This is a genomic window from Kineococcus gynurae, from assembly GCF_042433995.1.
Taxonomy (GTDB): Bacteria; Actinomycetota; Actinomycetes; order Actinomycetales; family Kineococcaceae; genus Kineococcus; species Kineococcus gynurae.
The window spans coordinates 452584-506282 of record NZ_JBHLUI010000012.1; the positions used below are offsets into that span (position 1 = coordinate 452584).

A 53699-nucleotide genomic window follows, 5' to 3' on the forward strand; every position below is an offset into this window, starting at 1 on the left:
CACCAGGTCGCCGACCTGGAGGACGGCACCGGCGTTCCCGGCGCGGCGCAGCAGGGCTCGCAACCGGACCAGGAGTTCCTCGACCGCGAAGGGTTTGACGACGTAGTCGTCACCCCCGGCCTCGAACCCGGCCAACCGGTCCGGGACGGCGTCGCGGGCGGTGACGAACACGACGGCCACCCCGCGGGGGACGCAGTGCCGCCGTGCCAGCGTCAACCCGTCCTCACCGGGAACCATGACGTCGAGCACGGCCACGTCGGGCCGGAACCCGTCGAGGACCAGGTCGATCCCCTCGCCGTCGGCCATCGCCTCGACGGCCATGCCGGCCTCGCGCAGGCTCTCGGCGACGGAGTCCCGGATGAGGGGGTCGTCCTCGACCAGCAGGATCCGGGCGGCCCCGGTGCCCGGGTGGCCCGGGCTCATCGCGAGGACCGGACCCAGGCGCTGAACGAGCGCAGCGACCCCGAACCCGGGCGGCGCAACCACGGCCAGGGGTGGCGCTCCACGACGTCCACCGTCGCCGAACGTCGGGCGAAACCCGGGACGGGGGCCCAGGTCACCGCGACCCGTCGCCCGGCCAGTTCCTCCTCGACCCGGCCGAGGCGCACCTCCGACCCGAGTTCGGCGAGGGTCTCGGCCAGGAACACCAACCGCTTGCCCGACAGGCGAAGACGCGCCAGCAGGGGTTCGTCGAACACGAACACGGAGGGCCGGTCCGGGTGCGCGGCCAGGGCCGGGTCGTCGTCCCCCAGGGATTCGGCGGTGAGCCACACCGTGTCCGGCTCGCCCGCGGTCTCCACCGCGGTCGGACCCGCGTCGGTCGGTCCGCCCGCCAACCCGGACGGGGGTTCGGTACGGGCGCCGGCCTCGGTCTCCGGCCAGCCCTGGATCGGGCAGTTCCGGTTCAGCGCGCACCCCGCGCACAACTGCGGGGCCCGTTTCTCCACCTGCCAGCGGCTGAACCCGTAGACCTTCCCCGTCCCGGTGCCGACGGTCCACTGCCACCCCAACCGGTTCGCGGCGGGGGACCCGTCGAGCAGGTGCCGGTACATCTCCAGCTGGCCCTCGCGCCAGTCGGCCCCGGCGCGCACGGAGTACTGCGAGGCCAACCACATCCGGGTCTGGTTCACCAACCAGCCGTCCTCGTGGAGTTCGTCCGTGGTCTCGGCCATGCAGGCCATCTCCCTCGCCCACGGTGCCCGGTTCCAGGGTCGGGAGGGCACCGGCCCGGAGAACCGCAGCGGCTGGGCGGTGGCGGGGCCGACCCGGGCGTAGAGGTGCCGGGCGTACTCCTGCCACAGCAGTTCGTCGCGGAACTTCGTCCGGTCCCGGGCCGGGGCCCCGGCGGCGGCGGCCCACACCTCCGGCAACGGCAGCAGGCCGTGGCGGATGTAGGGGGAGAGGCGGGTGGCCCCGCGCCGGGAGCGGGGGAGCACCTCGTTGCGGCGGGCGGCGTACCCGGTGAGGTCGAGGGTCGCCAACGCGGTGTCGGCGGCGGTCTGACCCCCGCGGACGGAGGAGCCGCTCGGGCGACCGGGACCCTCGAGGGTCAGGTGACCCAGGTGGGTCCCGACCCAGTCGAGGACGCCCTCGCGGTCGCGGGGCGGCGGGGGGAGCAGCGGCATACCTCTGATCTTGGGCCCCACCTCCCCGGCCAGCACCCCCACCGGGGGCTGAAGGATCCCTGAAGGGACGGGAGGGACCGGTCGCGCTTCAGGTCGGCTTCAGATTCGGAGGGTGATCTGGATGTCGGCCGTTCATCGCGGTCCACCGATCCGGATGGAAGAGGTTCATCGCATGTCCGTCGAGCAGACGACCACCCAGACCACCCCCCGTCGCCGCAGCCGGGCGCTGCGCGTCACGCTGGCGACGATCGCCGCCGGCGGCATCGTGCTCGGCGGCGCGGCCGCCGCCGGGGCGCTCCCGCTGACCGGGACCACGACCCCGGCCGCGACCAGCGCTCCGAGCGCCCCCGCCACGCCCTCCGCTCCCGACGGGTCGGCCACCCCGCCCGCCGCTCCGACCCCGCCCGCCGACGGTGCCCTGCCGGGTGGACCGGGCGCCCCGGGGGGTCCCGGCGCCCCGGGGGCGCCCGGTGGTCCCGGTGCTCCCGGCCCCGTGGCCGACGGTGCCGTACACGGCGACGTGACCGCCGTGAGCGACGACTCGATCACCGTCACCAAGCCGGCCGGTCCGGCCGGGGACGCGGCGACCGAGACCGTGCTCTCGATCACCGGTGACACCACGGTGACCCGCGACGCGGGCCCGGGGCAGGAGGCCACGGCGGCCGCCGTGTCCGACATCGCGGTGGGTGACCACGTCCACGTGACCGCCGTCGACCCCGACGCGAGCGACCTGGTCGCGGCCGAGATCCGCATCATGCCCGCCCCGCCCGAGGGTGGGCCGGCTGGTCCCGGTGGCCCCGAGGCCGCCGGGCGGGTGCACGGTGACGTGACCGCCGTGAGCGACGACTCGATCACCGTCACCAAGCCGGCCGGTCCGGCCGGGGACGCGGCGACCGAGACCGTGCTCTCGATCACCGGCGACACCACGGTGACCCGCGACGCGGGCCCGGGGCAGGAGGCCACGGCGGCCTCGGTGTCCGACATCGCGGTGGGTGACCACGTCCACGTGACCGCGGTCGACCCGGATGCGAGCGACCTGGTCGCGGCCGACATCCGCATCATGCCCACCCCGCCGGCCCCGCCCGCCCCGCCGACCGGTAGCGGCTCGGCCACCGCCCCCGACGCGGGGGCGACCCCCGACGCGGCCGGGTCGACGAGCCTCGGCTCCTGACCCCCACCCGCGTTCCCTGACGGCACAGGGGGACCTTCCGCCCGATCATCGAGCGCAGGGTCCCCCTGTGCCGTTCCCGCGCGGCCGGGGCGGTGCTCGGGCGGCCACCTACCATGGAGGGGTGAGCCAGCCGTCCCCGTCCGCGACCGCCGCCGACCCCGCCCTGCCCGCCGTCCCCGACATCGCCGACGACTGCAACGACTCCGCGACCCTGGCCGCGGACGCCGGTCGTCCGGCCTGGGACGGGTCGAAGCGGGTCCTGCTCGCGGCGCCGCGCGGGTACTGCGCCGGGGTCGACCGGGCGGTCATCGCGGTGGAGAAGGCGCTGGAGCTCTACGGCTCGCCCGTCTACGTGCGCAAGGAGATCGTGCACAACAAGCACGTCGTCCGGACGCTGGAGAACCGCGGGGCGATCTTCGTGCAGGAGGCCGACCAGGTCCCCGAGGGCGCCCACGTCGTGTTCTCCGCCCACGGCGTCAGCCCGGCGGTCCGCGAGCAGGCCGCCGCCCGCAACCTGCAGGCCATCGACGCGACGTGCCCTCTGGTGACCAAGGTGCACAAGGAAGCCGTCCGCTTCGCCAAGCAGGACGCCGAGATCCTTCTCATCGGCCACACCGGCCACGAGGAGGTCGAGGGCACCGCCGGGGAGGCGCCCGACCACATCACGATCATCGACAGCCCCGAGATCGCCGACACCGTGCAGGTGAAGGACCCCGACAACCTGGTCTGGTTGTCGCAGACCACGTTGAGCGTCGACGAGACCATGGAGACGGTCCGCCGGTTGCGGCAGCGGTTCCCCAACCTGCAGGACCCGCCGAGCGACGACATCTGCTACGCCACCCAGAACCGTCAGGTCGCGGTGAAGAAGATCGCCCCCGAGGCCGACCTGGTCGTCGTCGTGGGTTCCGCCAACTCCTCGAACTCCGTGCGGCTGGTCGAGGTCGCCCTCGACGCCGGCGCCCGCAGCTCCTACCGCGTCGACAACGCCGACGAGATCGACGAGACCTGGCTCGACGGCGTCACCACGGTCGGGGTCACCTCCGGCGCCTCGGTGCCCGAGATCCTCGTCGAGGAGGTCGTGGAGTGGTTGGCCGCGCGCGGGTACGGCTCGGTCGAGACCGTCACCACCGCGCAGGAGGACCTCGTGTTCTCCCTGCCGACCGACCTGCGGCGCGACCTCAAGCGGAAGTCCCTGCCGGTCACGCCCGTCTGATCCGGGGGAGGTCCTCCACCCCCTCCGCCGCCCGCGCGTCGTCCAGCAGTTCCGGTGCGGTCAACGGCCGCACGGTGTCCTGCAACGGGAGCTGACGCTCCAGCTCGCTGTCGGCGAGGTCCAGGTCGCGGATGCGCCGGGCGGACACCAGCACCCGGCGTTCCAGGGTCCCGACGAACCGGTTGTAGTCCTCGACCGCGCGGGTCAGGGTCCGCCCGAGCGAGGCGGTGTGACCGCCGAGGGTCCCCAGCCGGTCGTAGAGCTCGCGCCCCACGTCGAACAGTTCGCGCGCGTGGGTGGACACCGCGTCCTGCTGCCAGGTGAGCGCGACCGTGCGCAGCAGGGCGAGCAGGGTCGTCGGGGTGGCCAGCACCACCCGGCGCGACATCGCGTGCTCCAGCAGGGTCGGGTCGGCCTCGCAGGCCGCGGCCAGGAACGCCTCCCCGGGCACGAAGCAGACGACGACGTCGGGGGAGTCCGGGACCGCGCTCGGGTACTCCTTGGCCGCCAGCGAGTCCACGTGCCCGCGCACCGCCTTGGCGTGGGCCAGCAGCTCGGCCCGGCGGGCGTCCACCCCCTCGGCGTCCCCGGCCCGCAGGAACGCCGCCAGCGGGGCCTTGGCGTCGACCACGAGCTGGCGCTCCCCCGGCAGGTGGACCACGAGGTCGGGGCGGACCGTGCGCCCCGAGGCCGTCGTCAGCGTCGACTGCTCGCTGAAGTCGACGCGGGCGAGCATCCCGGCGTGCTCGACCACGCGCCGCAGCTGCACCTCGCCCCACGAGCCGCGCGAGCTGGACGCCCGCAGCGCCCCGGCCAGCGTCGCCGTCTCGGTGCGCAGCGCCTCGGTGCCGCGCGAGACGGCGGTGAGCTGCTCGGTGAGCGCCGCGTACTGCGCGACCCGGTCCCGTTCCAGCGTCGCGACCTGACGCTCCATCCGGCCCAGGGAGTCCGCGACGGGGTCCAGCGTCGCGGCCAGCTCCCGGGCGGTGTCCGTGCGGGTCTCCAGCTCCGCGACCCGGTTCCGCAGCACGTCCCGTTCGCCGGCCAACCACCGGCGCGCGAGCAGCACCCCGAGCGCCACCCCGATCAGCAGCATGGTGAGGGCCAGCAGGAGGGCGGTGCCGAGGTCCATGGTCGGCACTCTGGCACCCGCCTCCGACACGGGCGCGTCCCTCCGTTCGCGGAGATCCCGCGAAGATGCCTGCCCGCGTGATCACAGCGTGCTACAACGCAGCGTGATCGAGAGCCCGGTCAGAACCGCCCCCGCTGCGTCGACGACCTCGGCGCCCCGTCCGGGCGCCCGTCCGGACGGTCGCTGACGGCCCCGGACGGTGCCCGCGCTCGACGTCACGCTCGCCCTCGCCGGGACGACCGGTCTGGCCTTCGTCTCCGCCGCCGTCCCCGTCGTGAACGCCGAGGCGCTCACGCTGGCCGGTGCCGCCGCGACCCCGGGGGGCGTGCACCCCGCCCTCGTCGTCCTGGCCGTCACCCTCGGGCAGACGCTCGGCAAGGTCGCCCTCTTCCTCGTCGCCCGCAGCGGCTCGGTCGTGTGGGCGCGGCGGCTGCGCCTCGACCGGCACCGCCACCCCGTGCAGCGCCGCCCGCGGCACTGGCCACCGGTCGTCGCGCGTCCCGTCCGGTTCGTGAAGGACTGGACGGTCCGGGCTCTCGACTCCCCGGTCGCGACGGCTCCGCTGGTCCTGGTGAGCGCGGTCTTCGGGATCCCGCCGCTGCTGGTCGTCACCGTGGCCCTGGGGGTGCGCGGACGGGGACTGCGGGTCTTCGTCCCCTGCTGCTTCGCCGGGCGACTCGTGCGGTTCGGGCTGCTGGCGGCCTCGGTCACGGCCGTCTTCTGAGCGGGCGGCGCACCGCGAAGACGACCGCTCCCACCGCGAGGACCGCGGCCCCGCCCAGCAGGGAGGGGACCGGCACGGCGACCGCCAGCGCGAGGCACCCCAGCAACCCCAGCGCCGGGACCACGCGGTCCCGGACGGCGGCGGACAACGTCCAGGCGCTCGCGTTGGCGACGGCGTAGTAGACGAGCACCGCGAACGAGGAGAAGCCGATCACCGCGCGGACGTCGGCGACCGCGGCCACGACGGCGACCACCGCCCCCACGACCAGCTCGGCCCGGTGCGGAACCCCGTGCCGGGGGTGCACGGCGGCGAGCGCGGAGGGCAGGTGCCGGTCGCGGGCCAGGGCCAGCACGGTCCGGGAGATCCCCAGGATCACCGCCAGCAACGAGCCGAGCGCCGCCACCGCCGCCAATCCCCGCACCGCGGGGACGAGGGCCTCGTACCCCGCCGCGCGCACCGCGGCCTCCACGGGCGCGCTCGCCCCGGCGAGGTCGTCCCCCAGGATCGAGAGCAGGGTCAGCGCGACCGCCAGGTAGACCAGGACCGTCACGAGCAGGGCCACCGAGACGGCGCGGGGGATCGTCCGGGCCGGGTCGCGGACCTCCTCGCCCAGCGTCGTGATCCGTGCGTACCCCGCGAAGGCGAAGAACAGCAGCGCAGCCCCCTGCAGCAGCCCACCCGCCGACCAGTCCCCGCCGGCCCCGTCCGCGAAGCGGTCCGGGCCGGGAGAGAGAAGGCCCAGCAGCACGAACCCGCCCAGCCCGAGCAGCACCACGGTCACCAGGACCCGGGTCAGCCGCGCCGACTTCTGCACCCCCAGGTAGCTGACGGTGGTCAGGGCGAGCACCGCGACCACCGCCACGACGGGGGCCTGCTCCGGCCACGCGTACAGCCCGACCGTCAGGGCCATCGCCGCGGCGGAAGCGGTCTTGCCGACCACGAACCCCCACCCGGCCAGGTACCCCCAGAACGGGCCCAACCGTTCCCGGCCGTAGACGTAGGTCCCGCCCGAGGCGGGGTAGCGGGCCGCGAGCCGCGCCGAGGACGTGCCGTTGCACCATGCGACGCCGGCGGCGACCAGCAGGGCCGGGAGCAGGGCGGGCCCGGCGGCGCTCGCGGCGGGGCCGAAGGACACGAAGATCCCGGCCCCGATCATCGAGCCGAGGCCGAGGACGACCGCGTCGAGCAGGCCGAGGCGACGGGTCAGCGGGGCGCTCATCCGGTGCCGGTCTCCTTGCACGCCGGGGGCGGGCGGTCCGCGCGGACCGTGATCGGCGCCCACGCTACCCAGGGGCGGGTAGGCTCCACGTCCCGTGGCACTCACCATCGGCATCGTCGGTCTCCCCAACGTCGGAAAGTCGACGCTGTTCAACGCGTTGACCAAGAACGACGCCCTCGCGGCGAACTACCCCTTCGCCACGATCGAGCCCAACGTGGGCATCGTCCCTCTCCCGGACCCGCGGCTGCAGCAGCTCGCCGACGTCTTCAACAGCGAGAAGCTCGTGCCCGCCACCGTGTCGTTCGTGGACATCGCCGGGATCGTCAAGGGCGCCAGCGAGGGAGAGGGCCTGGGCAACAAGTTCCTCGCCAACATCCGCGAGGCCGACGCGATCTGCCAGGTGACCCGCGCGTTCGCCGACCCCGACGTCGTGCACGTCGCCGGGACGGTGGACCCCTCCGACGACATCAGCACCGTCCACACCGAGCTGGTGCTGGCCGACCTGCAGACCCTGGAGCGGGCCATCCCGCGCCTGGAGAAGGAGGTCAAGGGCAAGAAGGCCGACCCGGCCGTCCTCACCGCCGCCCAGGCCGCCGCCACCGTCCTCGACTCCGGCCGTCCGCTGTCGGCCGCGACCGCCAAGGACGGCGTCGACGTCGCCCAGCTCCGCGAGCTGGGGCTGCTCACCACCAAGCCGTTCCTCTACGTGTTCAACGTGGACGAGACCGTGCTGGGTGACGAGGCCCGCAAGGACGAGCTCCGCGCGATCGTCGCCCCCGCCGAGGCCGTGTTCCTCGACGCCAAGCTCGAGTCCGAGCTCGTCGAGCTCGACGCCGAGGAGGCCGCCGAGCTCCTGGCCAGCGTCGGGCAGACCGAGTCCGGCCTCGACCAGCTCGCCCGCGTCGGCTTCGCCACCCTCGGCCTGCAGACCTACCTGACCGCCGGCCCGAAGGAGTCCCGCGCCTGGACGATCCGCCAGGGCTGGACCGCCCCCCAGGCCGCCGGGGTCATCCACACCGACTTCCAGCGCGGCTTCATCAAGGCCGAGGTCGTCGGGTTCGAGGATCTGATCGCCGCCGGGACGATGGCCGACGCCAAGGCGGCCGGCAAGGTCCGGATCGAGGGCAAGGAGTACGTCATGGCCGACGGGGACGTGGTGGAGTTCCGCTTCAACGTCTGACTTCAGCAGCACCCGTCGCCGCAGGTGCCGGCGGATTCGTCGGCCCGCCCGACCAGCGTCGCCACCCCCGGAGGGCAGCAGCCGTCGCCCCGCCAGGCCGCGACCCCTTCCTTCACCGCCACGGCCGCGATCACCAGGCCGGCGACGGGGTCCGCCCACGTCCACTGCAGCAGCGAGTTCGCCAGCAGGCCGAGCAGCAGCACCGCGGACAGGTACGTGCACAGCAAGGTCTGCTTCGAGTCCGCGACCGCGGAGGCGGATCCGAGGCGTCGCCCGGCCCGTCGTTGGGCCAGGGACAGGAACGGCATGATCAGCAGCGACAGGGTCGCGAGGACGATCCCCACGGTGGAGGGTCGCGCCTCGTGCCCCCCGGCCAGGGCGAGGACCGAGTCCACCGTCACGTACAGGGCGAGGACGAAGAACGACACGGCGGTGACGCGCAGGGCGCGGCGCTCCCGCGCCTGACGACGGTCGTGGTCGGCGGCGGAGAACTGCCAGGCCACCGCTGCGGCCGACGTCACCTCGATGACGGAGTCCAGCCCGAAGGCGATCAGCGCCCCCGAGGAGGCGACCGACCCGGCGGCGAGGGCCACGACCGCCTCGACGACGTTGTAGGCGATGGTGGCGGCGACCAGGAGCCGGATGCGCCGGACGAGCAGCGTGCGGTCGGACTCCGCCGTGACCAGCGGCAGCGGGGCGACCATCAGCAGCACCCCTCGGACGGTGCCTGGGCGCAGGCACCCCGGTCGGCCTCCACCGCCAGGACGACGCGGCGCAGGTCGTCCAGGGCGTGGGCGAGGCGGTGGTCGGCGAGCTCGTACCGCAGGCGGCGACCGTCGGGGGTCGCCACCACGAGACCGCAGCCCCGGAGGCAGGCGAGGTGGTTGGACAACCGCGACCGCGAGACCGACAGCGCCTCGGCCAGGTCGGCCGGGTAACCGGGACCGTCGAGCAGCGCCAGCAGCAGTCGGCAGCGCACCGGGTCCACCAGGGCCTTGCCGAGACGACCCAGGATCTCGACGTCGGTGGCGGTGGAGAGCATGGCCGCGACGATACACGATTCGCTGAACTCACGAAGGGCTGAATCGTCGGAACCGAGGCCCGGCGCCCACCTCGGGATGGTCGGTCGCGGGTCGTGACAGGGTTCTGCCGTGATCGACCAGCGCCTCGCCCAGCCCGTGTCCGCGGGCGTGGTCTCCGCCCTCGTGGGGTTCACCAGCTCGTTCGTCATCCTGCTCAGCGGGTTCGCGGCGGTGGGGGCCGACCCCGGCCAGGCCTCCTCGGGGTTGCTGGCCGCCGCGGTGACGATGGGCCTCGGCTCGATCGTGCTCTCCCGCTGGACCCGCACCCCGATCACGACGGCGTGGTCGACCCCCGGTGCGGCGCTGCTGGTGACGACCGGGACGGTCGACGGCGGATGGCCCGCGGCGGTGGGGGCGTTCCTGGTCACCGGAATGCTCATCCTGTTCACCGGGATCCTGCCGCAGCTCGGTGAGCTGATCGCCCGGATCCCGACCGCCGTGGCCCAGGCGATGCTCGCGGGTGTCCTGCTGAAACTCTGCCTCGGTCCGGTGACCGGGCTCACCGAATCTCCCCTCGCGGTGGCCCCGGTGATCCTCGTCTGGCTGCTGGGCGTGCGGTTCGCGCCGCGCTGGGCGGTCCCGCTGGCCTTCCTGGCCGCGGCCGTCGTCATCGGGGTCCACGTCCTGATCGGGGGAGTTACCACGGGTTCCGTGTCGCTGGTCCCGCACGTGGAGTTCACCGCCCCGGTGTTCACCCTCGCCGGCATCACGGGGATCGCGCTGCCCCTGTTCCTCGTCACCATGGCCGCGCAGAACGTTCCCGGGGTGGCCGTGATGAAAGGCCTCGGGTACGAGGTCCCGTGGCGGCGTTCGATGGTGGTCACCGGCGTCGGCACCCTGGTGGGCGCCCCCGCCGGGAGTCATGCGATCAACCTCGCCGCCATCAGCGCGGCGCTCGCGGCTGGCCCGGAGGCCGGGCCCGACCGGTGCCGCCGGTGGATCGCCGCCCAGACCTCCGGGATCGTGCTCGTCCTGCTCGGGGTCGCGTCGTCCGCGTTCGGGGCGTTGGTGGCGCTCGCCCCCACCGGGGTCGTCGCCGCGGTGGCGGGGCTCGCGCTGCTGGGCACGCTCGCGGCGTCCCTGCAGGCCGCGCTGCACGAACCGGCGGACCGGTTGCCCGCGATCGCCGCGTTCGTGACCGCCGCCTCCGGGGTGGCGATCGCCGGGGTGAGCGCGGCGTTCTGGGCGCTCGCGGTCGGGCTGGTGGTGCGGTGGGTGCTGCGGACGGGGCGGGCCTGACGGCACCGGGGTCCGGTCAGGATGCGGGGAAGAATCGGCCCCGGGCCCACAGCGCGACGTAGACCAGGCCGACCAGGACCGGCACCTCGATCAGCGGTCCGACCACCCCGGCCAGTGCCTGCCCGGAACTCACCCCGAACGTCCCGATGGCGACCGCGATTGCGAGTTCGAAGTTGTTGCCGGCGGCGGTGAAGCTCAGCGTCGCGGTCCGGGGGTAACCGAGACCGAGGGCCCGCCCCAGGGCGAACGACCCGGCGAACATGACGAGGAAGTAGGCCAGCAGCGGCAGGGCGATCCGGGCGACGTCGCCCGGCCGGGACGTGACCGCCTCGCCCTGCAGGGCGAACAGGACGACGATGGTGAAGAGCAGCCCGTAGAGGGCGAACGGTCCGATGCGGGGGAGGAACTCCGACTCGTACCAGACCCGCCCCCGGCGACGTTCCCCGACCACGCGGGTCAGGTATCCCGCTGCGAGGGGGATGCCCAGGAACACGAGCACCGAGACGAGGATCGCCCCGACGGAGAAATCGGCGCTCGTGGTGGGCAGCCCCAACCACCCGGGCAGCACCTGCAGGTAGAACCAGCCGAGGGCCGCGAACGCGACGATCTGGAACACGGAGTTCAGGGCCACGAGGACGGCGGCGGCCTCCCGGTCACCGCACGACAGGTCGTTCCAGATCAGCACCATGGCGATGCACCGCGCCAGACCGACGATGACCAGCCCCGTGCGGTACTCGGGCTGGTCGGGCAGGAGCAGCCAGGCGAGGGAGAACATGACCGCCGGGCCGACGACCCAGTTGAGGACGAGCGAGCTCACCAGGAGGCGGCGGTCACCGGTGACCCGGCCCGTCTCGGAATAGCGGACCTTCGCGAGGACCGGGTACATCATCAGCAGCAGGCCGAGCGCGACCGGCAGGCTCACCGAACCGATCTCGACCGCCGCGAGGGCTTCGTCGAGCCCGGGGACGCCCCGACCGAGCAGAAGACCCACGCCCATCGCCGCGACGATCCACACCGGGAGGAGTCGGTCCAGCCGGGACAACCCGTCGAGGACGGGGACGGCGTTCGAGGAGGGTTCGGTGCGGGCGACCACGGCGACGACCCTGCTTGACGGATCGACGCGTGTCAATATCGACAGACGTCGATGCGTACGGCACCATCGGGGTCATGCCCTCCGCCCGCCCCGCCCCGTCGACCGAGGACCGGTGCAGCGCGACGCTCGTCGGAGAACCCCTGACGGCCGGAACCGCGACCGACCTCGCCCGGACCTTCAAGGCTCTGGCCGACCCGGCCCGGCTGCGGCTGCTCTCGCTGGTCGCCGCCCACGAGGGCGGGGAGGCGTGCGTGTGCGATCTGGTGGAACCCCTGGGCCTGAGCCAGCCGACCGTGTCGCACCACCTGCGGGTGCTCGTCGAGGCGGGGCTGCTGCGCCGGGAGAAGCGCGGGGTGTGGGCCTACTTCGCCCTGGCCCCGGAGACCCTGGCCGACGTGTCCGCCATCCTCGACCCCCGTTCCGCCCTCGTCCCCGGGAGCCGTCCGTGACCCGCCCCAGCGTCCTGTTCGTCTGCGTGAAGAACGGCGGCAAGAGCCAGATGGCGGCGGGACTGATGCGGCACGCCGCCGGTCCCGCGGTCGAGGTCCGCTCCGCCGGCACCCGGCCCGGAACGGCCCTGAACGCGCAGTCGGTCGCGAGCCTGGCCGAGATCGGCGTCGACATCGCCGGCGAACGACCCACCCTGCTGACCGACGAGCTGGTCCGCACCGCCGACCTCGTCGTGGTCCTCGGGGACGAGGCCCGGGTCGAACCGGCCGGGGGGACACCGGTCGAGGTCTGGGACGTGGACGAACCGTCGCGGCGGGGGATCGAGGGGGCCGAACGCATGCGGCTGGTGCGCGACGACATCGCCCGGCGGGTGGAGGAGCTGCGGGTACGGCTCGCCGGACTTGGAACCGACTCATCGCGCTAGGAATCCTCGCTCCTGCGTTCCTCTCCGTCGGGCTACCGCCGTCGGGCAAGGTGGGTGCAGGAGGTGCCCGTCATGACCCTGACCGGCGGAGCGGTGCGGACGACGGACAGCCGTCGGCCGGTTCGAGAAGCGGTGCTGACCACGGCCGGTCTTCTGTGGTTGGCGGCCTACGCCACGACGGTGCTGCGCCCCGACCTCGGCGCGGGGCCCAGGGGCGTCTGCGAGGCGGTCGGGATCCTCGTCTGGGTCGCCTTCGGGGTGGACTTCGGTTGGCGCTGGTTCCGTTCCGGGCGCCGCCGGGCGTTCATCCGGGCGAACCAGGTGGATCTGGCTCTCCTGGTCCTTCCCGCCCTGCGTCCGCTGCGGATGCTGCGCCTGCTGACCCTGCTGCACGTTCTCAACCGCTCCGGGGGGTCGTCGCTGCGGGGCCGGGTCGGCGTCTACGTGGCCACGGCGACGATCCTCGTCGGTTTCTGCGCCGCTCTGGGCGTTCTCGATGCCGAGCGCGGGGCCCCGGGGGCCCTCATCACCACCTTCCCCGACGCCTGCTGGTGGGTCACGACCACGATCACCACGGTGGGGTACGGGGACCTGTACCCCGTGACGGGAACGGGCCGGCTCGTGGCCGTCGCGCTGATGCTGGCCGGGATCGCGCTGCTGGGCACGGTCACGGCTTCCCTGGCGTCGTGGTTCATCGAACGGGTCGGTGCTGAGCAGGAGGGTTCGGCGGCGGCGACGCGGGCCGACGACGCGGCACTGACCCGGGAGGTCCGGGAACTTCGCGCCGAACTCCGACGCCGGGAGAACTGAGAGGGCCGACGTCGGCCACGAGCACCAAGCGGGACGCGGTCGGAGTGGAGGTGGCGGCCGGAGCACCGGTGCTCGTCCGGTTGTGGTCGACGGGACAGCTCGACTGGCACGACGGATCCGATGCCCGGGACGCCTGGGCGCAGCGCCGGGGAGCGGTGGTGTCGCCCGGTGCGAAGGTGCCGCGGGGCGAGGTGGCGTGGACGGCGGGGGTCTGGACGGACGGGGACGCGGTCGTCGTCCTGCTCGACGGGCACTGCTGATCGTCTCGGTCGGACCGGGGGTGGGCATACTCCGGTCATGGAGAACCGTGTGGTCACGGCCGAGCTCGTCGTCCCCGCCGCCGCGGACGTGGTGTTCGAGGCGATCGCCGACCCGGCCCGCCAGCCGGAGTGGGACGGCAACGACAACCTGGCCATCTCCCCACCGGGGCAACGGGTCCATGCGGTCGGGGACGTCTTCGAGACGATCCTCACCAAGGGCGGCGTCCGGGAGAACCACGTGGTCGAGTTCGTCGAGGGTCAGGTCATCGCCTGGCGGCCGGCCGAACCCGGTTCACCGCCGCCGGGGCACCTGTGGCGCTGGGAGCTGGAACCCCTCGACGCGTTCACGACCCGGGTCCGGCACACCTACGACTGGACCGACCTCACCGACGAGGCCCGGCTCCCGCGGGCCCGGGCGACCACCGAGGACCGGCTGCGCGCGTCGTTGGACCGGTTGGCGACATTGGTCACGGCGAGCTGACCTCAGGCCGGTTCCAGGGGGCGGCGGGGGAGCGGGCTGGAGTAGACGACGCTCGTCGTGATGCTCCCCAGGGTCGCGAGCCGGCCGGTCAGGCGTTCGAGGTCGCGCATCGAGCGGGCCAGCACCTTCAGCACGAAGCAGTCGTCGCCGGTGACGTGGTGGGCCTCGACGATCTCCGGGGTGCTCGCCAGCAGGTCGTGTAAGGGGCGGTAGTTCCCGGTCGGGTAGGCCAGTCGGACGAGGGCGGTGATCGGGTAACCGAGCGCCTCCGGGTCGAGGGTGGCCGTGAAACCGGTGAGGATTCCCGCATCCGTGAGGCGGCGGACCCGGTCGGCGGTGGCGCTGGCCGACAGGGAGACGGTGCGGGCCAGGTCGGCCACCGGCATCCGACCGTCACGCTGCAGCAGCTCCAGGATGCGCCGATCGGTCGGATCCAGCTCGGGCCGGGAATTCGACGCCATGCCGGCGACGATACCGGGGATCACCCGGTCGAGAGCCCCGTTCGCCGTCGAAGCGGCCTTCCACGTGGTCGGGGTAACGTCGTTGGATCGCAGCATGACGATCCCGTCCGCGGCCGAGTTCTTCGCCGCCAAGCTGACCTACGAGACCGACCCCGCCGACCTGGCCGCGGCGCGGGCCGCGGGCACCGCCCCGTTGCTCCTCGACGTCCGCTCGGCGGCCGCCTGGCGGCAGGGGCGCATCCCCGGCGCCGTCCACCTCCCGGGGGACCGGCTCGCCGACGGGATCACGGCCGTGGCCCCCGACCCCGCCACCGCGATCGTCGTCTACTGCTGGGGTCCGGGGTGCAACGGCTCGACCCGGGCGGCGCTGGCGCTGACCCGCCTCGGGTACAGCGCGGTGCGCGAGCTGATCGGCGGGTACGAGTACTGGGTCCGGGAGGGGCTCGCCGTGGTCGACGACCGGGGGCGGTCGCGGCGGCCCGTCGATCCGCTGGTCGGCCCGGTGCCGGGGGCGACTGTGGTTACCTGAGCGGATGCACCCACGCCCGGCGGCGGAGACCATCCGTCGAGGCTCCAACCTGCCGCGCGTCGGGGACTACAACCAGGTCGTGGTGCTCGAGGCGATCCGGCGCCACCCCGAGGGGTTGAGCCGCGTCGAGCTGGCCGAGCTGACCGGGCTCTCGGCCCAGGCGATGTCCAACATCTGCCGTCGACTGCTCACGGAGGGCCTGGTCGAGGAGGCCGGGAAGCAGGGGGGCGGCCCCGGGAAGCCGCGGACGCTGCTGCGGCTCGCCTCCACGGGGCGCTACGCCGTCGGGGTGCACCTGGACCCGGCCCTCGTCACCGTGGTCGTGCTCGACCTGGTGGGCAACGTCGTCGCGCGCCACGACCTCCCGTTGCGCCGGCGCCGCTCGGCCGACGCCGTGCTGGCCGAGGTCGCGCGCGAGGTCGAGACGCTCGTCGCCACCTCCGGGGTGGACCGCGAGCGCATCGTCGGGCTGGGGGTCGCCGCTCCCGGCCCGGTCGACGCCGCCACCGGTTCGCTCGTCCACCCCCCCAACCTGCCCGGGTGGGAACGGGTCCGGGTCCGCGACGTGCTGGCCGCGGCGACCGGCCTGCCCGTCGTCCTGGACAAGGACGTCATCGCCGCGGCGGTCGCGGAACTCTGGTCCGGCGGGGTGGGCGGTACCGGCAGCGCCGTGTTCGTCTACCTGGGGACCGGTATCGGCGCCGGCCTGGTCCTGCGCGGCGAGGTGTTCCGGGGGGCGTCGGGCAACGCGGGCAGCATCGGCGACCTGATCTCGGGAACGGACGGGCTGCGGCTGGGCGAGGTGTGCGCGCCCGCCGCGGTGGTGGCCGAGGCGGAACGGCGCGGACTGGGTTCATGGGGCGGCGATCCGACGGCGCTGCAAGCGGTCGCGGCCCTCTCCGAGGGGGGGTCCGCCCCGGCCCGGGAGTTGTTGGAGGACCAGGCTCGGCACGTGGCCAAGAGCGTGGTCGACCTCGTCGACCTGCTCGACGTGGAACAGGTGGTGTTCGGGGGCCCCCTGTGGTCGCGGCTCTCGCCGACGTTCCTCGCGGTGGTCCCCCCGGTCGTGCGCCGGGAGGCGGTGGCCGCCGGGATCCACGCCGTCCAGGTGCGGGGGACCCGGGTCGGGGTGGACGTCGCCGCCGTGGGGGCGGCCTGCCTGGTCCTGGAGGACGCGTTCGGCCCGCGGGCCGCGACCCTGCTCGTGGGGCACTGACCCCGCCGCTCCCCGTCGGCCGGAGCGGATCAGCTGCGGGACCGCCCCGATCGGATCACGGTTCGATGACGCCTCTTGACAACTATTAGTCCACTTGATGTAGAAACCTGTCTGAACGAGTCACTGCGGACTCGCCACATCCTTGAGAGGACCAGCCATGCAGAGCAGGCGCACCTTCGCGGCCCTCGCGGTCTCCGCCGTCACCGCCTCCCTCGTGCTGACGAGCTGCGGTTCGTCGTCCGGCGACGCCGACGACGCGAACACCATCACCGTCGCCTACCAGAAGACGGCCCAGTTCACCCAGCTCGACGCCGTGCTGCAGAAGGCCAAGGGCGAGTACGAGGCCGCGAACCAGGGCAAGACCGTCGAGCTGGTGCCGATCGAGGCCGAGCAGGACCAGTACTTCACCAAGCTCGCGCTGATGAACAAGTCGAAGTCCACCGCGCCCGACGTCATCTACGAGGACTCCTTCCAGGTCCGCTCCGACGCGGCCGCCGGGTTCCTCGCCCCGATCGACGAGCAGCTGAAGGGCTGGAGCGACTGGTCGCAGTTCGACGACGTGGCCAAGCAGGCCGGCATCGGCGACGACGGCAGCACCTACGGCGTCTCGATGGGCACCGACACCCGCGCGATCTACTACAACAAGAAGATCTTCGCCCAGGCCGGCCTGCCGACCGAGTGGACCCCCAAGACCTGGGACGACGTCCTGGCCGCCGCCCGCACCATCAAGGAGAAGGTGCCCGGGGTCACCCCGCTGAACGTCTACGCGGGCAAGGCCAACGGTGAGGGCACGTCCATGCAGGGCTTCGAGATGCTGATGTACGGCACCGACGACACCCTCTACGACACCGACACCAAGAAGTGGGTCAGCGGGTCCAAGGGCTTCGTCGACTCCCTCGACTTCTACAAGTCGGTCTACGGCGAGGGTCTCGGCCCCTCGCTCGACGTGGCCCTCGACGCCAACGTCGGCAGCCGCATCTCCACCGAGCTGATCCCCGAGGGCAAGCTCGCCATGTCGATCGAGGGTTCCTGGCTCCCCGGCCAGTGGATCTCCGGCGACAACGCGTGGGCCGACTGGGAGGACACCATGGGCTTCGCCCCCATGCCCACCCAGGAGGGCCAGGCCCCCGGTTCGACCTCGATGTCGGGTGGTTGGCTCCTCTCGGTCGGGGCCAACGCCCCCGACAAGCAGGCCGCCTTCGACTTCATCGCCACCGCGCTCAACCGCGAGAACGCCCTGAAGTACGACACCGAGAACTCCCAGATCGCCGTCCGCAAGGACGTCGCGACCGACCCGGAGTACCTGGACTACAACCCGTCCTTCGAGTTCTTCTCCTCGCTCGTCCCGGTCACCCACTTCCGCCCCGCCACCCCGGACTACTCGCAGATCTCGGGGAACATCCAGGTCGCGGCCGAGTCCGTCGCCACGGGCAGCGCGACGCCGGAGGAGGCCGCCAAGACCTACGACGAGGGTCTCGTCAGCATCGTCGGCGAGGACAACGTCCAGTCCGGCAACTGATCCGCGACCGCGTCGTCAAGGAACCCCGCTCATGACCACCGTCACCATCGAGCGCCGGGGGACCTCCCTCGGCCGGACCGTCGGCCGTCTGCTGCCGATCGGTCCGGCCGTGGTCCTCATGGCCGTCTTCCTCGCCGGGCCGATCGGCTACGCGCTCTACGGCTCGCTGACCAACGCGGCCCTCACCGGTTACCGGGCCGTGAACCCCGACTTCGTCGGGCTCGACAACTACACCGAGCTGCTCGGCAGTGGTGACTTCTGGAAGTCGGCCTGGCTCACCCTGCTGTTCGTCATCGCCTCGGCGGTGGTCGGGCAGAACGTGCTCGGGATGGTCATGGCCCTCCTGCTGCGCACCGGGCCCAAGGTCGTCGGGTCGGTCGTCTCGGCGCTCGTGGTGGCGGCGTGGGTCCTGCCGGAGATCGTCGCGGCGTTCGCGCTGTACGCGTTCTTCTCCACCGACGGCACCCTGAACGAGATCCTCGGGCGGGTCGGGCTGGGGTCCACGACCTGGCTGCTGACCTTCCCGATGATGGCGGTCATCCTGGCCAACGTCTGGCGGGGTACGGCGTTCTCGATGATGGTCTACAACGCCGCCCTCTCCGAGGTCCCCCCGGAGGTGCAGGAGGCCGCTCAGATCGACGGTGCCGGCGGTCTGAAGCGGTTCTTCTTCATCACCCTGCCCATGGTCCGGCGCTCCATCTCCACCAACATGATGCTGACGACGCTGCAGACCCTCGGGGTCTTCACCCTCATCTGGGTGATGACCGGGGGCGGGCCGGGGACGGACAGCTCCACGCTGCCCGTGCTCGCCTTCCAGCAGGCGTTCAAGTTCGCCCAGATCGGCTACGGCACCGCCATCGCGACGGTGACCCTGCTGATCGGTGCGATCTTCGCCGTCGTCTACATCCGCGTGCTGAAACCCGAGGTGGACTGATGTCCCAGGCCGCAACCACCGCCACCGTCGCGGTGGCCCACCCGTCGCTGAGCATGTCGGCCCCCCAGAAGCGGGGCGCCGCCGTCGCCTCGGGGGCCGCCCTGGTCGTCGTCGGACTCGCGTTCCTCGACCCGCTGGCCTGGATCCTGCTGGCCTCGATCGACCCCGCGGCACGGGTCTCGGTGGGGCTCCCGACCGCTCCGACCCTGGACAACTTCAGCGCCGTCCTCACCCCGGAGCTGACGTTCCGCCCCCTGGCGAACTCGTTGGTGCTCTCCGGGGGCAGCGCGGTCCTGACCGTGGTCGTCGCCACCCTGGCCGCGTACCCGTTGTCGCGCTACAAGATGCGCTTCAACCGGTCGTTCCTCTACGTGATCCTGTTCGGCAGCTGCCTGCCGATCACCGCGGTCATGGTCCCCGTCTACACGCTCTTCGTGGCGCTGGACACCCTGGACTCGATCCCGGCGACGATCGCGTTCCTGGCCGCGACCTCGCTGCCGATGGCCGTCTGGATGATGAAGAACTTCGTCGACAGCGTGCCGATCTCGCTGGAGGAGGCGGCCTGGATGGACGGCGCCTCCTCGATGCGGACCCTGTGGAGCGTCGTGGTGCCGCTCATGCGGCCCGGTCTCGCCGTCGTCTTCATCTTCGTCTTCACCCAGGCCTGGGGGAACTTCTTCGTCCCCTTCGTCCTGCTGCTCGACCCGGCGAAGCAACCGGCCGCGGTCACCATCTACACGTTCTTCGGGACGCAGGGCGCGGTGGCCTACGGGCAGCTCGCCGCGTTCTCCGTCCTGTACTCCGTCCCCGTCCTCGCGCTCTACCTCCTGGTGCAGCGCTTCGCGGGTGGTTCGTCGGCCCTGGCCGGCTCCGTCAAGGGTTGAGAGGAAACACCCGTCGTGCACGACAACACCCATCTCGTCGAGCAGCGCATCGAGCGCTTCGTCCGTGAGCGCCTCACCCCGGCGCTCTACCGTCGACGCAGCCCCCTGACGGTGGCCTCCTGGGACGTCCCCGGGGAGCCGGTGCCGTTCGCCGAGGCGGCCGCCGCCGCGTTCACCCCCTTCCGGGTGGGCGACCTCTGGGGGCGGCCCTGGGGCACGACGTGGTTCCACCTGACCGGTCAGGTCCCCGAGGGGTTCGGCGGTGAGGGCCTGCGCGTCGAGGTCGTCGTCGACCTCGGCTACTCCGACGTCCAGCCCGGGTTCCAGTGCGAGGCCGTCGCCTACCGTCCCGACGGGACGGTCGTGAAGGGTCTGCACCCGCGCAACCGCTACGTCCCGGTCGAGGCGGTCACCGGTCCGGGGGAACGCCTCGACCTCCTGGTCGAGGCGTCGGCGAACCCCGACGTCACCGACGACGGGAACTTCACGTGCGAACCCACGCCGCTCGGCGACGTGCTCACCGCCGACCCGGCCCCGATCTACCGCTTCGCCTCGGCCGTCGTGGCCGAGCTCGACGAGACGGTCTGGAACCTGCAGCAGGACGTCTTCGTCCTGCGCGGGCTGATGGCGCAGCTGCCGCCGGCCACGTCGCGCCGGGCCGCGGTGCTGCGCGCCCTGGAGGACATGGTCGACGCGGTCGACCCGTTCGACGTGGCCGGGACCGCCGCCGCAGGGCGGGCCGCGCTGGCCGGGGTGCTCGCCGCCCGCGCCGACGCCACCGCCCACCGGGTGGTCGCGGTCGGCCACGCCCACATCGACTCGGCCTGGCTCTGGCCCGTCCGGGAGACCGCGCGCAAGTGCGCCAAGACGTTCGCCAACGTGCTGGCGCTCATGGACGTCGACCCCGACCTCACGTTCGCCTGCTCCTCGGCCCAGCAGTACGCCTGGATCCGTGACTCCTACCCCGACGTCTACGCCCGGATCAAGGAGCGGGTCGCCGAGGGGCGGTTCGTCCCGGTCGGGGGGATGTGGGTCGAGTCCGACACCAACATGCCCGGCGGGGAGGCGCTGGCCCGGCAGTTCGTGGTCGGCAAGCGGTTCTTCGCCGAGGAGTTCGGCGTCGAGCCGCTCGACGTCTGGCTGCCCGACTCCTTCGGTTACACCGCGGCCATGCCGCAGATCGCCCGGGCGGCCGGGGCGCGCTGGTTCCTCACCCAGAAGCCGTCCTGGAACGAGACCAACCGGATGCCGCACCACACCTTCTGGTGGGAGGGCATCGACGGCTCGCGCATCTACACGCACTTCCCCCCGGCCGACACCTACAACTCGATCCTCGAGGCCGAGGACATCGCCCGCGCCGAGCGGCAGTTCGCCGAGAAGGGTCGCGCCAACACCTCGCTGCTGCCCTTCGGCTACGGCGACGGCGGGGGCGGGCCCACGCGCGAGATGCTGGCCGTCGCCGCACGGACCCGCAGCCTGGAGGGATCGCCCCGCGTCGAGCTGGGGGGCCCGCACGAGTTCTTCGCCGACGCGGAGGCCGAGTACCCGGACCCGCCGGTCTGGAGCGGGGAGATGTACCTGGAGTTCCACCGGGGCACCTACACGTCCCAGGCCCGGACCAAGCGCGGCAACCGACGCAGCGAGCACCTGCTGCGCGAGGCCGAGCTCTGGGCCGCGAGCGCGACCGTCCACCACGGGACGCCGTACCCCTACGCGGAGCTCGCCGAGATCTGGCAGACGGTCCTGCTGCTGCAGTTCCACGACATCCTGCCCGGCTCCTCGATCGCCTGGGTGCACCGGGAGGCCGAGGAACGCTACGCCGAGGTCGCCACGCGGCTCGAGGCGATCATCGCGTCCTCGCTCGCGATCCTGGCCGGGTCGGGGACGCAGCGCCTGAACTTCAACGCCGCCCCCCAGGCCCGGGCAGGTGCGCCGGCGCTCGGGGCCGGCCCGGCCGGACCGGCCGCGGCGGGCGACGTCGTGGTCGAGCGCGACGGCGAGGGCATCGTGCTGCGGAACTCCCGGGTGCGCGTCGTCGTGGACGCTGACGGCCTGCTCGCCTCCGTCCGCGACCTGGTGGCCGACCGCGAGGTGCTGGCGCCCGGCGTCCGTGGGGGTCTGCTCCAGCTGCACCGGGACACCCCCACCCAGTGGGACGCCTGGGACATCGACGAGCACTACAAGCGGCACACGACCGACCTGGTCGAGGCCGACGCCGTCGAGCTGGTCGAGGACTCCGCGCAGCGCGCGGTCGTGCGGGTCACCCGCAGCTTCGGGTCGTCGTCGCTGACGCAGGAGATCTCGCTCGCGGCGGGGGAGGCCCTGGTCGGGTTCGACCTGGACGTCGACTGGCACGAACGGCAGAAGCTCCTCAAGTTCGCGTTCGGCGTCGACGTGCACGCCGACCGCGCCGCCTCGGAGATCCAGTTCGGTCACGTGTTCCGCCCGACCCACGCCAACACCTCCTGGGACGCGGCGCGGTTCGAGACGTGCGCGCACCGGTGGACCCACGTGGGCGAGGACGGGTACGGCGTGGCCCTGGTCAACGACTCCACCTACGGCCACGACATCGGTCGGGGCACCCGGGAGGGTGGGGGCACGACCACCACGCTGCGGATGTCGTTGCTGCGCGCCCCGCTGTTCCCGGACCCCGACGCCGACCAGGGCCGGCACCGGTTGCGGGCCGGTCTCGTCGTGGGTGCGGGCATCGCCGACGCCGTCCGGGAGGGGTACCGCATGAACCTGCCGGTGCGCGAGGTGACCGGGGCGACCGCGCCCGCGCCGCTCGTGCGGGTCGAGGGGTCTGCGGCCGTGGTCGTCGAGGCGGTCAAGCTCGCCGAGGACGAGAGCGGAGACGTCGTGGTGCGCCTCTACGAATCCCTGGGCGGACGGGCCGCGGCCCGGGTGGTCCCCGGTTTCGCGGTCGCCGAGATCGTCGAGACCGACCTGCTGGAACGCCCCGTGGCCGAACCGGTCGCCCTGCGCGACGCGCAGACCGGTGAGATCGCCCTGCGGCCCTTCCAGCTGCTCACCCTGCGTCTGCGGCGGGACTGAAGGTCACTGCGGGGGCAGCTGGAAGGTGTCGGCCGGCGGGCTCGCGAAGCGGGCTCCGAGCGCCGACAGCCCCCGCCCGACCGGTCCGCCGGCCACGGTGAGAGCCGCGCGCATCGCGGCGAGGCCGGCCCGGCTGCGGGGGTGGGCCAGCCGGGGGGTTCCCGGGGGGAGTTTCTGCCCGCGGGTCACGAACGGGCGCAGCCGCTCCTCGGCGCGTCGGAACGCGGCGCGGGGATCGTCGCCGTCGGAGGGGGCTCCCAGCTCCCGGGCCAGCACGTACGCCCCGGTCAGGGCGAGCGTCGTGCCCATCCCGCTGATCGGGGTGGCGCACCAGGCGCTGTCCCCGACCAGGGCGACCCGCCCGCGGCTCCAGGTCGGTAGGTGCACCTGGGCCAGGTCCTCCAGGTAGAACGGCGCGGCGTCGAGGCCGTCCAGCACGCGCGGGGTCTGCCAGCCCGCGTCGGCGTAGACCCGGCGGAGCACGCGGCGCTGGCCCTCCTCGTCCACCCGGTCCAGGCCGGGGGTGTCGGAGAGGAAGGTCAGCAGCGCCCGGGTGGTGCCGACGGCGTCGGGGCGCAGGTGCACCGACCGCCCCCCGGTCGCGGTGTACCAGCGCCAGGTCGGTTCGTCCTCGGGGCTGCGGGGGATCGCCAGGTAGGCGCAGTAGGCCCCGAGCCGACGCACCGCGCCCTCCGTGCCCGGACCGCCGAAGACCCGCGTGCGGGTCCGGGAGTTCACCCCCTCGGCCACGAGGACGGCGTCGACCTCGAGCTCCTCGCCCGACTCCAGCGCGACCCGCACGAGGGTGCCCGTGTCGTGCACCCGGGCGATCGAGTCCCCGTAGCGGTACTCGACGGCGTCGGCGGAGGCCGTCTGCAGCAGACCCGCCAGGTCGCTGCGCAGGATCTCCAGCTCGGCCGTCAACCCGCGGGTGTCGTCCTGCGGGGCCGGGAACCGGGCCAGGTCGCGGCCGTCCGCGTCGACGAAGACGGTCGCCTCCTCCGTCGTCGTCCGTTCCAGCGCCGCCTCCTCCAGGCCCATGCGCCGCAGCACCTCGCGTCCGGCGCCCCGGACGTCGACGTTGTGCCCCTCGGGTCGGGCGGCGGGCGCGCGTTCGAGGACGGTGACCCGCCATCCCGCCCGCTCCAACCAGAAGGCGAGGGTGGGGCCGGTGACGCCCCCACCGGAGATCAGGACGGAACCTCGACCCATGGCGGTCTCCCGGTAGCGGTTGCGCGGCGGTTGATCTAGGGAAGTCTCGGGGCCGTGGACACGTCGAGCAAACCGGGATGGATCGGGCTCCTGGCCCCCGAGCGACGGACCGCGGTGGTCGACATCGGGGCCAACCCGATCGACGGGGACCCGCCCTACAAGCCGCTGCTCGACGCGGGACTCTGCACCGTCACCGGGTTCGAACCGCAGGCCGAGGCGCTGGCCGAGCTGCGGGCGGCGGCCGGGCCGCTGGAGACCTACCTGCCCTACGCCGTGGGCGACGGGGCCGAGCACGAGCTCAAGGTCACCTGGATGAACGGGATGACCAGCCTGTTCGAGCCGGACGTCGAGCGGCTGCGCACGCTGAACGAGTTCGAGCGCTACGGCGAGGTCCTGCGGCGCATCCCGGTCACCACGACGCGGCTCGACGACATCGCCGAGATCGCGGCGATGGACCTGCTGAAGATCGACGTCCAGGGTTCGGAGCTGATGATCTTCGCATCGGGGCGGCAGAAGCTGGCGGGCGCGGTGGCGGTGCACACCGAGGTCGGTTTCATCCCCTTGTACCGCGACCAGCCGCTCTTCGCCGACGTGGACGCCGAGCTGCGGGCCCAGGGTTTCCGTCCGCACGCCTTCGCCGCGCTGAAGCGCTGGCCGCTGGCGCCCGGGGTCCTCGACGGCGACATCTTCGCCACCCACCACCAGGTGCTCGAGGCCGACGTGGCCTACGTCAAGGACCTGGCCCACCTGGACCGGCTGGACCGGGAGCAGCTGGTGCACCTCGCGGTGATCGCCCAGCACGTCTACGGTTCCCCGGACCTGACCGTCCGGTGCCTGGCCGAACTGCTGGGTCGCGGCGAGGTGGACCGGGAGGTCCTCGACGCCTACGGCCGTGAGGTCGGACGCCGCATCACCCTGGACGGGGTCCGCAGCGACCGGTGAGGGCGTCCTGCCGGCGGTGCTCGGCGTGGCCCCACTCCCGCTGCAGGTCGGTGTCCCGGGCGGGCCGGGCGGAAACCCCCGCCGGCGCCGGACACGCCTCCGCGCGGTCCGCCCGCCCGAGACCGGCCCGCGCGAGATCACGGGTTCGGTGCACGCGCAGGTGCTCGCCGACGCTCACCGGGCCCCGGTCGACGAGGTCGGTCAGGTCGCGCAGACCGGCCCCGACCAGCCGCACGGGGGTGTCGACCTCGGCCAGGAACCGACTGCGCCGCAGCAGGTCGGCGGGGACCGGCCCGACGTGGACGCGCGGGTCGCGCAACCGGTCGGCCGCGCCGCCTTCGAACAACCACACGGCCGCGTCCGTGCCGCGCAGCAGATCGGCGACGCAGGCGACGACGTCGGCGGGGTCGGCGCCGGTGTCGTCCAGGGTGACGACCACGTCGGGCACGTCCCAGACCAGACCGGTCCCGCGGGCCAGCGGGTCGGGCACGAACCGGGCCAGGGTCAGCCCCTCCTGGTTGCGGGCCCGTCGGGCGTCGAGATCGCGGCCGGCGAAGTCGGGGCCGTCGTGCCAGGCGACCGCGGTGGGCACGTGCCGGAACTCGGCCCCGGAGTTCCAGCACCGGTGGGCGAACTCCCAGTCCTCCCCGCCGTACCCGACGAACTCCTCCTCGAACCCGCCGACGACGTCGAAGGTCTCGCGACGCACGCCGAGGACCGCCGAGATCACGAAGCGGTAGGCGTCGGGACCGGCCGTCCGGAGGTTCTCCGTGCGGCGGTAGGCGTCGCGCAGCCACGCCGGTTCCTCGAACTCGGCGGGGGCCGGCCCCCCGGCGAACCACGCGCGCAGCTCGGTCGGTCCGAACCGGGAGAGGTCGGCGTGCCGGCGTCGGCCGACCACGAGATCGGCGGGCGGGTCGGACGACGTCGCCGGGGCGACGGCGGCCAGCAGGGCGCCCACGTACCCCGGTTCGGGGACGGTGTCGGCGTCGAGGAACACCAGGAACTCCGCGTCGGTCGCGGCGGCCCCCAGGTTGCGCGCGGCCGCCGCGCGGAAACCCCGGTCGGGTTGGGCGACGACCCGCACGGGGTAGGGCCGCGGGCCCGGGTCGGGACGGGTGGGGGAGCCGTCGTCGGCCACGACCACGTCGAGCGTCACCCCCTTGGGAAGGCGCTGCAGTTCGAGGCCGGTCAGGACGAGGTCCAGGCGTCGCGGGTCGTCGAAGTGGGGGACGACGACGCCGACGGTGCCCGGGGTACGGTCGGGGCTCACCCCCGGACCTCGATCCGGCGCAACAGGTCCCGGACGGCGAGCACCGTCTCCGCGAGGTCGGGGGCGCCGCGCCGCCCGGGGTCGGCGAAGGTCCGGGCGGGGTCGGCGAACGCCTCGGCGAGGGCGCCGCGGAGGTCGGAGGTCAGCAGGAGGGAACCCGGGTTGCGCTCCTCGAACTCCTCCGCCCAGGGACTCGGGGGGACGATCGGACGACGGCCGGCGGCGACCCAGGTGCCGATCGACCCGGACGCCGACAGGTGCTCGTGGGCGGCGACGGGGATCACGGGGGAACGCAACCGCCCGAGCAGGACGTCGTCCTCGAGGTACCCGGTCACCGTGAACCGTCGGCCCAGTTCCGCCGCCCGCGCGGCCAGGGCCTCGGCCAGGTCCTCGTGCCCGGGGGACGTGCGGCCGAGGGCCACCAGGCCCACGTCGGCGGGGAGCCCGCTCATCGCGGCCAGCGTCGGGACGTGGCCCTTGCCGGGGTAGAGGTAACCGAGGACGGCCACCGCGGTGGGTCGTGCGCCGGGGTCCACCGGCGCGGTCGCCCGGTCCGGTCGGAGGGTGGGGACGGGCAGCGGCACGACCGTCACCGGGCTGCTCGTCGTCAGCAACCCCCGCTCGTGCCGTGAGCTCACCACGACGTGCCGGGCGGCGTCGGCCACCCGCGAGTAGGCGAGGCGGCGTCGGGGGAAGTTCCGTTCACCGTCGCTGGGTTGCGGCAGGTCGTGCAGCGTCACGAGCAGCGGGACGCGCCGGGCGAGGGCGACGAGGCGGTCGGCCGCGTCCTCCGGCCCGTCCCCGAACAACCGGTCGGTGACGTGGACGTGCACCGGGCCGGACCCCAGGTCGGCGTCGAGCAGCTCGATCCCGCCGCGCAGGACGACGTCGTGGGCCTCGGCCTGCGCGAGCGCGGCGGCGGTCACCCCGTGCCGGGGGTCGCCGACGGCCAGCAGGGTGGAACGGGTCCGGATCACGCGCCCGATGCTCGCAGCAGATCGAGCAGGGCGCCGTGCCGGCGCAGCCCGGCGGCGACGACCTCGGGGTGCGCGGCGTACCAGTCGGCCTGGACCCGGCGGATCTCCTCGTCGGGCACGGCACGACCGGCCACGAGCCAGTCCCGGCGCACGGTCGCGGGCGTGACCGGCAGCCCCTGCGCGGCGAGGGTCTCGGGCAGGCGGGGGGCGTGGACGGAATCCAGCAGGACGCGGCCCGGGTCGGCGACCGCGACCCGGATGCCGCACCGGGCCAGGGCCCGTTCCGCCACCCCGCGCAGGACGAGGTTCCCGGGATGGTTGATCACCTGGCAGGCCTCGGCCCCCGCGGCCACGAACAGGTCGTCGGCGGCGACGGTGCCGTGCCGTTCGGTCCGTGCCCGGAGTTCGGTGATCGAGTTCTCCCGGATGGTGCGCACGGCCTCGGGGCCGGGAATCTCCGGGATCGGGGAACCCGCGGCGGCCGCCAGCACGCGGAGATCGTGGTAGGGAACCCCGGGCGGATCCCCGAGGGGGGTACGGACGATCACCTGGAACGGGTGCAGGGCCGACCAGCGCAGGACCGGCAGCATGATCACGGGAGCCGCGTTCGGCGCGAGTTCCATGATCTCGGCCGTACCCAGCCGCAGATCGCGGTAGCCGGCGCGGATCGGTTGGCTCATCACGAGATCCGCGCGACCCAGCAGCTTCGCCAACCAGGGGAGGTCGTCGGCGGTCAGTTCGTGCACCGGGGGGATCCGGACGGTGCGGAGGTGGGGGGACACGAGGACCCGCAGCGACTCGGCCTGGCAGTTGCCGTGGATCACCAGCAGTGGCCCGGTCCCGGCGGGGATCTCCTGCAGGCCGTAGAAGATCCCGTAGTGCCTCCGGCGTCCCTCGTCCCCCACGATCTCCAGCCTAGTGGCGCCCTCGTGGTGCGCGTCCGGAAGCGATGATCAACAGGTCCCGGGGGGGCGGTCATGGTTCACTCCCGCTTGTGCGCCGAGTCCACCGTCCGTCCTCCGGTTTCCGATCTCCCCTCCGGATCGCCGTGATCGGCCCGTCGGCGCACCCCGTCGTGGAGCCCTACGCCGGCGGCCTGGAGTCCTTCGTCGGAACCCTGACGGCCGGGCTGCGCGAACGCGGTCACGACGTCACGTTGTTCGCTGCCGCCGGTTCCGCCGGTGCCGACACGTCGCTCAGTTTCCCGGGCGTCGGGTGGCACCCCAGCGAGATCGCGGCCGGTGACACCTCGATGCCCGCGGCCCGTTTCATGGCCGACCACCACGCGCACCTGCGCCTGATGACGGCGCTGCGCCGCGACTTCCGCGGCCGCCTCGACGTGGTGCACAACAACTCCCTGCACTACCTGCCGCTGTCCATGGCCGAGACCCTGCCCTTCCCGCTGCTGACGACCCTGCACACGCCGCCGACGCCGTGGTTGGAGTCGGCGATCCTGGCCGGGGGTGGCGGGGCGGGCGCGGACACGGTCTTCACCTGTGTGAGCGCGTCCACCGCCCGGCAGTGGACCCACGTCGTCGCCGAGCCGCGGGTGATCCCGAACGGGGTGCCGGTGCACCAGTGGCCGCTCGGCCCGGGCGGGGGCAACCTCCTCTGGTTCGGGCGCATCTGCCCCGAGAAGGCCCCGCACCTCGCGGTCGCCGCGGCCACCCGGGCCGGACGCGACCTCGATCTCGTCGGCCCGATCTCGGACCCGGCCTACTTCGAGGCGCTCATCCGGCCCGAGCTGGGGGACCGGGTGGGGTCGCGCATCCGTTACCTGGGTCACCTCGGGGGCGCCGAGCTCGCCGACCGGGTGGGCCGCGCCGCCGCGGTCCTGGTGACCCCGGTGTGGGACGAACCCTTCGGCCTGGTGATCGCCGAGGCCGCCATGTGCGGGACCCCGACCATCGCCTTCGACCGCGGCGGGGTCAGCGAGACCCTGGGGGCGGGCGGGCTGGCCCCCGTGGGCCTGACCGTCCCCGAGGGGGACGTCGACGCGATGGCCGCCGCCATCGGCCCGGCGACCGCGCTGGACCGGGCCGCGGTGCGGGCCCGCGCGGTGCGCCGGTTCGGGGTGGACCGGGTCGTGGACGCCTACGAGGCGCTCTACCGCGAGGTGGTCGCCGGCGCCGCGGACCTCACCGACCAGGTCGACGAAGCCGCGTCGTAGTCCGCGAGCCCCAGCTCGCGGAAGGCGGTCAACCACCCCTCCATCGGGAACCAGCCCCACCGACGGTGGAACACCGTGGCGTTGCGGACGATCGCGTGCAGGTGCTGCACCGGCGGCCGCGACGTCGGATGGTGCTGGTGGAAGGCGTGCGCCCCGCCGACCCAGAACAGGGTGCCGCCCTGCTGCTGCAGCACGGCGGCCAGGTCGGTGTCCTCGGCGCCGTAGCCCGTGTACTCCTCGCAGAAGCCGCCGAGCCGCTCGAGGTCCGCCGCGGTCACGGCGAAGGACAACGACCAGAACAGCCAGCGCTCGTCGGCGGTCGCGGCCCGCACCTGTCCCGCGGGCAGGTCGGGGCGGGCGGGGTGGGGGCGCGCGACGAGTTCGGCCCGGTCGTAGTGCGGGGGGTCGAGCGCGGGGGGCAGGTAGGTCACCGCCCCGCAGAGCAGCGCCGGGCCCTCGCCGCGGACCAGCGGGCCGGTCGCGGCCCGGGCGTAGGCGTCGAGCAGCTCCGCGTCGGGGACGCAGTCCACGTCGAGCAGGACGAGCAGGTCGGCGCCCGCCCCGATCGCCGTGCGGGCCGCGGTGTTGCGGGCGCGGGCCAGGGGCAGCTCCCCGTCGAGGACCGGGACGTCCACGACGATCGTCCGTCCCGCCGTCGACCCGGCCGTGAACTCCGCGACCACGCCCGCGACCCCGGCGTCCCCCATGGCGACGACCACGTGGAGGTCGGCCCGGCGCCGGCTGCGGGCCAGCCCCGCCAGCTGACCGCGCAGGTGGTCGTGCCGACCGGCGACGATGGTGAGGACGGCGATCACCGTGACGCCTCCCGGGCCGAGGCGAGCCGTTCCAGCCAGACCGCGGTCCGCCGGGCGCCGTCGCCGGGGGACCAGGCCTGCCAGACCGCCCCCCCGACGCCGCGGGCGCGGTCGAGCAGGCCGGGCCAGTCCGCGGCGGGCGGCCAGGCGTCGAGGGCCACGATGCCCAGCTCCCGCAGCCGCTCCACCCGACGGTGCTGCTCGGCGAACGGGCGGTGCTGGGCCACCACCACGGCGGGGCGGCGCGCGGCGGCGACCTCGGCCACCGCGTTGTGCCCGCCGTGCACGACCACGACCTCGGCGGCCCCCAGGTCCGCCCAGACGTCCGGACCCGGGGTGGCCCAGGTCCAGCCCGGGGTCGCGGCCTCGGCGGCCGCGAGCTGGGTGGCGTCGACGTCGGAGCCACCGAGCCCCCACAGCCGCAGCACCCGCCCGGTGCCCGGGACGGGCGTGGGGGAGAGATGGTCGAAGCGGGAGAACGCCCCCACGTGGTGGACCTCGCCCGTCGTCCGACCGGCGGGGGCGGGCCAAGGGGCGAAGAGCGCGGTGGCCGCGGCCCGGCCGAGCGTGTGCACGGGGTCGTCGCGGTCGCCGAGCATCGCGGCGACCACCACCGGGACCCCGTGCAACCGCAGCAGCAGCGTCATCTCGACCGAGACGTCCACGACGACGAGGGCGGGGCGGGCGGCCGCGACCCAGGACGAGACCCGCGCCGCCCGCTCGCGCAGCCCGGGGTGGTCCAGAGGCACCCAGTGCAGCCGCCCGCCGGCCGTCGCGTCGGCGTCGGGCAGCGGGGCGGGGACGTCGTCGCGGGGCAGCTCGACCCAGTCGCCGGGCCAGCCGTCCGGGGCGGGGAGGGAGCTGAGGCCGGTCACGGGCCGGTCCAGGTGCTGCGCGACGGCGAGCGCCCGGCGGCGGTGGCCGTCGCCCTGGTGGTGGACGTAGTAGCCGATCGGTGCGCTCACGACCGGACCGCCTGGGCGCCGACCCCGGCGCGCAGGGCGCGGTAGAGCTCCCCGTGGCGACGGGCGACCTCGGCGGCCTGCCGTCGGCGCCGACCGGGATCGACCCGGTGGCCCGGCCGGGTCAGGGCCAGGGCCACCGACCCGGCGACGTCGGCCGGGTCGAGGGGCACGAACGGCTGCTGGTCGCGCAGGTGCCCGTAGGGCAGCGCCAGCACCGTCGTCCCCAGGTCGGCGCACAGCTCCAGCCAGCCCGAGTGCGTGCCGTGCGCGGAGGGGACGAGAGAGACGTCGAGCCCGCGCAGCCAGTTGCGCAGCCCCGCGTCGTCGAGCCGCTCGTCCAGCTCCCGCACGCGCACCCCGGCCCGCCGCCACCCCGCCACCCGCTCCGCGAGCCCCGGGTCGGCCCGGACGAACCCGGGGCGCAACGCCTCCGCGTGCACGAGGACCTCGACCGGAACCCCCCGGTCGAGCCCCGCCCGCAGTGCCGCGTCCAGCAGCGGCCAGGGAGCGAGGTTGGCCCGCAGGCTCTTCAGGTGCAGCCCCAGACCGCCGCCGCGGGGCGGCCGGTCCGCGTCGAGCTCCGCGTCGGGGACCACGGGGGGGTGCGCGACGACTCCCGCCGCCACCCCGAAGTCCGTCGCGAGCTCGGCGGCGGCGCCCGGGGTCAGGGTGAGGACCGCGTCGGCGTGCTCCAGCAGGACCGCGAGGCGCTCGCGGTAGGGCTGCTGGGCGTCGGAGGGCAGGTGCGGCAGGACGAGGTCGTGGACGGTCACGACCAGGGTGGCCCCGACCTCGCGCACCGCCCCGACGAGCTCGCGGAGCTCGGCCGGGGTGCGGTTCTCGAAGCCGAAGTGGACGTGCAGCACGTCGAACCCGCCGCCGTGGGCGCGGACCCACCGCGCGTCCAGCGCGGGCGAGGTCCACGGGTCCGGGCCCGGCCCCGGGTCGACCGGCACCACCCCGGGCCCCAGCAACCGTCGGGAGTAGTCGTGGTCGGCCGGGACGTGCAGCACGCGCAGGACGGTCGGGGGTGGGGCCTCGGGCACGGAGGTCACGCCACCACGGCCCCGCCGCCGGAGCAACCCGGCCCGGACCGTGACCCGGCCGGCCCGAGCGTCGGGCTCAAGCACCGGGCTCGACGGGCCGACGTCAGGACGGGGACCACGAGGGGCCCCCGCGCCCCGACGCACGAGGAGGTCACCGGGAATGACCCGGAACGGTCTGCTGAGCAGCCTGGGCTTCGGCGTCCTCTTCGCCGTGGCCGTGCTGGTCGGTCGCCTGACGATCCTCGACGGCACCTCGCTCAGCCTGGTCTGGCCGGCCGCCGGCGTGGCGACGCTGTGGTTCTCGGTGCAGCGCGAGCAGCGGACCCTGCCCCTCGACCTCGCGCTGCTGGCCGGGATCACGGTGACCGGCAACCTCCTCACCGGCGCCGCCCCGACGCTGGCCGCGGCGTTCGTCGGGGTCAACGTCGTGCAGGTGCTCGTCTTCCACCGGCTCTTCGCCCTGTTCGGCAGCCACCTCTGGGGCGCGGGCGGCTGGGCGCCGATGAGCTCGATCCGCGACCTCGGCGGCATCACCGTCGCCGCGCTGGTCGCCTCCACCGCGGGGGCCGGGCTGGGCTCGCTCGCGCTGGCCCTGACCTCCGGGTCGTTCTCGGGGCAGGCCGCCGCGGTGTGGTTCGCGCGCAACGTCGTCGCCGTGCTGCTGGTGACGGTGGTCGGGCTGCGCCTGACCTGGCTCGGCACGCCGGCCGCCCGGGCGGCGCTCGGACCCCGCCTGCGCGACCGGCTGGAGCTGCCTCGGGGTGGGCGTCTCGTCGAGTTCGTGCTGACGCTGCTGCTCTCCAGCGGGGCCTACGTCCTCGTGTTCCTCGTCATCAACGGCGTGCCCATCGGGTTCAGCCTGCTCGTCATCACCGTGTGGGTCGCGGTCCGTTACCCGACCACCCAGGTCCTGCTGTACAGCACGGCCGGCGGGATCTTCGCCGTCGCGGCCACGCTCGCCGACCACGGACCGTTCGCGACCGTCGCCTCCGACGCGGTCCAGGCCCTGGTCATCCAGTTCTACATCCTCGTCCTGGCCGGGACCGGGCTGCTCCTCGCGCTCGGTCGCGACGACCGCGTCCTGCTGGTGACCCGCCTCGGGGTGCAGGCCGAGGAGAACGCCCGCCAGCGCCGACTCCTGCAGGTGGCCCTCGACGAGGTCGAGCGCAGCGACGAGCTGAACACCGCGGTCCTGGACACCGCGGGCGTCGGCATCGTCGTGTGCGACGCCGAGGGGCGGCTCCTGCGGTTCAACGACGAGGCCCGGCGCTGGCACGGCCTGGACGCCGACGCCTCGCTGGACCCGACCCAGCACGGCGACGTCTACGGCCTCTTCCGCGCCGACGGGCGCACGCCGCTGCCGGCCGCGGAGGTCCCGCTGCACCGGGCGATGGCCGACGGGAGCGTGTCCGACGCCGAGATGGTCATCGCGACCACCGGCCGCGACCCGATGCTCGTGGTCTGCACGGGCCGGGTGGTCCGGACCGAGGACGGGCGCCGGCTGGGGGCGGTCGTCGTCATGCAGGACGTGACGCGCGACCGCGCCCGGGAGCGGGCGCTGCGCGAGGCCCACGGCGACCTCGGGGCCGCCCACGCCGAGCTGGCGGCACGCAGCCGCGAGCTGTCCCGCCACGTCGTCGAGGTCGAGACCCTGGCCCGTGCGACCCGCGCGGTCGTCGGGGCCGACGACCCCCGCCAGGCCATCTGCGAGGCCATGCTCGACCTGACCGGCGCGGACGGGGCCTACCTGCTGCAGCCCGACGAGAACGGGGTCCTCGTCTCGACCGCGAGCGTCGGCCTGCCACCCGGGCTGCGGCTGCGGACCGACCCCCGCACCCAGAGCAGCCTGCCCGCGATGGTGATGGCCGGTCGCGAGCAGCTCTTCGTCGCCGACGTCGCCGCGCACCCGGCCGCCAGCGCCGACTTCATCGCCGCCTGCGGCACCGTCTCGGGGGTGTGGCAGCCCGTGCTGCTGCCCGGCGGACGGGCGACCGGGGTCCTCGGCGTGTTCTGGCAGAGCCGGATGCCGGCGATCACCTCGACGCTCTCGGCACTCCTGCAGGGTCTGGCCGGCGAGGTCGCCCACACCGTCGAGCGGCAGGACCTGCTGGCCCGCCTCGCCGAGGCCGCCCAGCACGACGCCCTCACCGGGCTGACCAACCGGCGGCAGTGGGACACCATCGCCCAGGCCGAGGTGGCCCGGGCGACCCGGACGGGCGTGCCGCTGACGTTCATGATCGTCGACCTCGACCACTTCAAGCGGTTCAACGACACCTTCGGTCACCTGCAGGGCGACGAGCTCCTGCGCGGGTTCGCCGGGGCCGCCTCGCAGCAGCTGCGCGAGGTGGACACCCTGGCCCGCTGGGGTGGGGAGGAGTTCTGCGTCGCCCTTCCCGGGTGCACCGCGATCGAGGCGATCGTCGTCGCCGACCGCATCCGCGGGGTCGTGCCGCAGGGGCAGACCTGCACGATCGGGATCGCGCAGTGGCGCCCCGAGGAGACCCCCGCCCAGGTGCTCGGACGGGCCGACTCCGCGCTCTACCGCGGCAAGCAGTCCGGCCGCGACCTGAGCGTCGTGGCCCCCGCGCTGCCGCCGCGTCCGCTCCGCGACGCGCCCTCTCAGGAACTCTTAACCTCATCGTGACGTGCGCCCCCGGCCCGCACGGTGCGTCACCGTCGGGGGGTCGGCGTGCTTCGTTCCCGCACGGGTGCACACTGGTTGCTGGAAGCGCTATCGCCACGGACGGCAGTCGTCGACGCACAGAGTGACGGCGCGGACGGTCGCCGGGGTCGGTCGCGGGCGACGGGGCCCGTGTCGGCCCGGAGCAGGGTTCGGGCAGTGTTAGCGTTCTGCACACCAAAGGCCGGTGGACATCCTGCTCGGCAGGAGTCCCGTGAGCTGAGCATCCTGCTCAGCGCGCCCTGTCGAGGAGGATTCGCTGGTGGGCATCGAGGACACTCAGGTGCAGGAGAACTCTCGCCGCGGACGGGGTGGCCCCGTCCTCAGTCGGCGTCAAGGTCTCATGGGTCTGGCGGGAGCCGGTGCCCTGTGGACGCTCAGCGCCTGCGGTGGTGGGGACGACGGCGATGGAAGCGGTGAGGGCGGCAGCAGCACCCCGATCACCGTGTGGGGCGGCGAGCCGCAGAACCCGCTGATCCCGACCAACACCAACGAGACCGGCGGCGGGAAGATCCTCGACTGCGTCTTCGCGGGCCTGGTGGCCTACGAGGCCGACGGCACCCCGGTCAACGACGTCGCCGAGAGCATCGAGTCGCCCGACGCGACCACCTACACGATCAAGCTCAAGGCCGACCAGAAGTTCTCCGACGGGTCCCCGGTGACGGCCGACTCCTTCGTCAAGGCGTGGAACTACGGGGCGCTGTCGACCAACGCGCAGCTCAGCAGCTACTTCTTCGAGCCCATCGAGGGCTACGACGCGGTCTCCGCGGAGACCCCGACCGCCCAGGAGCTCTCCGGTCTCGTGGTCGTCGACGAGACCACCTTCACGGTGAAGCTCAACGCCCCCGAGGGTGACTTCCCCCTCCGCCTCGGCTACTCGGCCTACTACCCGCTGCCCGAGAGCGCGTTCGAGGACATCGCGGCGTTCGGCGAGAACCCGGTCGGCAACGGCCCGTACAAGCTGGAGGCCGAGGGCGCCTGGCGGCACAACGAGGGCATCAACCTCGTCGTCAACGACCAGTACGCCGGGCCGCGCAAGCCGGTCAACGCCGGGGTCAACATCGTGTTCTACGCCGACCTCGACACCGCCTACTCGGCGCTGCAGTCCGGTGAGCTCGACGTCCTGGACCAGGTGCCGGACTCGGCCCTGACCACCTTCACCAGCGACCTGGGCGACCGGGCCGTGAACCAGCCCTCGGCCGTCTTCCAGGGCTTCGTGATCCCGACCGCCCTGGCCGGGTTCACCGGAGAGGCGGGCCAGCTCCGTCGCCAGGCCATCGCCTACGCGATCAACCGGGCCGACATCTGCAAGGTCGTCTTCAACGACACCCGCACCCCGGCCAAGGACTACTCCTCCCCGGTCGTGCCCTACTGGACCGAGGACGTCCCGGGCAACGAGGTCTGCACCTACGACGCCGACAAGGCCAAGGAGCTGTGGGCGCAGGCCGAGGCGATCGAGCCCTACACCGGCACGTTCACCATCGCGTACAACACCGACGGCGGGCACGCGACCTGGGTCGACGCGGTCACCGCGGGCCTGCGCCAGACGCTGGGGATGAACGCGGAGGGCAAGCCCTACGCGACCTTCGCCCAGCTCCGCAGCGACATCACGGGCGGCACCATCAACGGTGCGTTCCGTTCGGGCTGGCAGGCCGACTACCCGTCGATGTACAACTTCCTCGCCTCGACCTTCGCCACCGGCGGCGGCTCGAACGACGGCAAGTACTCCAACCCGCAGTACGACGCGCTGCTCGCGCAGGCCTCGGCCAACACCGATGCCGAGGCCGCCGTGGCCACCCTGGTCCAGGCGCAGACCATCCTCATGACGGACCTGCCCTCGATCCCGCTGTGGTACTCCAACGCGGCCGGTGGTTACGCCGACACCGTCTCCGACGTGAAGTTCGGCTGGAACAGCGTGCCGATCTACGAAACCATCACGAAGGCCTGACCCGCCTGCCCTCCCACGGGGTGGGTCACCGCTCGGGCGGTGACCCACCCCCTGCCGTGCGCCAACGCCGACGCTCGGCCATGATCAGTACCCTTCGGAGGAGGTCATCGGATGGGCTGGTACATCGGACGCCGCATCCTGCAGATGGTTCCCGTCTTCATCGGGACCACACTGCTCATCTACGCACTCGTGTTCGCCCTCCCGGGCGATCCCATCGCCGCCCTGTTCGGCGACCGCCCGGTCAGCGAGGCCGTGGCCAACCGCCTACGGGCGCAGTACCACCTGGACCAGCCCTTCTTCGTGCAGTACCTGCTGTACCTGAAGGGCGTCTTCACCCTGGACCTCGGGAACACCTTCAGCGGCCGGCCCGTCATCGACGTCCTGGCCGGCGCGTTCCCGGTCACGATCAAACTGACGATCGTGGCCCTGGTCGTCGAGGCCGTCTTCGGCATCGGCGTCGGGCTGCTCGCCGGGCTGCGTCGCGGCGGGATCTTCGACTCCGGTTCGCTGCTCGTCTCGCTGATCGTCATCGCGGTGCCGATCTTCGTCATCGGCTTCCTGCTCCGTTACGTGTTCGCCGAGCGGCTCGGCTGGGTCCGGGCCTCGGTCGGGGGCGATCCCTCCTGGATCGACCTGCTGCTGCCCGGGATCGTGCTCGGGTCGGTGTCGTTCGCCTACATCCTGCGGTTGACCCGGAACTCGGTGGCGGAGAACCTGACCGCCGACCACGTGCGGACCGCGACCGCCAAGGGCCTGTCCCGTCGGCGGGTGCTCTCGGTGCACGTGCTGCGCAACTCGCTGATCCCCGTGGTGACGTTCATCGGCACCGACGTCGGCGGGCTCATGGCCGGGGCCATCGTCACCGAGGGGATCTTCAACATCCCCGGGGTCGGCGGGACGCTCTACCAGGCGATCATCCGGACCGAGGGCGCGACCATCGTCTCGTTCGTGACCGTGCTGGTGGTCGTGTACCTCATCATCAACCTGCTCGTGGACCTGTTGTACGCCGTCCTGGACCCGAGGATCCGTTATGCCTGAGGCCGTCGTGCGCGAGGGGCAGCAGCACTTCGTCGCCAAGCTCGAGGACACCCCGCTGAAGGCCGTCGACGCCGTCGACGACTCCGCGCCCCCCACCAGCACGTGGGGCGAGGCGTGGCGCCAGCTGCGCCGACGCCCGCTGTTCTGGGCCTCGGCCGTCCTCATCTTCCTGGTCGTGCTGGTCGCGGTGTTCCCCTCGCTGTTCTCCGGCACCGACCCGCGGTTCCAGGACCTGTCGAAGTCGTTGCAGGGCTCCCAGGACGGGCACCCGCTGGGGTTCACCCGGCTCGGGCAGGACGTCTACGCCCGGGTCATCTTCGGGGCCCGCGCCTCCGTCGTCGTCGGTCTCATCTCCACCGGCATCGTCGTCCTCATCGGCGGGGTGTTCGGGGCGGTGGCCGGGTACTACGGCGGGATCTGGGACTCCCTGCTCTCCCGCATCGGCGACATCTTCTTCGCGATCCCGCTGGTGCTCGGCGCCATCGTCCTGATGTCGGTGCTGGACAACCGCAGCGTGTGGGTGATCTCGCTGGTGCTGGCCCTCTTCGCCTGGCCGCAGGTGGCCCGCATCATGCGCTCGGCGGTCCTGCAGGTCCGCGGGGCCGAGTTCGTCACCGCCGCCAAGGCGCTCGGGCTGAGTTCGACCAAGGTGCTGCTGCGTCACGTCGTGCCCAACGCGCTCGGCCCGGTCATCGTCGTGGCGACCATCATGCTCGGAACCTTCATCGCGGCCGAGGCCACGCTGTCGTTCCTGGGGGTGGGCCTGCCGCCGAGCACGGTCTCCTGGGGCGGTGACATCTCCAACGCCCAGGCCTCCCTGCGGACCGACCCGCTGATCCTGTTCTGGCCCGCCGGCGCGCTGTCGCTCACCGTCCTGAGTTTCATCATGCTGGGCGACGTCGTGAGCGACGCCCTGGACCCGAAGGCGCGTAACCGATGAGCCAGCCGAGCCAGTCGTCCGCAGTCCCGCTGCTGCAGGTCAAGGACCTGCACGTCGAGTTCTCCTCCGGCGGACGGGCGGTGCAGGCCGTCCGCGGGGCGAACCTGACCGTGTACCCCGGCCAGACCGTGGCCATCGTCGGGGAGTCGGGGTCGGGCAAGTCGACCACCGCGCAGGCCGTCATCGGGTTGCTGCCCGGCAACGGCAAGGTCTCCGGCGGTCAGATCCTGCTCGACGGCCAGGACATCGCGCGGGCCTCCCGGCGGGAGTTCGAGAAGCTGCGCGGCTCCTCGATCGGCATGGTCCCGCAGGACCCGATGTCGAACCTGAACCCCGTGTGGACCATCGGGTACCAGATCCGCGAGGGGCTCGTCGCCAACGGCCTGGACAAGGGGGCCAAGGCCAAGCAGCGCGCGGCTGAGCTGCTCACCGAGGCCGGACTGCCCGACGCGCACCGGAGGGTCAAGCAGTACCCGCACGAGTTCTCCGGCGGCATGCGCCAGCGCGCGCTCATCGCCATCGGGTTGTCCTCGCGCCCGCGCCTGCTCATCGCCGACGAGCCGACCTCGGCCCTCGACGTGACGGTGCAGCGGCAGATCCTCGACCACCTCGAGAAACTGACGAGCGAGCTCGGCACCGCGGTGCTGCTCATCACGCACGACCTCGGTCTGGCCGCGGAACGGGCCGAGCACCTCGTCGTCATGTACAAGGGGCAGGTCGTCGAGTCCGGGCCGGCGCTGCAGATCCTGCAGGAACCGCAGCACCCCTACACGCAGCGCCTCGTCGCGGCCGCGCCCTCGCTCTCCTCGCGCCGGTTGCAGTCGGCTGCGCGGGCCGAGGTCGTCGAGGCCGCGCAGGCCCACGCGGTCGAGGCCCACGAGCAGGCGGTCTCCACGGGTCAGGACGCCGTCCCCGACGCCGGGGTGACCCCCGACGTCATCGAGGTCGAGCACCTCACCAAGGTGTTCACCATCCGCGGGGCCGGGCCCCGCGGGGAGAAGCTGACCGCGGTGGACGACGTGAGCTTCTCGGTGCGCCGGGGGACGACGACGGCCATCGTCGGCGAGTCCGGCTCGGGCAAGTCGACCGTGGCGCAGATGGTCCTGAACCTGCTGCCCGCCACCGAGGGGGTCGTGAAGTTCGACGGGGTCGACATCACCCGGCTCGACCGCGCCCAGCGCTTCGCGTTCCGGCGCCGGGTCCAGCCGATCTTCCAGAACCCCTACGCCTCGCTGGACCCGAGCTACTCCATCTTCCGGGTCGTCGAGGAACCCATGCGGGTGCACGGGCTCGGTTCGGCGAAGGAACGGGAGACCCGGGTCCGCGACCTGCTCGACAAGGTCGCCCTCCCCACGTCCTCGATGCGGCGCTTCCCCAACGAGCTCTCCGGGGGGCAGCGTCAGCGCGTCGCCATCGCCCGGGCCCTGGCCCTGCAGCCGGAGGTCGTCGTCTGCGACGAGGCGGTCAGCGCGCTCGACGTGCTGGTGCAGGGGCAGATCCTCACCCTGCTGAACGACCTGCAGGCCGAGCTGGGCCTGACCTACCTGTTCATCACCCACGACCTCGCGGTGGTCAAGCAGATCGCCGACGACGTCGTCGTGATGAAGCAGGGGAAGATGGTCGAGCACGCGAGCGTGGACGAGGTGTTCGCCGCCCCGCGCGAGGAGTACACCCGCGCACTGCTCGACGCGATCCCCGGCGGGAAGATCCAGCTGGGCGCCTGAGGGACGGGAGCGGACGTGGCGACGCCCGTCCTGCCGGAGCCGCTGCGACGGGCCCTGCGCCAGGGGCGCCGCGACGACGTCGTCGCGGCGCTCCTCGCGCTGACCCCCGCCGACCGCCGGTCGTTGCGGCGGCCGCTCGCCCACCAGCACGAGGTCACCGGCGCGGCGCCGATCGGCGCCCTCGCCCCGGCGGGCGAGTGGTCCGGCCGGCTGCGGGTCGCCCACCAGTCGGCCGCGGTGGCGGGGTGGTTGGCCTGCTGCGGTCTCCCCACGGCCCTGCGCCTGTGGCCGCTGGACCCCGCCGACGCCCGCGACCTGCCGCCGTTGCTGCACCCGGACGACCTGCCCGCGTTCGTCACGGCGTGGTCGCAGCGGTTCGAGCGCCGCCCCAAGGGCTACGAGCGCAACCGGGGGATCGAGGCCATGTTCGACTGGGCCCACGCCGGTCTGGTGCCGCCGCCGACCGAGCGGGGCGCGGTCCTGCTGCTGGCGACGGCGGTCCCCGGGGTGATGGGTGGGGTGCCGTTGCTGCGCTACCTGGAGGCGCGACCGGTCCTCATCGCGACGACGATGGCCGCGATCTTCGACGTCGACGGCGTTCCGGGGGCCTCACCGGCCCAGGCCGACCAGACCGTCGCGCGCCCCTCCCGGCGGTTGGACGACTTCGTCGTCCCCGAGCTGGTCCGCCGGGGGTACTGGACCCGTCGCTTCGTCCTGGACGGCGTCGACCGGGCCCTCGAGCGCGGGCAGACGCCCTACCACCGCCGCTGGTTCGAGGGCCTCGCCGCCCACGTGCGCGCTGCGTGAGGCGCAGGGGTCATCGGACCCGGGCGAGCGCGAAGCCGTCCCAGCCCTTGGCCCCGACCATCTGCAGCGCGGTCACCTCGAGGCGGTCCTCGGCCCCCATCGCCTCCAGCACCCCGCGGGAGCCGACGACGACCGGGTCGGTACCGCTCTCGTCGAGCACCCGGCCGGCGCGGACGACGTTGTCGACCACGATCAGGCTGCCGGGGCGGGTGAGCTCCAGCGCCCACGTCAGGTAGTTCACGTTGTTCTGCTTGTCGGCGTCGACGAAGACGAGGTCGAACGGGGGCCGACGACCGGCGCTCACGTCCTCCCGCAGCCCGGGCAGGGTGTCGAGGGCGGCCCCGACCCGGATCTCGACCCGCCCGGCCATCCCGGCAGCGGCCAGGTTGCGGGCGGCCACCTCGGCGTGGCGGGGTTCGTACTCGCAGGTCACGACCCGCCCGTCGGCGGGGAGGGCGCGGGCGAGGTGGATCGTGCTGTAGCCGCCCAGGGTTCCGATCTCCAGCACGGTCCGGGCCCCGACGAGCCGGGCCAGCATCCCCAGCAGGGCCCCCTGCAGCGGGGAGACGTCGATCGCGGGCAGACCTGCCGCGGCGTTCTCGTCCAGCGCCAGCTCCAGGACCTCGTCCTCGGGCAGCAGGGTGGCGGTGAGGTAGTCGTCGACCTCCGCCCAGGTCTCGGGACCGGCTCCGTCGCGCGAAGAAGTCATGTCCGCATCCTGCCCAAGGGGGAGGCACTTGGGTACGGTGGGTGGATGCTCGGAATGCTCGGCATCGTCGCCGCAGCCGCCGCCGTCGGCTGCGGAACCGTCTACTGGCGGCTCTCCCCGCGTCAGCGTGAGGCCAAGATGGAGCGTCAGCTGCACCCGCACCGGGTGCGCACCGACTGACCGGACCTCAGCCCGCGGACCCGCCGACCGTGCAGACGCACACCTCGTTGCCCTCCGCGTCGGCCAGGACCCACCACCCCGGGGCGTGGCTCTCGTCGCGCAGCACCCCGCCGGCCGCCACCGCCGCGCGCACCCGTTCCGGCGCCTCGTCGACGTCGAGGTAGACGTCGAGGTGGGTGCGACCGCGACCCGGTCGTGGCGTCGTCATCCTCTGGAACCACACGTCGGGCGCGCGTCCCGCCGGGTCGACGAGGTGCGGGTCGCCGTCGTGGTCATGGGTCAGCCGGTAGCCGGTCACGACCTGCCAGAACGGCAGGACGAGCGCCGGGTCCAGCACGTCCACGGCGACCTGGGCCCCGAGCACCGAGCAGGGCAGCGGCTCCGCCCCCGCCTCCCGGGCCAGGACGTCGATGCGGGCGGCCAGCTCCAGGTCGAGGGCGCTCACGCCCCTGCTGGAGTGGGTCGACAGCAGGAACCACAGGTCGCGGTGGCGCAGGTCCACGTCGGGGTGGTGGTCCAGCTCCTCGGCGACGGTCCCCACGCGGGTCAGCAGCGCCAGCGCCTCCGGCTGCGAGGGCAGCCGGCGGCCGGTGACGAGGCGGCTGTGGTCCTGCCACCAGCCGTCCAGGGTCGCCAGTCCGGCCCGCACGTCCGGCATGCCGAGCAGGGCCCGTCGCGAGATCGCCATGTCCCGATCGTCGCGCGTCCGGTCCGTCGGTGCCGCCCGGGATCGAAGCGGGGCCCGTGCGCGTTGGGCCGGATGAGACGTGATCGCGCCCCGACCCCGAGGACCCTTCCGCATGAGTGAGCAGACCGACCCGCGCCCCGACGACCGGCGCACCGACGACCCGCGCGAGGAGCAGCGCCGGGCCCGCGCCGAGCGGGTGGCCAAGATGCAGCAGGCCGACCGCCGTTCGGCCGGCCGTCGACGGGGCGCGATCATCGCCGGGGCGACCGTCGCGGTGCTGGCCGTCGCGGGCGGGGTCACCGCGGTCATCGTGTCCCAGCCGGATCCGCCCTCGCTCGACGCGGTGCAGACGTTCCAGTACTCCAACGGCGAGGCCCACGTCACCACGCCCGTGGACTACGCCGAGTCGCCGCCGGTCGGTGGCCCGCACAACGGGGTGCCGCAGACGTGCGGCGTCTACGACACCGCGGTGCCGAACGAGAACGCCGTCCACAGCCTCGAGCACGGCGCGGTCTGGATCACCTACCGCCCCGACCTGCCCGCCGACCAGGTCGAGGCCCTGCGGGCCGACGCGCAGGGCCAGAGCTACGTGCTGATGTCGCCCTACCCGGACCTGCCGAGCCCGGTCGTGCTGTCCGCCTGGAACAACCAGCTGCGCCTCGACAGCGGCGAGGACCCCCGGATCGGCGCGTTCCTGGCCCGCTTCGTCCAGGGCAGCCAGACCCCCGAGCCGGGTGCGGCCTGCATCGGCAACGGGGCCCCGATCGCGTGACCCCCCGCCGCGTCCTGATCGCCGTCGTCGCCCTCCTGGCGGTCCTGCTCGCCGGGGTCCTGCTGGGCCGCGCGCTGCCCAGCACCCCCGGAGCCCAGAGCGTCGACGTCGGTTTCGCCCAGGACATGGCCACCCACCACCAGCAGGCGGTGCAGATGGCGGTCCTCGCCGTCGAGCGCACCCCGTCGCCGGACGTCCAGGCGCTCGCCGAGGACATGCTGCTGACGCAGCAGAACCAGGTCGGACGGTTGCAGCAGCTGCTCGGCGTGTGGGACCAGCCGGTCGCGAACACCGGTGAGGTGATGGGCTGGATGGCCGGCACCGACCTGCACGCCCGCCACCTCGGCGAGATCCAGCAGGGGCGGACCATGCCCGGCATGGCCACCGCGGTCGAGCTCAACCGGCTGCGGGAGGAGACCGGCGAGCAGTTCGAGGTCGACTTCCTGCAGCTCATGCTGCGGCACCACGCCGGGGGGATCGAGATGGCCGAGTTCGCCGCCGACCGCGCCACGACCGAGGAGGTCCGCAGCCTGGCCCGGGCGATCGCGGGCTCGCAGACCTCGGAGACCGAGCTGCTCACCGACCTCCTGGCCCAGCGGGGGGCCGAGCCGCTGGGTCCGGCGGCGTGAGGCTCGTGGTCGGGGCGGCCCTCGTCGACGACCTCCGCCGCCCTCGGCGCCTGCTCGCCGCCCGGCGCAGCGCCCCACCGGCGCTCGCCGGACGCTGGGAGCTGCCCGGCGGCAAGGTCGAACCGGGGGAGACCCCGACCGCCGCCCTGCACCGCGAACTGGCCGAGGAGCTCGGTGTCGTGGTCGAGCTCGGGGCCGAGGTCGTCGGCCCGGTGGAGGGCTGCTGGCCGCTGACCCCCGAGCTGCGCATGCGCGTGTGGTGGGCCCGGATCGTCACGGGGGACGCCCAGCCCTTGCAGGACCACGACGAGCTGCGCTGGCTCCAAGAGGGGGAGTGGGGCGCGGTCGACTGGTTGCCCGGTGACGTGGCGCTGATCCGGCACATGGGGTCCACCGCGTCGCAGCGGTAGCGCGGCTCAGCGCCGGTCGGGTTCCGCACCGGGAGCGGGCGGGGTGGGCGGGCCGGCGGGGGCGAGGTCGACCGGGAAGTTCTCGGCCCACTCGTGGTCCACCGCGGTGACCCGCGGGTCGCGCTCGTCGCCCTCGCGCCGCACCCGCGTGGTGATGGCCGGGTCCCGGGCCAGGTCCTTGACCAGGGCGATGCACATGAGCGCCATGATCAGCAGGAACGGGGCGGCGGCGATGATGGTGATGTCCTGCAACGCCTGCAGCCCACCGGCGAAGAACAGGACGATGGCGACGGCGCCCATGAGGCAGCCCCACAGCGCGGTCAGCCACTTCTTGGGCTCGTCCACCCCGTAGGAGCTGAGCGAGGCCATGACGATGCTGGACGCGTCGGCCCCGGAGATGAAGAAGATCGCCACCAGCAGGACGACGACCACCGAGGTGACCTGGCTCCACGGGAAGGCGTCCAGCAGCGTGAACAGCTGGGTCTCGCTCTCCAGCGAGGCCAGGTCGGCGCCGCCCTCACCGCTGAGGAACTTGCGCTGCAGGTCGATCGCCGCGCCGCCCAGGACCGAGAACCAGACGAGGCTGACGGTCGTGGGGATGAGCATGACGCCGACGACGAACTCCCGGATCGTCCGGCCGCGGGAGATCTTGGCGAGGAACGCGCCGACGAACGGCGTCCACGACACCCACCACGCCCAGTAGAAGAGGGTCCAGCCGGCCAGCCAGTCTGTCCCGCCGAAGGCGCCGGTCCGGGCGCCCATGGTCGGCAGGGCGGCGAGGTAGTTCCCGGCGGAGGCCGGGATGAGGTTGAGCATGAAGACGGTCGGCCCGACCACGAACAGGAAGAACAGCAGGACCAGCGCCAGGATCATGTTGGTGTTCGAGAGCCACTTGATGCCGCGCTCGATGCCGCTGATCGCGGACACCACGAAGCACAGGGTCAGGACGGCGATGACCAGCACCTTGACCGTGGTCGTGTTGGGGACCCCGAACACGGTCGTCAGCCCGCCGTTGATCTGCGAGGCCCCGAGCCCCAGCGACACCGCCGACCCGAACAGCGTCGCGAAGATCGCGAAGATGTCGATGACCCGGGCGGCGCGTCGGCCCCGGTTGCCCTTGAGCAGCGGGGCGAAGGCGGCGGAGAACCCCCCGACGCGTTCGCGGCGGTAGGTCGAGTAGGCCAGGGCGAGACCGACCACCGCGTAGATCGCCCACGGGTGCAGTCCCCAGTGGAAGAGCGAGTAGTTCATGGCCTCGCGGGCGGCCTCCTGGGATCCGGGCTCGATCCCGGCCTCGGGGGTGGTCATCAGGTGGCTGACCGGCTCGGTCACCCCGTAGAACATGAGCCCGATGCCCATCCCGGCCGAGAACATCATCGCGATCCAGGAGGCGCGGCTGAAGTCCGGTCGGTCCTCGTCGCGGCCCAGGCGGATGCGCCCGAACCGGCTGAACGCCAGGACGAGGGCGAGGGCCACGAACGCGGTCGCCCCGAGGACGAAGGCCCAACCGAAGTCCTCGACGACGACGGCGAGGGCGGCCTCGGAGCCCTCCTGCAACTGCCCGGGCCACACGGCCCCGACGACCAGGAAGGCCACGACGATCCCCGCCGCGATCGCGAAGGTGCGCTTGTCGATCGGCGACGCGTGCGGCTTGCGGGAGGCCTCCGGCCCGCCCGCGACCGGCGGCTCGATCGGGGAGGTTCGGTGATCGGGAGGGGCAGACATGCGGAAGAGAGTGGCACGGGGGGACCGGGCGCGGCCAGTCCTTCGATGACCCGAACGAACCATTTCTGGAGCATCCGTGCAGGTCGCAGCCCTGTCGACGACTTCTGGAATAGTTCAGAATGACGGGGTGAGATGGTCCACGGCGGTACGCCGGATCGAGGAGATCGCCGACGAGTGCGCCCGGATGGCGGCCCAGCCCGCGGCCATCTTCCGGCTGCGGGTGACCGAGGCCTGGCTGCACGGCCCCCTGCTCGACCCGCCGGTCGAGGAGCTCACCGACGCGACGGTCCCGCTGCGGGTCGCGCTCGTCCACGAGGACCGGGTCGAGGGTGACGCCGGGCCCGCGGCCTGGGGCACGCTGCCGCCCGGGGCGGGGCAGTGGCTGGCCGCGTCCCGCCTGCCGCGCTGGCAGGTGCGCACCCGGTTCCGGGCGGTCGGCAGCCCCGTGGCCAACCACGAGATCGTCGCGCCGCTGCGCTTCTGGACCCTCGACGCCGGGCTCGACGAGGCGGTCGTGGCGGCGCTGCGATCGGGCCGCGCGGAGGAGGTGGCCCGGCGGCGGGAACCGGAACCGGCTCCGGGGGAGGCCCTCGCGGCGGTCGAGGCCGAGCTCGCCCGGAGCCTGCACCGGATGGGCGAACTGAGCGCCGCGCGGGAGCGGCACCGCCACGAGCCGGGGCAGGAGAAGCGGCTCGAGGAGCTCGCCGACGTCGTCGCCGGGTACCTCGATCTGCGCCACGCCCGGGAGCGGGTCGGGCGCGGGTAGACTCCGGTGACCGCCCCACCACTCTCGGAAGAGCCTCTTCATGCCCTTGAGCACCCGCCACGACCTGCGCAACGTCGCGATCGTCGCCCACGTCGACCACGGCAAGACGACCCTCGTCGACGCGATGCTGTGGCAGTCCGGGGCCTTCCGGGCCAACGCCGACGTCGCCGACCGCGTCATGGACTCCGGCGACCTGGAGCGTGAGAAGGGCATCACGATCCTGGCCAAGAACACCTCGGTGCGCTACGCCGGACCCGGCTCGCCCGAGGGCGGAATGACCATCAACATCATCGACACCCCCGGCCACGCCGACTTCGGTGGCGAGGTCGAGCGCGGGCTGTCGATGGTCGACGGCGTCGTCCTGCTCGTCGACGCCTCCGAGGGGCCGCTGCCGCAGACCCGCTTCGTGCTCCGCAAGGCGCTCGCGGCCGGGATGCCCGTCGTCATCCTGGTCAACAAGGTCGACCGTCCCGACGCCCGCATCGAGGCCGTCGTCGAGGAGACCATCGACCTGCTGCTCGACCTGGGCTCCGACGTCGAGGGCATCGACGCCGACAAGCTGCTCGAGGTCCCCGTCGTCTACGCCTCGGCGAAGAACGGCCGCGCCTCGCTGAACCGTCCCGACGACGGCGGCCTGCCGGACTCCGAGGACCTGGTCCCGCTGTTCCAGACCATCCTCGACACCATCCCGGCGCCGACCTACGACCCCGAGACCCCGCTGCAGGCGCACGTCACCAACCTCGACGCCTCGCCGTTCCTGGGCCGTCTCGCCCTGCTGCGCGTGTTCTCCGGCGAGCTGGTGAAGGGTCAGCAGGTCGCCTGGTGCAAGCACGACGGCAGCGTCGAGCGCGTCAAGATCACCGAGCTGCTCGTCACCGAGGCCGTCACCCGTGTCCCGGGCGAGAAGGCGGGCCCGGGCGACATCGTCGCCGTCGCCGGCATCGAGGGGATCACCATCGGTGAGACCCTCGCCGACCCGGAGGACCCGCGGCCGCTGCCGCTCATCACCGTCGACGAGCCCGCGATCTCGATGGTCATCGGCACCAACACCTCGCCGATGGCCGGTCGGGTCAAGGGGTCCAAGGTCACCGCGCGCCTGGTCAAGGACCGCCTCGAGTCCGAGCTCGTCGGCAACGTGTCCATCCGCGTGCTGCCGACCGAGCGCCCCGACGCCTGGGAGGTGCAGGGCCGCGGTGAGCTGGCCCTGGCCATCCTCGTCGAGCAGATGCGTCGCGAGGGCTACGAGCTGACCGTCGGCAAGCCCCAGGTGGTGCTGCGCAAGGACGAGAACGGCAAGACCCTCGAACCCTTCGAGCACCTGACGATCGACTCCCCCGAGGAGTACCTGGGGGCCATCACCCAGCTGCTCGCCGCCCGCAAGGGCCGCATGGAGACGATGACGAACCACGGCACCGGCTGGGTGCGCATGGAGTTCTACGTCCCCTCCCGCGGGCTCATCGGGTTCCGCACCGAGTTCCTCACCGACACCCGCGGCACCGGCATCGCCCACGCGCTGTTCGCCAAGTACGACCAGTGGGCCGGTGAGATCCGCACCCGTCAGTCCGGTTCGCTCGTCGCCGACCGTGCGGGGGCCGCGACCGCGTTCGCGATGACGAACCTGCAGGAGCGCGGGCAGATGTTCGTCGAGCCGACCTCCGAGGTGTACGAGGGCATGATCGTCGGGGAGAACTCCCGCGCCGACGACATGGACGTGAACATCACCAAGGAGAAGAAGCTCACCAACATGCGCTCGTCGACCTCCGACGAGTTCGAGCGGCTGATCCCCCCGCGCCACCTGTCCCTGGAGCAGTGCCTGGAGTTCTGCCGCGAGGACGAGTGCGTCGAGGTGACCCCGGATGCGGTCCGGATCCGCAAGGTCGTGCTCGACCAGAACGCGCGCGGCAAGTCGGCCTCCAAGGCCAAGAAGGGCTGACGCTCCCCGTCGGGGGCACCCGGCGGCCGCACGGTCGCCGGGTGGCAGAGTTGGGTCATGACCACGCTCCCCCCGGAGGAACCCGCCGGCGCCGGAACCCTCGGCCGTGACCCCTTGGAGACCGTCGCCGACATCGTCGACGACGTGGCCCGGGAACTCGACCCCGAGGAACTGGCTTCGATGGAACGGCTCGACCAGCCCCGGCGGGTGCTGTTCGTGCACGCCCACCCCGACGACGAGTCCTTGTGCGCCGCAGGCACGATGGCCCGCTACGCCGACGCCGGGGCGCACGTCGCCCTGCTCACCGCGACCCGTGGCGAACTCGGCGACATCGTCCCGCCCGAGCATGCGCACCTGGACCCCGACGGGCTCGGGGAGCTGCGCACCCACGAGCTGGCGACCGCCATGGAGGCGCTCGGGGTGGGCGACCACCGGTTCCTGGCCCGGCCCGACGGCAGCGGGTACCGCGACTCGGGCATGGTGTGGGCCGAACCCGGTCGGGCCGCGGCCGGCACCGACATCGACCCGCGGGCCTTCGTCGCCGCCGACCCGGAGGAGGCCGCGCTCGGGGTCGCCGACGTCATCCGTGAGCTGCGGCCCCAGGTCGTCGTGACCTACGAACCGGGCGGGGGGTACGGCCACCCCGACCACGTCCGGGTGCACGAGGTGACGATGCGGGCGCTGGTCCTGGCCGCCGGATCGGGGCCCGACGGCACCGCGGTGCCGTGGAACGTCGCCAAGGTCTACTGGCACGTGCTGCCCGAGTCCGTGGCCCGCGCCGGGGTCCGGCGGCTGCACGAGACGGGCGCCCCCGGGGCGGCCGATCCCGAGGAGAACCTGCCGAGCATGGTCACGCCCGACGCCGACGTGACCACGGCCGTCGACGTCACCGAGCAGCTCGCGGCCAAGGTCGCCGCGCTGCGCGCCCACGCCACCCAGCTCACGCTGGACCTCGAGGCCGAGGTGCCCGCCCTGCGGCTCAGCAACGACGCGCCCCAGCCGGTCCTGCCGCGGGAGTTCTTCCGACTGGTCCACGGGGTCGTGTCGGGCCCCTTCGACCGGGATGGTCGCGAGACCGACCTGTTCGCGGGGGTTGCGCCGAACGGGTGAAGCACTCACCCGCCGGGGTCACAGCGCGTAGAACAGCGGTGCATCCTCCGGCGTCGACGGCGAGGCTGTCCGCATGACGGCGATCACCGAGCAGCGCTACGGCCGGGTCAACGCGGACGTGCACCGGGCCCGCGAACGGACCCGGCGACGGCGGACCGTCCGGCTGCTGCTCGTCGTGCTGGCCCTCGTGGTCGCGGTCGACGTGCGGTTGCTGATGGGTCTGCCCGTCGTGCCCGCGTTGCCGGTGGTGGACCCGCTGTACGTGATGATCGGCATCTTCTTCGCGGTGATGATCGCGATGCTGGTCGGGCAGACGCTGGTGTCCGGGCGGTCCCCGCACGTCCTGTACCGCCCCGAGCAGATCGACGTGGCGCTGGAGGACGTGAAGGGTCTGCCCGCGATCCGGGAGGAGGTCGAACGCAGCCTCGACCTCTTCCTGGGGGCCCGCACGTTCCGTCGGGAGATGGGTGGTCGGCCGCGGCGCGGCCTGCTGTTCGAGGGCCCGCCCGGCACCGGCAAGACCCACATCGCCAAGGCCATGGCCCGGGAGGCGGGGGTGCCGTTCCTCTTCGTGTCCGCGACCTCGTTCCAGTCGATGTGGTACGGCGCGACGGCGCGCAAGGTGCGTTCCTACTTCCGGGCCGTGCGGCGCACCGCGCGGGCGGAGGGTGGGGCGATCGCGTTCATCGAGGAGATCGACGCGATCGCCGGGGCCCGGGGTGGGATGAACTCCATGACGCCCGCGGTCGCGCCCGCGGCGCAGCACCTCGGGTGCGGGGGCCTGACCGGCCTGGGCGGTTCCGCGGTGGCGGCCGCTGCCCCGGGTGGGGTGCGGGTCGAGCGCCTGGCCTCGTCCGAGGGGGCCTCCGGGGTGGTCAACGAACTCCTCGTGCAGTTGCAGTCGTTCGACGAGCCGACCGCGGGGGAGCGGTTGCGCGCCTTCGCCGTCGAGACCGTGAATCGGTTCCTGCCGGCCGGACGCCGGCGTCCGCTGCCGCGGCCGGAACCCGTCGAGATCCTCGTGGTGGCCGCGACCAACCGCGCCGACGCGCTCGACCCCGCGCTGCTGCGGCCGGGGCGCTTCGACCGCCGGCTCACGTTCACGCTGCCCGACAAGGCGGGACGCCGGGAACTCATCGAGCACTTCCTGGCCCGCAAGGCCCACGACGCCGACCTCGCCGTCGCCGAGCGGCGCGACGCCCTGGCCGGGATCACCACCGGGTACTCGCCCGTGATGATCGAGAACCTGCTGGACGAGGCCCTGGTGAACGCGGTGCGCCGCAACGCCCCTGCGATGTCCTGGGCCGACCTGGAGCACGCCCGTCTGGTCACCGAGATCGGGCTCGGCCAGCCCGTCGGCTACACCGACCACGAGGCGCGGCTCATCGCCACCCACGAGGCCGGTCACGCCACCGTCGCCTGGCTTGTCGCGCCGGAACGCCGGTTGGAGATCCTCACCATCGTCCGCCGCGCCAACGCGCTCGGCCTGCTGGCGCACGGCGACGCCGAGGACGTGTTCACCCGTTCCCGCGCGGAGCTGCGCAGTTTCATCCAGATCGCCTTCGGCGGTCAGGTCGCCGAGGAGGAGTTCTTCGGCGACGTGTCCACCGGGCCCTCCGGCGACCTGCAGGCGGCCACCACGACCGCCGCCCAGATGGTCGGCGCGGCCGGGATGGCCGGGACGCTGATCTCGTTCGCCGCCGTCCAGCAGGGTGCTCTCGCCGACGGGAACCTGGTGTCCCGGGTCCTCGGGGACACGCAGGGGCGGGCCATGGTCGAGGAGCTGCTGACCGAGCAGAAGGAGGTCGTCCGGACCCTCGTCCGCGAGAACCGGCACCTCGTCGAGGCGCTGCGCGACGCGCTGCTGGAACGGCACGAGCTGATCGGTCACGAGATCACCGAGGTCCTCGAGCGGGCGTCGCGGCCGGCGGTCGTGGACCTGCGGGAGGCGGCGTCGAGAGCTTCCCGTCCCTGACGGGGGTCTCATTCGCCGAGCAGGCCCCGGCAGGTCCGTCCCAGTGGCACCATCAGCCTCACCTGTTCCAACGGCGAAGGCAGGTGGCGGAGATGAGTGACGGCGGAGCGACCGGAGAACCGGGCGGCCCGGGGCCAGCGCCCGCTGCCGCGCAGGACGACGGAGCACAGGGGGCGGCCCGTGTCCGTCGGCGCACCGCGTTGCTCGCCTCCGGCGGGGCCTTCGTGGGCGGGTGGGCCGCAAGCAAGGCGCTGGACGCGGTGTCGGGAGCGGTCGAGGCCTCGCTGACGCCTCCGCTCCGGGTGACGCCTCGTGACAACGCCCCCGCCAGGGACAAGGCCGAGTTCGACGCCATCGCCTTCACCCCCGGCGCGCCGCAGTACGTCCTCCCCATCAGCGAGGAGCGACTTCTGGCGTCCCAGCCCTCGCTCGATCGGGACGTGGACCTGGACGCCTGGGCTCGAAAGCTCGGGGGCGTGCCCTCCAGCGCGGCCATCGTGGAACTGACCGTCGGGGCGAACGAGGGGCGAATCCTCGACGTGATCGACATCCGCGTGGACGTCGTCTCGCGGGGACCCGCGTTGACCGGGATCTACATGGCGCCGGAGGGGGGCGGCGACTATTGGGAGTACACCCTCTCCGCCGACCTGGACACCGATCCCGTCACCTACCGACGGGTCTTCGACTTCGGGGACGAGACCTGGAACTTCCCCTTCACCGTGAGCGGTGACGAGAAGCTGATCGTTTACGTCTACGCACACACGGACACCCAGACGGTCGAGTTCAACGTGCTCTTCGATCTCTACGATCCCGACGCCGACGAGCGGACGACCCAGATCGTCAACCGTCGGGGCGTCCCCTACAAGGTGACCGGCCTGTCCAACGCGGCGACGTCGTTCGTGTTCCGGCGGGGGCAGGGCATCGAGAACTACGGCCCGCGAGCACGCGGGCCGTTACCGAACCCGGCCTGAAGCCCAGTCCTGTTGCGGTGTCAGAACGGGGCTTCCGCGGGCCCGCCCCACCTTGTCGTGGCGGCGGCGCGCCTGCGTCGTCGGTGGGCGGCGCGGGTCTCGAACACGTACAGCGTCTTCTGCCGGTGGTGCCTCCGGCAGGAGGCGTGCAGGTTCGCCCGGACCGTCTGCCCGCCTTCCTCGAACGGGACCTCGTGGTCGAGGTCGCAGTCGATCGCGGGCACCAGGCAGCCCGGGGTGGTGCACGTCTTGTCCCTCGCCTGCACGAAACGGCGTAATGCGGCGCCGGGGCGGTAGACCCGAGGTGAGACGTCCAGAACGTCGCCCGTCACCGGGTCGGTGAGGACTCTTCGCCAGTCCCCGTCGGCGGCCAGGGCGCGGGCCAGCGCGGCGGGGACCGGGCCGATCCCGGCGACCTCACCCGGTTCGTCGTCCAGACCCAGCAACGTCCGGGCGGCGATCGTGACGTGGACGGTGGTGCTGGAGGCGGGGCGGTGGGTCCGGACGTGCGTCACCGGGTTCACCTCGACCGGGCTCCGCCGGCGTGGTGGGGTCGGAGAAGGCGGGGACGCCGTCGCGCATCGCGGTGGTGAG

General features: G+C 73.2%; 52 protein-coding genes (1 of these 52 running past the window's edge). 33 read left to right on the top strand and 19 right to left on the bottom strand.

The annotated features are described in order from the left end of the window. Positions 1 to 423, bottom strand: the 5' portion of a protein-coding gene (locus ACFFKU_RS18070) for a response regulator transcription factor (RefSeq protein WP_380140190.1). The gene continues 270 nt to the left of window position 1, outside the view; 423 of the gene's 693 nt are visible here — the first part of the coding sequence; it begins with the start codon at positions 421 to 423; the stop codon falls past the left edge of the window. Continuing rightward, a complete protein-coding gene (locus ACFFKU_RS18075; protein WP_380140192.1) occupies positions 420 to 1625 on the bottom strand; it encodes an FAD-binding domain-containing protein in 1206 nt (401 codons plus the stop codon). The genes ACFFKU_RS18070 and ACFFKU_RS18075 overlap by 4 nt, the downstream gene beginning before the upstream one ends. 172 nt (positions 1626 to 1797) lie before the next feature. Between ACFFKU_RS18075 and ACFFKU_RS18080 the strand changes: the two genes are divergently transcribed. After that, entirely contained in the window at positions 1798 to 2796 is a 999-nt protein-coding gene (locus tag ACFFKU_RS18080) for a hypothetical protein (protein WP_380140193.1), read from the top strand. 211 nt (positions 2797 to 3007) lie between these two features. Further along, a complete protein-coding gene (locus tag ACFFKU_RS18085; RefSeq protein ID WP_380140294.1) occupies positions 3008 to 4009 on the top strand; it encodes a 4-hydroxy-3-methylbut-2-enyl diphosphate reductase in 1002 nt (333 codons plus the stop codon). Here the strand turns inward: ACFFKU_RS18085 and ACFFKU_RS18090 are convergent. Continuing rightward, entirely contained in the window at positions 3996 to 5141 is a 1146-nt protein-coding gene (locus ACFFKU_RS18090) for a DNA recombination protein RmuC (protein WP_380140195.1), read from the bottom strand. The genes ACFFKU_RS18085 and ACFFKU_RS18090 overlap by 14 nt on opposite strands. A gap of 199 nt (positions 5142 to 5340) precedes the next feature. Between ACFFKU_RS18090 and ACFFKU_RS18095 the strand changes: the two genes are divergently transcribed. Beyond that, positions 5341 to 5865 carry a hypothetical protein gene (locus tag ACFFKU_RS18095; RefSeq protein ID WP_380140197.1) on the top strand — a complete coding sequence of 175 codons (525 nt, stop codon included), beginning with the start codon at positions 5341 to 5343 and terminating at the stop codon, positions 5863 to 5865. On the opposite strand, the gene ACFFKU_RS18100 is transcribed toward ACFFKU_RS18095, so the two are convergent. Then, entirely contained in the window at positions 5849 to 7084 is a 1236-nt protein-coding gene (locus ACFFKU_RS18100; RefSeq protein ID WP_380140199.1) for an APC family permease, read from the bottom strand. The two genes, ACFFKU_RS18095 and ACFFKU_RS18100, sit on opposite strands and share 17 nt — an antisense overlap. Before the next feature lie 94 nt (positions 7085 to 7178). Here ACFFKU_RS18100 and ychF point away from each other — a divergent pair, with 94 nt between their 5' ends. Next, positions 7179 to 8264, top strand: a complete 1086-nt coding sequence (gene ychF, locus ACFFKU_RS18105) for a redox-regulated ATPase YchF (protein WP_380140201.1) — start codon at positions 7179 to 7181, stop codon at positions 8262 to 8264. 2 nt (positions 8265 to 8266) lie between these two features. Here the strand turns inward: ychF and ACFFKU_RS18110 are convergent, their stop codons facing one another. Beyond that, positions 8267 to 8968: a cation efflux transmembrane domain-containing protein gene (locus ACFFKU_RS18110; RefSeq protein WP_380140295.1), complete on the bottom strand. Its 702-nt coding sequence runs from the start codon at positions 8966 to 8968 to the stop codon at positions 8267 to 8269. Next, complete coding sequence (locus ACFFKU_RS18115; protein WP_380140203.1) at positions 8968 to 9306, bottom strand: ArsR/SmtB family transcription factor; 339 nt, start codon at positions 9304 to 9306, stop codon at positions 8968 to 8970. Before ACFFKU_RS18115 ends, ACFFKU_RS18110 begins: the two co-directional genes overlap by 1 nt. A gap of 109 nt (positions 9307 to 9415) precedes the next feature. On the opposite strand from ACFFKU_RS18115, the gene ACFFKU_RS18120 reads away from it, so the two are divergent. Next, positions 9416 to 10585 carry a benzoate/H(+) symporter BenE family transporter gene (locus tag ACFFKU_RS18120; RefSeq protein ID WP_380140204.1) on the top strand — a complete coding sequence of 390 codons (1170 nt, stop codon included), beginning with the start codon at positions 9416 to 9418 and terminating at the stop codon, positions 10583 to 10585. 16 nt (positions 10586 to 10601) lie between these two features. Here the strand turns inward: ACFFKU_RS18120 and arsB are convergent, their stop codons facing one another. Beyond that, positions 10602 to 11582 carry an ACR3 family arsenite efflux transporter gene (gene arsB / locus ACFFKU_RS18125; RefSeq protein ID WP_380140296.1) on the bottom strand — a complete coding sequence of 327 codons (981 nt, stop codon included), beginning with the start codon at positions 11580 to 11582 and terminating at the stop codon, positions 10602 to 10604. Between the two features lie 170 nt (positions 11583 to 11752). Here arsB and ACFFKU_RS18130 point away from each other — a divergent pair, with 170 nt between their 5' ends. The 5 genes from ACFFKU_RS18130 (at position 11753) to ACFFKU_RS18150 (ending at position 14103) form a co-directional block, all read left to right on the top strand. Then, complete coding sequence (locus ACFFKU_RS18130; protein ID WP_380140206.1) at positions 11753 to 12127, top strand: ArsR/SmtB family transcription factor; 375 nt, start codon at positions 11753 to 11755, stop codon at positions 12125 to 12127. Continuing rightward, positions 12124 to 12552: an arsenate-mycothiol transferase ArsC gene (locus tag ACFFKU_RS18135; protein WP_380140208.1), complete on the top strand. Its 429-nt coding sequence runs from the start codon at positions 12124 to 12126 to the stop codon at positions 12550 to 12552. The genes ACFFKU_RS18130 and ACFFKU_RS18135 overlap by 4 nt, the downstream gene beginning before the upstream one ends. 72 nt (positions 12553 to 12624) lie before the next feature. After that, positions 12625 to 13362, top strand: coding sequence for a potassium channel family protein (locus ACFFKU_RS18140; protein WP_380140210.1), 738 nt, complete (start codon positions 12625 to 12627; stop codon positions 13360 to 13362). A 50-nt stretch (positions 13363 to 13412) separates the two neighbouring features. Next, positions 13413 to 13622, top strand: a complete 210-nt coding sequence (locus ACFFKU_RS18145; protein WP_380140212.1) for a hypothetical protein — start codon at positions 13413 to 13415, stop codon at positions 13620 to 13622. A gap of 37 nt (positions 13623 to 13659) precedes the next feature. Further along, positions 13660 to 14103, top strand: coding sequence for an SRPBCC family protein (locus ACFFKU_RS18150; protein WP_380140214.1), 444 nt, complete (start codon positions 13660 to 13662; stop codon positions 14101 to 14103). A gap of 2 nt (positions 14104 to 14105) precedes the next feature. Here ACFFKU_RS18150 and ACFFKU_RS18155 read toward each other — a convergent pair whose 3' ends face one another. Continuing rightward, complete coding sequence (locus ACFFKU_RS18155) at positions 14106 to 14564, bottom strand: Lrp/AsnC family transcriptional regulator (protein ID WP_380140216.1); 459 nt, start codon at positions 14562 to 14564, stop codon at positions 14106 to 14108. A gap of 94 nt (positions 14565 to 14658) precedes the next feature. Between ACFFKU_RS18155 and ACFFKU_RS18160 the strand changes: the two genes are divergently transcribed. The 6 genes from ACFFKU_RS18160 (at position 14659) to ACFFKU_RS18185 (ending at position 22700) form a co-directional block, all read left to right on the top strand. After that, the gene (locus ACFFKU_RS18160; RefSeq protein WP_380140218.1) at positions 14659 to 15093 is read left to right on the top strand and encodes a rhodanese-like domain-containing protein; all 435 of its coding nucleotides are present in this window, start codon (positions 14659 to 14661) and stop codon (positions 15091 to 15093) included. 4 nt (positions 15094 to 15097) lie between these two features. Then, the gene (locus ACFFKU_RS18165) at positions 15098 to 16309 is read left to right on the top strand and encodes an ROK family transcriptional regulator (RefSeq protein ID WP_380140220.1); all 1212 of its coding nucleotides are present in this window, start codon (positions 15098 to 15100) and stop codon (positions 16307 to 16309) included. Positions 16310 to 16466: 157 nt separating this feature from the next. Then, positions 16467 to 17828 carry an extracellular solute-binding protein gene (locus tag ACFFKU_RS18170; protein WP_380140222.1) on the top strand — a complete coding sequence of 454 codons (1362 nt, stop codon included), beginning with the start codon at positions 16467 to 16469 and terminating at the stop codon, positions 17826 to 17828. 31 nt (positions 17829 to 17859) lie between these two features. After that, entirely contained in the window at positions 17860 to 18762 is a 903-nt protein-coding gene (locus tag ACFFKU_RS18175) for a carbohydrate ABC transporter permease (protein ID WP_380140224.1), read from the top strand. A 53-nt stretch (positions 18763 to 18815) separates the two neighbouring features. Further along, positions 18816 to 19646, top strand: coding sequence for a carbohydrate ABC transporter permease (locus tag ACFFKU_RS18180; protein ID WP_380140297.1), 831 nt, complete (start codon positions 18816 to 18818; stop codon positions 19644 to 19646). 15 nt (positions 19647 to 19661) lie between these two features. Beyond that, positions 19662 to 22700, top strand: coding sequence for an alpha-mannosidase (locus ACFFKU_RS18185; RefSeq protein ID WP_380140226.1), 3039 nt, complete (start codon positions 19662 to 19664; stop codon positions 22698 to 22700). A gap of 3 nt (positions 22701 to 22703) precedes the next feature. On the opposite strand, the gene ACFFKU_RS18190 is transcribed toward ACFFKU_RS18185, so the two are convergent. Beyond that, entirely contained in the window at positions 22704 to 23912 is a 1209-nt protein-coding gene (locus ACFFKU_RS18190; protein WP_380140228.1) for an FAD-dependent monooxygenase, read from the bottom strand. A 54-nt stretch (positions 23913 to 23966) separates the two neighbouring features. Between ACFFKU_RS18190 and ACFFKU_RS18195 the strand changes: the two genes are divergently transcribed. Next, positions 23967 to 24854, top strand: coding sequence for an FkbM family methyltransferase (locus ACFFKU_RS18195; RefSeq protein ID WP_380140230.1), 888 nt, complete (start codon positions 23967 to 23969; stop codon positions 24852 to 24854). Here the strand turns inward: ACFFKU_RS18195 and ACFFKU_RS18200 are convergent. The 3 genes from ACFFKU_RS18200 to ACFFKU_RS18210 are packed head-to-tail and all read right to left on the bottom strand — an operon-like array spanning position 24823 to position 28009. Further along, positions 24823 to 26127 carry a glycosyltransferase gene (locus ACFFKU_RS18200; RefSeq protein ID WP_380140232.1) on the bottom strand — a complete coding sequence of 435 codons (1305 nt, stop codon included), beginning with the start codon at positions 26125 to 26127 and terminating at the stop codon, positions 24823 to 24825. The genes ACFFKU_RS18195 and ACFFKU_RS18200 overlap by 32 nt on opposite strands. Further along, positions 26124 to 27104: a hypothetical protein gene (locus tag ACFFKU_RS18205; RefSeq protein ID WP_380140234.1), complete on the bottom strand. Its 981-nt coding sequence runs from the start codon at positions 27102 to 27104 to the stop codon at positions 26124 to 26126. Before ACFFKU_RS18205 ends, ACFFKU_RS18200 begins: the two co-directional genes overlap by 4 nt. Next, positions 27101 to 28009 (bottom strand): WcbI family polysaccharide biosynthesis putative acetyltransferase, encoded by a 909-nt coding sequence (locus ACFFKU_RS18210; protein WP_380140236.1) that lies wholly within the window; start codon positions 28007 to 28009, stop codon positions 27101 to 27103. Before ACFFKU_RS18210 ends, ACFFKU_RS18205 begins: the two co-directional genes overlap by 4 nt. Positions 28010 to 28152: 143 nt before the next feature. On the opposite strand from ACFFKU_RS18210, the gene ACFFKU_RS18215 reads away from it, so the two are divergent. Continuing rightward, positions 28153 to 29274 (top strand): glycosyltransferase, encoded by a 1122-nt coding sequence (locus ACFFKU_RS18215; RefSeq protein WP_380140238.1) that lies wholly within the window; start codon positions 28153 to 28155, stop codon positions 29272 to 29274. Here the strand turns inward: ACFFKU_RS18215 and ACFFKU_RS18220 are convergent. The 3 genes from ACFFKU_RS18220 to ACFFKU_RS18230 are packed head-to-tail and all read right to left on the bottom strand — an operon-like array spanning position 29211 to position 32109. Beyond that, on the bottom strand, positions 29211 to 30089 hold the full coding sequence (locus ACFFKU_RS18220) for a glycosyltransferase family 2 protein (RefSeq protein ID WP_380140239.1): 879 nt from the start codon (positions 30087 to 30089) through the stop codon (positions 29211 to 29213). The genes ACFFKU_RS18215 and ACFFKU_RS18220 overlap by 64 nt on opposite strands. Next, on the bottom strand, positions 30086 to 31054 hold the full coding sequence (locus tag ACFFKU_RS18225; RefSeq protein ID WP_380140241.1) for a hypothetical protein: 969 nt from the start codon (positions 31052 to 31054) through the stop codon (positions 30086 to 30088). Before ACFFKU_RS18225 ends, ACFFKU_RS18220 begins: the two co-directional genes overlap by 4 nt. Next, positions 31051 to 32109 carry a glycosyltransferase gene (locus ACFFKU_RS18230; RefSeq protein WP_380140243.1) on the bottom strand — a complete coding sequence of 353 codons (1059 nt, stop codon included), beginning with the start codon at positions 32107 to 32109 and terminating at the stop codon, positions 31051 to 31053. Before ACFFKU_RS18230 ends, ACFFKU_RS18225 begins: the two co-directional genes overlap by 4 nt. A gap of 151 nt (positions 32110 to 32260) precedes the next feature. Here ACFFKU_RS18230 and ACFFKU_RS18235 point away from each other — a divergent pair, with 151 nt between their 5' ends. From ACFFKU_RS18235 to ACFFKU_RS18260, 6 genes are all read left to right on the top strand, one after another. After that, the gene (locus ACFFKU_RS18235; protein ID WP_380140245.1) at positions 32261 to 34744 is read left to right on the top strand and encodes a diguanylate cyclase domain-containing protein; all 2484 of its coding nucleotides are present in this window, start codon (positions 32261 to 32263) and stop codon (positions 34742 to 34744) included. Between the two features lie 379 nt (positions 34745 to 35123). Continuing rightward, positions 35124 to 36728, top strand: coding sequence for a peptide ABC transporter substrate-binding protein (locus ACFFKU_RS18240; protein WP_380140247.1), 1605 nt, complete (start codon positions 35124 to 35126; stop codon positions 36726 to 36728). Positions 36729 to 36839: 111 nt separating this feature from the next. Beyond that, the gene (locus tag ACFFKU_RS18245) at positions 36840 to 37766 is read left to right on the top strand and encodes an ABC transporter permease (RefSeq protein WP_380140249.1); all 927 of its coding nucleotides are present in this window, start codon (positions 36840 to 36842) and stop codon (positions 37764 to 37766) included. Continuing rightward, positions 37759 to 38706, top strand: coding sequence for an ABC transporter permease (locus ACFFKU_RS18250; protein WP_380140250.1), 948 nt, complete (start codon positions 37759 to 37761; stop codon positions 38704 to 38706). The genes ACFFKU_RS18245 and ACFFKU_RS18250 overlap by 8 nt, the downstream gene beginning before the upstream one ends. After that, positions 38703 to 40430 (top strand): dipeptide ABC transporter ATP-binding protein, encoded by a 1728-nt coding sequence (locus ACFFKU_RS18255; RefSeq protein ID WP_380140252.1) that lies wholly within the window; start codon positions 38703 to 38705, stop codon positions 40428 to 40430. The genes ACFFKU_RS18250 and ACFFKU_RS18255 overlap by 4 nt, the downstream gene beginning before the upstream one ends. 15 nt (positions 40431 to 40445) lie before the next feature. Beyond that, positions 40446 to 41237 (top strand): hypothetical protein, encoded by a 792-nt coding sequence (locus tag ACFFKU_RS18260; RefSeq protein ID WP_380140253.1) that lies wholly within the window; start codon positions 40446 to 40448, stop codon positions 41235 to 41237. 10 nt (positions 41238 to 41247) lie between these two features. Here ACFFKU_RS18260 and ACFFKU_RS18265 read toward each other — a convergent pair whose 3' ends face one another. Then, a complete protein-coding gene (locus ACFFKU_RS18265) occupies positions 41248 to 41946 on the bottom strand; it encodes an O-methyltransferase (RefSeq protein WP_380140254.1) in 699 nt (232 codons plus the stop codon). Positions 41947 to 41991: 45 nt separating this feature from the next. Between ACFFKU_RS18265 and ACFFKU_RS18270 the strand changes: the two genes are divergently transcribed. Beyond that, positions 41992 to 42126 (top strand): hypothetical protein, encoded by a 135-nt coding sequence (locus ACFFKU_RS18270; RefSeq protein ID WP_380140255.1) that lies wholly within the window; start codon positions 41992 to 41994, stop codon positions 42124 to 42126. 7 nt (positions 42127 to 42133) lie between these two features. On the opposite strand, the gene ACFFKU_RS18275 is transcribed toward ACFFKU_RS18270, so the two are convergent. Further along, positions 42134 to 42814, bottom strand: a complete 681-nt coding sequence (locus tag ACFFKU_RS18275; protein ID WP_380140256.1) for a 4a-hydroxytetrahydrobiopterin dehydratase — start codon at positions 42812 to 42814, stop codon at positions 42134 to 42136. Between the two features lie 112 nt (positions 42815 to 42926). On the opposite strand from ACFFKU_RS18275, the gene ACFFKU_RS18280 reads away from it, so the two are divergent. The 3 genes from ACFFKU_RS18280 to ACFFKU_RS18290 are packed head-to-tail and all read left to right on the top strand — an operon-like array spanning position 42927 to position 44625. Continuing rightward, positions 42927 to 43586 carry a thioredoxin-like domain-containing protein gene (locus ACFFKU_RS18280; RefSeq protein ID WP_380140257.1) on the top strand — a complete coding sequence of 220 codons (660 nt, stop codon included), beginning with the start codon at positions 42927 to 42929 and terminating at the stop codon, positions 43584 to 43586. Next, positions 43583 to 44215 (top strand): DUF305 domain-containing protein, encoded by a 633-nt coding sequence (locus tag ACFFKU_RS18285; protein WP_380140258.1) that lies wholly within the window; start codon positions 43583 to 43585, stop codon positions 44213 to 44215. The genes ACFFKU_RS18280 and ACFFKU_RS18285 overlap by 4 nt, the downstream gene beginning before the upstream one ends. After that, the gene (locus ACFFKU_RS18290; RefSeq protein ID WP_380140259.1) at positions 44212 to 44625 is read left to right on the top strand and encodes an NUDIX domain-containing protein; all 414 of its coding nucleotides are present in this window, start codon (positions 44212 to 44214) and stop codon (positions 44623 to 44625) included. The genes ACFFKU_RS18285 and ACFFKU_RS18290 overlap by 4 nt, the downstream gene beginning before the upstream one ends. Positions 44626 to 44631: 6 nt before the next feature. On the opposite strand, the gene ACFFKU_RS18295 is transcribed toward ACFFKU_RS18290, so the two are convergent. Then, on the bottom strand, positions 44632 to 46350 hold the full coding sequence (locus ACFFKU_RS18295) for a BCCT family transporter (RefSeq protein WP_380140260.1): 1719 nt from the start codon (positions 46348 to 46350) through the stop codon (positions 44632 to 44634). Between the two features lie 127 nt (positions 46351 to 46477). Between ACFFKU_RS18295 and ACFFKU_RS18300 the strand changes: the two genes are divergently transcribed. From ACFFKU_RS18300 to ACFFKU_RS18320, 5 genes are all read left to right on the top strand, one after another. Further along, positions 46478 to 47116 carry a DUF7711 family protein gene (locus ACFFKU_RS18300; RefSeq protein ID WP_380140261.1) on the top strand — a complete coding sequence of 213 codons (639 nt, stop codon included), beginning with the start codon at positions 46478 to 46480 and terminating at the stop codon, positions 47114 to 47116. 40 nt (positions 47117 to 47156) lie between these two features. Next, positions 47157 to 49049, top strand: a complete 1893-nt coding sequence (typA, locus tag ACFFKU_RS18305) for a translational GTPase TypA (RefSeq protein ID WP_380140262.1) — start codon at positions 47157 to 47159, stop codon at positions 49047 to 49049. A gap of 180 nt (positions 49050 to 49229) precedes the next feature. Continuing rightward, positions 49230 to 50159 (top strand): N-acetyl-1-D-myo-inositol-2-amino-2-deoxy-alpha-D-glucopyranoside deacetylase, encoded by a 930-nt coding sequence (mshB, locus tag ACFFKU_RS18310; RefSeq protein ID WP_380140298.1) that lies wholly within the window; start codon positions 49230 to 49232, stop codon positions 50157 to 50159. A 73-nt stretch (positions 50160 to 50232) separates the two neighbouring features. After that, on the top strand, positions 50233 to 52134 hold the full coding sequence (locus ACFFKU_RS18315; RefSeq protein WP_380140263.1) for an AAA family ATPase: 1902 nt from the start codon (positions 50233 to 50235) through the stop codon (positions 52132 to 52134). Positions 52135 to 52226: 92 nt separating this feature from the next. Then, positions 52227 to 53105: a hypothetical protein gene (locus ACFFKU_RS18320; RefSeq protein ID WP_380140264.1), complete on the top strand. Its 879-nt coding sequence runs from the start codon at positions 52227 to 52229 to the stop codon at positions 53103 to 53105. A 20-nt stretch (positions 53106 to 53125) separates the two neighbouring features. Here the strand turns inward: ACFFKU_RS18320 and ACFFKU_RS18325 are convergent, their stop codons facing one another. Continuing rightward, positions 53126 to 53620 (bottom strand): HNH endonuclease signature motif containing protein, encoded by a 495-nt coding sequence (locus tag ACFFKU_RS18325; RefSeq protein WP_380140265.1) that lies wholly within the window; start codon positions 53618 to 53620, stop codon positions 53126 to 53128. Between the last annotated feature and the right edge of the window lie 79 nt (positions 53621 to 53699).

Coding starts and splice junctions, on each gene's coding strand:
- ACFFKU_RS18075 (WP_380140192.1), bottom strand. CDS start 1,625: ATGCCGCTGCTCCCCCCGCCGCCCCGCGACCGCGAGGGCGTCCTCGAC.
- ACFFKU_RS18080 (WP_380140193.1), top strand. CDS start 1,798: ATGTCCGTCGAGCAGACGACCACCCAGACCACCCCCCGTCGCCGCAGC.
- ACFFKU_RS18090 (WP_380140195.1), bottom strand. CDS start 5,141: ATGGACCTCGGCACCGCCCTCCTGCTGGCCCTCACCATGCTGCTGATC.
- ACFFKU_RS18100 (WP_380140199.1), bottom strand. CDS start 7,084: ATGAGCGCCCCGCTGACCCGTCGCCTCGGCCTGCTCGACGCGGTCGTC.
- ACFFKU_RS18110 (WP_380140295.1), bottom strand. CDS start 8,968: ATGGTCGCCCCGCTGCCGCTGGTCACGGCGGAGTCCGACCGCACGCTG.
- ACFFKU_RS18115 (WP_380140203.1), bottom strand. CDS start 9,306: ATGCTCTCCACCGCCACCGACGTCGAGATCCTGGGTCGTCTCGGCAAG.
- arsB (WP_380140296.1), bottom strand. CDS start 11,582: ATGGGCGTGGGTCTTCTGCTCGGTCGGGGCGTCCCCGGGCTCGACGAA.
- ACFFKU_RS18130 (WP_380140206.1), top strand. CDS start 11,753: ATGCCCTCCGCCCGCCCCGCCCCGTCGACCGAGGACCGGTGCAGCGCG.
- ACFFKU_RS18140 (WP_380140210.1), top strand. CDS start 12,625: ATGACCCTGACCGGCGGAGCGGTGCGGACGACGGACAGCCGTCGGCCG.
- ACFFKU_RS18150 (WP_380140214.1), top strand. CDS start 13,660: ATGGAGAACCGTGTGGTCACGGCCGAGCTCGTCGTCCCCGCCGCCGCG.
- ACFFKU_RS18155 (WP_380140216.1), bottom strand. CDS start 14,564: ATGGCGTCGAATTCCCGGCCCGAGCTGGATCCGACCGATCGGCGCATC.
- ACFFKU_RS18160 (WP_380140218.1), top strand. CDS start 14,659: ATGACGATCCCGTCCGCGGCCGAGTTCTTCGCCGCCAAGCTGACCTAC.
- ACFFKU_RS18165 (WP_380140220.1), top strand. CDS start 15,098: ATGCACCCACGCCCGGCGGCGGAGACCATCCGTCGAGGCTCCAACCTG.
- ACFFKU_RS18170 (WP_380140222.1), top strand. CDS start 16,467: ATGCAGAGCAGGCGCACCTTCGCGGCCCTCGCGGTCTCCGCCGTCACC.
- ACFFKU_RS18175 (WP_380140224.1), top strand. CDS start 17,860: ATGACCACCGTCACCATCGAGCGCCGGGGGACCTCCCTCGGCCGGACC.
- ACFFKU_RS18180 (WP_380140297.1), top strand. CDS start 18,816: ATGTCGGCCCCCCAGAAGCGGGGCGCCGCCGTCGCCTCGGGGGCCGCC.
- ACFFKU_RS18190 (WP_380140228.1), bottom strand. CDS start 23,912: ATGGGTCGAGGTTCCGTCCTGATCTCCGGTGGGGGCGTCACCGGCCCC.
- ACFFKU_RS18235 (WP_380140245.1), top strand. CDS start 32,261: ATGACCCGGAACGGTCTGCTGAGCAGCCTGGGCTTCGGCGTCCTCTTC.
- ACFFKU_RS18240 (WP_380140247.1), top strand. CDS start 35,124: ATGGGTCTGGCGGGAGCCGGTGCCCTGTGGACGCTCAGCGCCTGCGGT.
- ACFFKU_RS18245 (WP_380140249.1), top strand. CDS start 36,840: ATGGGCTGGTACATCGGACGCCGCATCCTGCAGATGGTTCCCGTCTTC.
- ACFFKU_RS18250 (WP_380140250.1), top strand. CDS start 37,759: ATGCCTGAGGCCGTCGTGCGCGAGGGGCAGCAGCACTTCGTCGCCAAG.
- ACFFKU_RS18255 (WP_380140252.1), top strand. CDS start 38,703: ATGAGCCAGCCGAGCCAGTCGTCCGCAGTCCCGCTGCTGCAGGTCAAG.
- ACFFKU_RS18265 (WP_380140254.1), bottom strand. CDS start 41,946: ATGACTTCTTCGCGCGACGGAGCCGGTCCCGAGACCTGGGCGGAGGTC.
- ACFFKU_RS18270 (WP_380140255.1), top strand. CDS start 41,992: ATGCTCGGAATGCTCGGCATCGTCGCCGCAGCCGCCGCCGTCGGCTGC.
- ACFFKU_RS18275 (WP_380140256.1), bottom strand. CDS start 42,814: ATGGCGATCTCGCGACGGGCCCTGCTCGGCATGCCGGACGTGCGGGCC.
- ACFFKU_RS18280 (WP_380140257.1), top strand. CDS start 42,927: ATGAGTGAGCAGACCGACCCGCGCCCCGACGACCGGCGCACCGACGAC.
- ACFFKU_RS18295 (WP_380140260.1), bottom strand. CDS start 46,350: ATGTCTGCCCCTCCCGATCACCGAACCTCCCCGATCGAGCCGCCGGTC.
- typA (WP_380140262.1), top strand. CDS start 47,157: ATGCCCTTGAGCACCCGCCACGACCTGCGCAACGTCGCGATCGTCGCC.
- mshB (WP_380140298.1), top strand. CDS start 49,230: ATGGAACGGCTCGACCAGCCCCGGCGGGTGCTGTTCGTGCACGCCCAC.
- ACFFKU_RS18315 (WP_380140263.1), top strand. CDS start 50,233: ATGACGGCGATCACCGAGCAGCGCTACGGCCGGGTCAACGCGGACGTG.
- ACFFKU_RS18320 (WP_380140264.1), top strand. CDS start 52,227: ATGAGTGACGGCGGAGCGACCGGAGAACCGGGCGGCCCGGGGCCAGCG.